This window comes from Microbacterium sp. C23T, assembly GCF_053345975.1.
The window spans coordinates 56383-111141 of record NZ_JBKFBD010000012.1; the positions used below are offsets into that span (position 1 = coordinate 56383).

Genomic DNA, 54759 nt, shown 5'->3' on the forward strand with positions numbered 1-54759 from the left:
CGGTCACCTCGAGCACGGCGGCGCCGTCCGCCGCGACCTCGACGCGCACCGTCACCTCCGCCGCGGCCGCGTGCTTGGTCACGTTCGACAGCGCCTCCTGCAGGCAGCGCAACAGCACCACCTGGGCCTCGCGGTCGAGCTCGCCCTCCACGCCGGCGGTGTCGAGGGCGATGCGCGCCGTCCCGTGCTCCCGGAACCGCTCGATGAGGCGCTCGACCGCGGCACCGAAGGCCGCCTCACGGGGAACGGCCGCCGTGCGGGCGACGAGCGCACGGGACTCGGCGAGGGCGTCGCGCGCGACCTGCTCGACCGTCGCGATCGTCGTGGCCGCAGCATCCGTCTGCCCTTCCCGAGACTGACGACCCGCGCGCTCGGCGAAGATCACCAGCCCTGCGAGGGTCTGCGCCAGGGTGTCGTGGATGTCTCGTGCCAGGCGCTCGCGCTCGGCGGAGGCACCGCGCTCGCGGCTGAGCGCCTCGACCTCGGTCTGCGCCGCCGTCAGCTCGGCGAGCAGGCGCTCGCGCTCCTCGCCGTACTCGGCGATGCGGGCGATCCAGAGGCCGATGGCGATCGCGAAGGAGAGCGAGAAGACCGCGGTGGTCCCGCCGGCGAGCAGGGAATCGAGGTTCGCGCCGTAGCCGAAGCTCGCGCCGATGAAGACGCTGCCGGCGATGACCGCCGAGCCGCCGATTCCGCGCCTGCGGGAATCGCCGATGACCCACACCAGCGGGTAGGCCAGGGTCTGGAGCATCGCCATGAACGGGGCCGCGCCGGCACCGATGCCGGCGGCGACGGCCGCCACCGACAAGAAGGCCGGGTACCGCCACGCCGCGCGCGGCGGCTCGATCGCGTCGCGGCCGATCAGGGCGTAGCCCAGAGCGAAAAGGCCGATCGCGGCGAGCGCGATCACGGTGCGGGCCGGGGTGGCCGGTGGGAAGAGGAAGACGAGCGCGATCGCGATGACGGCCGACACGATCGACACGATCGCGTCCCACCCGCGCTTCGTCAGCATCGTCCCTCTTCCCCTCGGCCCACCCGCAGGCTACGCGTCGCGCCGGATCCAGCGGAAGGTGATCCGCGAGAGCACCAGACCCACGATCAGCCAGATGCCGAGGGCGATCGCGACGCCGGCGAGGTTCCACTCGCCGTTCTGCTCGAGCGTCGCGTAGTCCTCGGGCAGGAACACCGCGCGCATGCCCTGCGCCATCCACTTGAGTGGGAAGAGGCCCGCGACGTTCTGCAGCCACTCCGGCAGCTGCGAGAACGTGAGGTACACGCCGGAGATGAACTGCAGCGCGAGGGCGATGGGCACGACCACCGCGGTCGCGCTCTTCGCGGTGCGCGGCACGGACGACAGCGCGACGCCGAGCAGAGCCGACGTCGCGATGCCGAGCACGAACACCCACGCGAACGTCGCCCAGCGCGCGGGCTCCGTGGGCAGCTCGACCCCGAGCACGGTGGACGCGAACACCAGCAGCAGGGCGGACTGGAGCACGCCGGTGACCAGCACCTGACCGATCTTGCCGATGAAGTAGCTCACCGGCGACAGCGGCGTGCCCCCCAGACGCTTGAGCATGCCGTCGGACCGCTCGATCGCGATGTCCATCGCCAGATTCTGGAACCCCGACAGCAGCAGGCCTGCGGCGATCATGCCGGGCAGGTACAGCTCGGCCATCGAGATCGGCGGCACGCCGGGGGCGATCTGCACGTCGCCGTCCGAGCCGAACGCGACGCTGAACAGCCCCAGCATGAAGACCGGGAAGAGGAACGTGAAGAACAGCGTGTCGCCCGAGCGGAAGTACTGCATCAGCTCGAACCGTGTGCGCCAGACGCCCACGCTCAGGACGTTGCGGCGTGCGCGCCGCGGACGGACGCCCGCGGCGCGGGTCTTCTCGACGGTGGCGCTCATCGCACCGCTCCCTTCTTCTCGACGGCCGCACCCGCGGCAGCATCCGCGGTGGTGTCACCGACCATCTCGAGGTAGACGTCCTCGAGGCTCGGCCGCACGATCTCGAGCTCGGCGGGCGCCTCGCCCAGCCGCGCCGCCAGGGCGGTCGCGAACGCGAAGGGGTCGTCGGAGCGCTCGTGTCGCAGCATCCCGTCCTCCACCCATCGCACGATCGGAACGCGCGCGGCCGCGCCGCCGAACCCCGCGACGGGTCCGATCGCGCGCAGCCGCCCGTCCGCGATCACCGCGACCCGATCGGCGAGCTGTGCCGCCTCGTCGAGGTAGTGCGTGGTCAGCACGATGGTCGTGCCTTCGGCCTGGAGGCGCCGGATGAGCTCCCAGAACTCGCGACGCGCGTGCGGATCGAAGCCCGTCGTGGGCTCGTCGAGGAAGAGCAGTTCCGGGCGACCGATGATGCCGAGGGCCACATCGACGCGGCGCTGCTGCCCGCCCGAGAGCTTCGAGATGCGCGTCTTCGCCTGCGCCTCGAGGCCGACGGCCGCGATCACCTCCTCGACGTCGCGCGGGTCCGGATAGAAGCCCGCGAACTGCCGCAGCTGCTCGCGGACGGTGACGAGGCCGGACTGGCCGGTCGACTGGAGCACGATGCCGAGCCGGGCTTTGAGGTCGAGCCCACCCGTGGCCGGGTCGACGCCGAGCACCTCGACGTCGCCGCCCGTGCGGCGCCGGTACCCCTCGAGGATCTCGACGGTCGTCGACTTGCCGGCGCCGTTCGGCCCGAGGAGGGCGAAGGTCTCGCCGCGCTCGATCTCGAACGACACCCCGTCGACGACGGTGCGGTCACCGTACGTCTTGCGCAGGTTCCGCACCCGCACCGCTTGTGTCTGCATGCTTCCAGCGTCACGGATGACGGATGCTGCGCCCAGCGGTCATCCGCAGGAGACGGCATCCCCCATTCGGTGGATGCCACCGTCCACCTGGCTGCCGCGCGGCGGCGTAAAGCGGATCAGTGGCGCGAGGCGACCATCACCGGGACCGGCACCGCGCGGGCCTCGGCATCCGCTCGCTGTTCGGCACGGAGCATGCGCTGACCGCGGATGCCTCCCGCCAGGGCCCACGCGAGCAGCCACACCCCCGAGCCGACCGTGACGATGAACGCGACGCGCAGACCGACGTCGGGGTCGAGCAGCAGCACGAGGCTGATCAGGGCGACGAGGCCACCGAGGATGGCGCCCGTGGCGCCGATGATGGTCAGCACGCACCCGCGCGCGAGCCACCAGGCGATCCCACCGGCGATGACGAGCACGATGGCGAGCACGACGGCTCCCCAGATCCAGGCGTCCACGACGCACAGGGTACCGCGTCGCCGGGCCGATCCGGAAGAGCGCTTACCCATCGGACGATCCGTCGCGTCGCACGTGCATCCCGCACACGAGCAGGCCACACGTCCGCAATCGGCGCTGAAGCCTCCCGTCACGCGGACTACGCTCGAACCGTGACAGAACGCGCACCGCTCTCCCGCAAGCTCTCCGCCATCGCCGAGTCCGCGACCCTGAAGGTCGATGCCAAGGCGAAGGCTCTGCAGGCCGCCGGCCGGCCCGTCATCTCTTATGCGGCGGGCGAGCCCGATTTCGCGACGCCGCAGTTCATCGTCGACGCGGCCGCGGAGGCCCTCCACAACCCCGCGAACTTCCGCTACACGCCCGCCGCCGGTCTTCCCGTGCTGCGCGAGGCGATCGCCGCGAAGACGCTCCGCGACTCGGGTCTCGAGGTCGATCCGTCGCAGGTCATCGTCACCAACGGCGGCAAGCAGGCCGTCTACCAGGCCTTCCAGACCGTCGTGAACCCCGGCGACGAGGTGCTGCTGCCGGCCCCGTACTGGACGACGTATCCCGAGGCGATAGCGCTGGCCGACGGCATCCCCGTCGAGGTCTTCGCCGGTGCCGACCAGGACTACAAGGTCACCGTCGAGCAGCTCGAGGCCGCCCGCACCGACAAGACCACGGCGCTCGTGTTCGTGTCGCCGTCGAACCCGACCGGGTCGGTGTACACGCTGGAGGAGACCGAGGCGATCGGCCGCTGGGCCGTCGAGCACGGCATCTGGATCATCTCGGACGAGATCTACCAGAACCTCGTCTACGAAGGCACGCGCGCCGTGTCGATCGTGGAGGCGGTTCCGGAGGCCGCGGGCCAGACGATCCTCGTCAACGGCGTCGCGAAGACCTACGCGATGACCGGCTGGCGCCTGGGCTGGATGGTCGGCCCGAAGGACGCCATCAAGATCGCCGGCAACCTGCAGTCGCACCTGTGCTCGAACGTCAACAACATCGCGCAGCGCGCGGCGCTGGCCGCCCTCTCCGGACCCCAGGACGAGGTCGAGCAGATGCGACAGGCCTTCGACCGCCGCCGCAAGCTGATCGTCGCCGAGCTGTCGAAGATCGACGGCGTCGAGGTGCCGACGCCGCTCGGCGCCTTCTACGCCTACCCCGACGTGCGCGGACTCCTCGGCCGCGAGTGGGCGGGTGTCACGCCGACGACCTCCCTCGAGCTGGCCGACCTCATCCTCGAGAAGGCCGAGGTCGCCGTTGTCCCCGGCGAGGCCTTCGGCCCCTCCGGCTACCTGCGCCTCTCGTACGCCCTCGGCGACGACGCCCTCCTCGAGGGCGTGCAGCGCATGCAGCGCCTCTTCGCCTCGTAAACCCTTTCGGAACGCGGATGCCTCGGGCTCGAGGCATCCGCGTTTCCTATCTGTCCGCGCGCCGCGCCCGTTTCCCGCCCCTCCCACGGGCGTTGGGCCCCAGGTTTTGGCGAGTCGCCACGAACCGCTCCTGCGACCGTTGCATTTTGGCGATTCGCCAATACAAGCGGAGCATCCACCCCTCGCGGAATTTGGCGAGTCGCCAGCTTCCGCTGCCTGATCACCCTGCTTCTGGCGAGTCGACTGAATTCCTCGCCGACGTTGACGCCCGTTCCTCCCCAGCGCCGGCTGCGGCGCAAGATTCCCGGAAATCTCGGGTTCGTTGCGGGCACCGCGTCCCGTGCGATGACGATCGACAGATGCGCGACTGGCACCTCCCGTCTCACCTCCTTCCAGGCTTCACGGTGCGCGAGGCACGTGAAGCAGGGGTCGCTCCCTCGCAACTCTCGGCGAGGTCGCTGCTGCATCCGTTCCATGGCGCTCGAACAACGAGGGAACTGAGCCCGATGGCGCGCCTCGAGCTCCTGATGCGTGCCCTGCCCTCACATGCGTTCGTCTGCGGTCCGACCGCGGGTGTGGTGCTCGGGGTACCCCTCCCCGTCGCGCTGCAGGACGACGCGTTCCGACGACCGACGATCGGGGTGCCGTATCCGAGCAACAGAATTCGAGGACGGCGGGTCCGCGGACGATCTCTGCAGATCGCGGACGAGGAGCTGCTGATGAGGCGGCGCGTTCGCATGACCCGTCCATCGCGCACGTGGCGCGACCTCTCCGCCGAGCTGGAGCTTCCTGCTTTCGTCGCCGTGACGGATTACCTCATCGCGCGCAATCGACGCCGTTGCACGATGGACCAACTGACGGCAGAACACGCCCGAGCACCGCGTTCACCTGGGGCGGGGAACCGGCGCCGCGCCCTCCAGCTCTGTTCGGAGCGTTCGGAGTCACCCCGTGAGTCGGAGCTCCGTTGCATTCTCGAACTGGCCGGCCTCCCGAGGCCTGAGTGCAACGTCGAGATCTATGACGGCACCCGATTGGTGGGCCGCGTCGATATGTTCTACCGCGAGCAGAAACTGATCATCGAGTACTACGGCGATTACCATCGCGATCCGGATCAGTGGAGCCGTGATGAGATGCGTCGCGCCGAACTGGAATCACTCGGCTATCGATTCACGGTCGTCACCAGGCGTGACTTCGACGACCTGCCCACCCTCGCGGCGCGCATCCGCCGACTGCTCGCCGCATCGACCGCGAGCTGATCTGCAGCAACGCACCCCGCGCGTGAACCGCCGCGACGTCCGTCGGCCGTCGGCCGCCTGTATCGTGGACGCTTTTGGCGACTCGCCAAGAGCTCGGGCGAACGGGCGTGTTCTGGCGACTCGCCAAAAGCCACAGCGAACGCCGCCTGTTCTGGCGACTCGCCAAAAGCTAGGGCGACGCCCTCAGTCAGCGATTCGCCAAGAATCCCCGCGAATTGCGTGGACTCTGGCGACTCGCCAAAAGCGATAGCGAATGCCGCCGGTTCTGGCGACTCGCCAAAAGCCACAGCGAACGCCGCGTGTTCTGGCGACTCGCCAAACGCCACAGCGAACGCCGCGTGTTCTGGCGACTCGCCAAAAGCTAGGGCGACGCCCTCAGTCAGCGATTCGCCAAGAATCCCCGCGAATCGCGTGGACTCTGGCGACTCGCCAAAATGCAGAGTCCTCGAGCCAAGGAGGGGGCGGGCGGATGCCTCGGCCCGGGGCTAGAGCTCGACGTTCAGCAGGACGGGCTCGGGCTGGAGGATCAGGCCGAACTCGGACTGCACGCGACCCTGGATGAAGCGGGCCAGCTCGGCGAGTTCGGCGGCGGTCGCATGACCCCTGTTCGTGAGCGCCAGGGCGTGCTTCGTCGACAGGCCGGCGCGCGAGCGCGGCAGCTTGAAGCCCTTGCGCACGCCGGCGTGCTCGATGAGCCAGCCGGCGCTCACCTTGACGTCGGACTCGACCGTCGTGGGCGCGGGAACGTAGCCGTCGAAGTTCGCGAGCGGGATGACGAGCACCGGGTCGAGATCGGGATGCACCGGCCAGCGCGGGCACGCCTCGGGGAGCGTGCGGGCGAAGGATGCCGAGACCACCGCGTTCTGGAAGAACGACCCGGCGCTGTACGTGTCGGGGTCGTCGGCGTCGAGCACCATGCCCTTGGTGCGCCGGGTCTCGAGGATGCGCTCGCGCACCCAGGCGAGGGTCGTCTCGTCGTCGGGACCGAGGCGCAGCGCCGTACGGAGCTGATCGCCGGCGATGCGACGGGCGCCCTGGCCGATGTCGGGGAGGTCGAGCGTCACCGAGAGGATCACCGCGCGCCGCGCGGGCACCGAGCCGTAATGGTGTTTGAGGACGGAGGTCCGGAACCCCAGCCCCAGCTCGGCGGCGGGAACGGTCGACACTTCGCCGGTCGACTCGTCGAGCAGCTCGACCTCACTGAGGGTCTGCACGATCTCCTGGCCGTACGCACCGATGTTCTGCACCGGGGCAGCGCCGACGGTTCCGGGGATCCCCGACATCGCCTCGATGCCGCCGAGCCCTTCGGCGACCGCGAAGCCGACGAGGTCGTCCCAGTCGTGGCCCGCCTGCACCCTCAGCCGCACGCGTCCGGGCAAGGGCGACGGCATCCGTTCGATGCCCTTCGTGAGCACGCGCACGACGGTGCCGTCGAAGGGCTCGTCGCCGACGAAGAGGTTCGACCCGCCGCCGAGCACGAGCCACTCGTCGCCGGAGGCCCAGACGTCGCGCAGGGCGGCGACGAGCTCATCGGTGGTGTGGGCGTCGATCATGCGCTCCGGCGTGCCGCCGGTGCGCAGCGTCGTGAGCCGCGCGAGCGGGATGGGGGTGACGTCGGGCATGCGTCAGATGGTCCGGACGCGCACCTGCGCCTTGACGAGCACAGTGGCACCCTCGAACGACACGGTCAGGTCGATGCGGGCGGACTCCTCGTCGACCGCGCCGACCTTCGCGACGACGGTCACGTCGGCTCCGGTCTCGGGGTCGACGACGACGGGCTTGGTGAAGCGCACGCCGTACTCGAGGATGCGGCCGGTGTCGCCGACCCACGACTCGATCGTGCCGACGGCGAGCCCCATCGTGAGCATGCCGTGGGCGAGCACGCCCGGCAGGCCCACCGCAGACGCCACGTCATCGCGGTAGTGGATCGGGTTGAAGTCCCCGGAGGCCCCGGCGTAGCGCACGAGCGACTCGCGCGTGAGGTGCACGGTCCGCTCGGCGACGACGTCGCCGACGGTCAGGTTCTCGAGCGCGCTCATGCCTCGCCCTCCCCCACGAGCAGGACGGACGTCGTCGTGACGACGTGGTCGCCCGCGGCATCCGTGATCTCGGATTCGCTCGTCACCATTGCGGCCGCGCCCATGGCACGGATGCCGGTGACTGACAGCTTCGCGGTGAGCTCGTCGCCCGCCACGATCGGCCGCGAGTAGCGGAACTTCTGCTCGGCGTGCAGCACGTTCTTGAGGACGATGCCCGAGTCGGGCTCGCCCAGCAGCTGCTGGAGCGTCGCGTCGGTCACGACGATCGCGAAGGTCGGCGGCGCGACGACGTCGGCGTAGCCGAGCGCCTGCGCGGCAGTGAGGTCGGTGTGCTGCGGGTCATCGGCGAAGACGGCGCGCGCGAACTCGCGCACCTTCTCGCGACCCACGAGGTAGGGGGTCGTCGGCGGGAAGTCGCGGCCGACGAGCTCGGGGTTCACTGGCACCAGGCCATCCTACCGAGCGGCATCCCCCGACCCGGCCGGGCCGGCCTCCGGGCGAGGGCGCCCGCGCCAGGCCCGCAGGCCCATCTGCACCGCGATGATCACGAGGTACGCGGCGAAGAGCATGTTGCCGACGAAGGGATCGATGAGCGTCGCCGCCCACGCGCCGAGCGCCGTCGTGGTGCACGCCGCCACCCCGACGACCGCCGCCGCGACGAGGTCGACGTTGCGTCGCCGGATGTTGCCGACCGTGCCCGAGAGGGCCGTCGGGATCATCATGAGCAGCGACGTGCCCTTGGCCACGAGGTCGCTGGTGCCGAACAGCACCATGAGCGCCGGAACCACGATGATCCCGCCGCCGACGCCGATCAGCCCCGACAGGATGCCGGTGACCACACCCAGCACGACGAGCAGGACTCCGCTCAGCCAGGTGAGGGAGAACTCGGCATCGCGGGACGGGATCACGATGAAGAGGCTGACGATCACCGCGGCGAGGAAGCCGACGAACGCCCACCGCAGCACCGTCAGCGAGAGCCGCGGGAGCAGCCAGGTGCCGATCTGGGCGCCGAACACCGCACCCGCCGCCAGCAGCAGGGCGGGGATCCAGGCGACCGAGCCGTGCACGGCGTACGAGACGACGCCCACCGTCGCGGTGGGCACGATCGCGGCGAGCGATGTGCCTGCGGCAAGTCGCTGGTCGAAGCGGAGGAACAGCACCAGGAACGGCACGATGACCGTGCCGCCGCCCACGCCGAACAGGCCAGACAGCAGCCCTGCGAGCAGGCCGATGCCGATGCAGGTGAGGTAGAACCGAGCGTCGTGGAGAGGGCGCGCCGTCTCGGGCGGGGTCATTCGTACGACAAGTCGTCGATGACCCACTCGCCGTCGGCCTGCACGAGCGTGTAGTGGTACACCGTGGCGCCGGGCGCGGGGTCGGTCGGCTGGCCGTCCTCGTCGATGAGCGCGGTGTACGTCTCGTTCGTCGTCACCGCGACCTGGTCGCCGATGGTCTCCACGTCGGTGACCTTGATCTCGTAGTCGTCGAAGTTCTCGTCGAAGGCGGTCGCCTGGGACTCGAAGGTGGCGCAGTCGAGCAGCCCGACGGTGTCGCGGAAGTCCTCGGACGTGGCGGCGGTGAACGAGTCGCAGTCGCCCTCCTGCCACGCGTCGTCGTACAGGCCCACGGTCGCGACCGCGGCGCGCTCGTCATCGGACTGACCGGAGCTGTTCGCGGTCGACGCCGAGAGCAGCAGCAGCGGGATCACGACGGCTGCGGCGATCACGATGCCGAGCAGCACCACGCCGAGCACCACCCACACGATCCAGAGCTTCGAAGTGCGTCGCGGCTCGGTCGCCGCGGCGAAGCCGCCGCCGGCGGGAGCGATGCCTGCGGGCGTTCCGGGATACACGCCCTGCGGATACCCCTCGACCGACGCGTACCCCTCCTGCACCGGGTACGGCGGCGCCGCCGGGGAGGCGGGCTCCGTCGCAAACAGTTCCGGCGCGCCCGGCTCAACGGCCTCGGCCCCGGCGACGATCTCGGCCTCGGTCGGGGCCGGCGACGCCTCCGGGTCGGGCTGAGCGACGTGCTCCGTCCACTGCGTGCCGTCCCACCAGCGCATCGCGCCGTGACCGTCGTCGTACCAGCCGGGAGGAGTCGTCGTCATCCTCAAACCCTATCCCCGCGACCTCTCGGGAGACGGGCGACGGTCCCCACGCCCCTCCACACATCGCTGGCGCGCTGCGCGGAGCCTCCGGCGCGTGTGCCCAGCTGCGCCCCGGCGCCGGGGCGCAGCATCCGGTTCCCGGAATCAGCGGTCGAGGACGGCGCGGGCGCTCCGTTCGGGGCTGAGGTCGAGACGGCGCAGCAGCTGCGCGTTGAGCGCCACGACGACCGTCGACAGCGACATCAGGATCGCGCCCACCGACATCGGCAGGACGAAGCCCATCGGGGCGAGGACGCCGGCCGCGAGCGGGACCGAGATGAGGTTGTAGCCCGCGGCCCACCAGAGGTTCTGCGTCATCTTGCGGTAGCTCGCACGCGACAGCTCGATCACCGACAGCACCGAGCGCGGATCGCTCGACGCCAGGATGACCCCCGCCGACCCGATCGCGACGTCGGTTCCGGCGCCGATCGCGATGCCGACGTCGGCCCGCGCGAGCGCGGGGGCGTCGTTGACGCCGTCGCCCACCATCGCGACCTTGAGGCCCTCGCTCTGCAGTTCCGCGACCTTCCGTTCCTTGTCCTCCGGGCGCACGCCGGCGAAGACGCGACGGATGCCGAGCGCCTCGGCGACGGACCGCGCGACGGGCTCGGCATCGCCCGTGATCATGACGACCTCGACGCCCAGCCGGTGCAGCGCGTCGACGGCCTCGCGCGACTCGGGGCGGATCTCGTCGGCGAGCGCGAGGCCACCGACGACGGAGCCGTCGCGCACGACGTGCAGCACGATCGAGCCCTGGTCTCGCCACGCGCCCGCAGCGGCAATGTCGGCAGCCTCGATCTCGGCGAGAAGGCGCGGGCCGCCCACCCGCACGACGTGCCCGTCGACGGTCGCGGTCACACCGACCGCCGGCGACGACTGGAACCCGGACGCGGAGGCGACCGCGAGGCCGCGCTCCTGGGCGGCGCGCACGATCGCCTTCGCGAGCGGGTGCTCGCTTTCGGCCTCGGCCGCCGCGGCGAGCGCGAGCACGCCGTCCGCGTCGATGCCGGCGATCGCGGCGACGTGGACCACTGTGGGCTCGCCCTTCGTGAGGGTGCCCGTCTTGTCGAACAGCACCGCGCCGATCGTGCGCATGCTCTCGAGCGCCAGGCGGTCCTTGATCAGCACGCCGCCGCGCGCGGCACGTTCCGTGGCGATCGACACCACGAGCGGGATCGCCAGGCCCAGTGCGTGGGGGCAGGCGATGACGAGCACGGTGATGGTGCGCACGACCGCCTCGTCGGGAAGACCGAACGCGGTCCACACGATCGCGGTCAGCGCCGCGGCGCCGAGGGCGAACCAGAACAGCCAGCCGGCGGCACGGTCGGCCAGGCGCTGTGCGCGCGACGTCGAGCTCTGCGCTTCGGCGACGAGCCGCTGGATGCCGGCGAGCGTGGTGTCGTCGCCGGTCGCGGTCACCTCGACCCGCAGTCCCGAGTCCGTGGCGACTGTGCCGGCGGTCACGTGGTCGCCGACGCCGCGGGCGACGGGCCGGGACTCGCCCGTGACCATCGACTCGTCCATGTCGGCGCCGCCGTCGACGATGCGGCCGTCAGCGGGAACGCTGCCGCCGGGTCGCACCACGACGACGTCGCCGAGCCGCAGCCCGGACGGTGCCACGGTGACGATGCTGTCGCCCTCCACGCGCTCGGCCTCGTCGGGGAGGAGCGCTGCGAGGGAGTCCAGCGCCGACGTCGTCTGGGCGAGGGAGCGCATCTCGATCCAGTGGCCGAGCAGCATGATCACGATGAGGAGGGCCAGCTCCCACCAGAACTCGAGCTCATGGTGCAGCAGCCCGAGGCTCGCACCCCACGACGCGAAGAACGCGACAGTGATCGCGAGGCCGATGAGGAGCATCATGCCGGGCTTGCGGGAGCGCAGCTCCGACACGGCGCCCGACAGGAAGGGCCAGCCGCCCCAGAAGTACATGACGGTGCCCAGCAGAGGCGAGATCCAGCGGACCCACGGGGCGTCGGGCAGCGTGTAGCCGAGCACCATCGCAAACATGCCCGAGAACGCGACAACGGGCACCGCGAGGGCGAGATTGATCCAGAACAGCCGGCGGAAGCGGGCGACGTGGTCCGCGCCGTGGGCGGCATGGCCTCCGTGACCCATGTGACCGGCGTGGCCGGCGTGGCCGGCGTGATCGGCGTGATCAGCGTGGCCGGCGTGCGCCGCGTGGGCGGGCTCCGTCGTGGCGGTCGCGCTCATGGCCTGATGAGCAGCGTGATCGTGGTCGGTGTGGTCATGGTCGCGATGCGGATCGGTCACGGTGTTCTCCTCGTCGAAGTACGTCTCTGTTATACCCCCTAGGGGTATCAACCTCAATCGATCCCGCGATGCTGGTATTCCCCTTCGCGCCGAATCGTGGCGGATGTCGGCGGAGCGCGCGACACTGACATCACCCTGGAGTCGCGAGGAGCACGAATGGACATCATCCTGGTCGCCGGCCTGTGGATGGGCGGGTGGGCGTGGTACGAGGTGGCACCGTCCCTCGAGCGTGAAGGGCATCGGCCCGTGCCGCTGACCCTCCCCGGCATGGGATCGGTCGACGCCGACCGCTCGGCGATCACCCTCGCCGACCACGTCGCGGCGGTCGTGGCCGCCATCGACGAGGCGCCCGGCGAGCGGGTCGTCCTCGTCGGCCACTCCGCGGGCGCGGGCATCGTGTACGCCGCGGCCGACGCACGCCCCGACCGTGTGGCGCGGCTCATCCTCATCGGAGGCTTCCCGACGGCCGACGGCGATCCGCTGCTCGACGGGTTCGCGACGGAGGGCGGCGAGCTCCCGCTGCCGCCGTGGAGCGAGTTCGACGACGCCGATCTGCGCGACCTCGGCGACGGCGGCATGACGGCGTTCCGCACGTACGCGATCCCCTCGCCCGCCGGCGTCGTCACCGGCATCCAGCGCCTCGGCGACGACCGCCGCCTCGACATCCCCGTCACGGCCGTCGCGACCGAGTACACGGTCGCCGACCTCCAGAGATGGATCGACGCGGGCGCACCGCCGGTGCAGGAGTTCGCCCGCCTGCGCGACGTGACCTACGTCGACCTGCCGACCGGGCACTGGCCGCAGCTGACGCGTCCGCGCCAGCTGGCGCGCATCATCCTCGCGCAGCCGCCGCTCGGCGACGGCACCATCGCCCCGGAGGTCGAGACGATCAGCCCGGTCGCCTTTCACGCGTCCGAGGGGGTGGCGGACTGGCGTGTCCTGTACTGGGGCGCTCATGCCTTCTTCCGCGCCGAATCGCTCTCCCACGGCGCGCGCCTCGTCACCGAGGTCGCCGCCATCGCTGAGGGCCTCGACCACTATCCCGACATCGATCTCCGCCCCGAGGGCGTCTTCGTCAAGACCTTCAGCCGCCGCGATGGGGCGCTGAGCCGGACGGATGCCGACCTCGCGGCATCCGTGTCACGCGCCGCCCGCGAGCTGGGCCTGGAAGCCGATCCGTCGGTGCTCACGGTCGTCGGCATCGCCGTGGCCCAGGGGCCCGATACCCACGTCCGGCCGTTCTGGAGCGCCGCACTCGGCTATGACCCCCTCGGGGGCGAAGACGCGATCGACCCGCTGCGCCGCAACCCGCACGTGTGGTTCCATCCCCTGGAACCGCCCAAGCCTGGCCGCGGGCGCACGCACATCGACATCTCCGTGCCGCGCGATCAGGTCGAGGCGCGCGTCGCGGCGGCGCTGGCGGCCGGCGGGCGGATGGCCGACGACTCCCACGCTCCGGAGTGGTGGACCCTCACGTCGCCCGACAACCACGGCGTCGACATCGCCGCCTGGACCGACGACTCGGACTTCTCGGGCTGAGGTCGCGCGCCCGCAGGTCACCTCAGCATGCGCACGTCGATGATCGACGGCACCATCGGGTCGGTCTGCTCGGCGCCGTCGAAGTCGAAGCCGTTGCGCCGGTAGAAGGCGATGGCGCGGGGGTTCTCCTTCGCCACCCACAGGACTGCAGGACCCTCGTCGAGCACCGCGTCGAGCAGAGCCTGCCCTGCTCCTCCGCCGTGATCGGCGGCCGCGACGTAGAGCATGTACAGCTGGCGCTCGCAGGGCGGCGGCGTCCCGTCGAACTCCAGGCCCGGTCCCGAGGTCGCGAAGCCGATGATGCGACCCTCGCTCTCGGCGACCCAGACGCGCCACTCGTCGCGGGGGTTGTCGAGGATGCGCGTCCACATGCTCTGCCGCCCGTGCACGAACTCGTCGTCGAAGAAGCCGTCGGGCAGGAGGTGGGTGTACGTCTCTCGCCACGTCGCCACGTGGAGCGCGGCGATCTCGGCCGCGTCGCGCGGCTCGGGCACGCGCAGGGTGAACGTCATGCCGTCATCCTGCCAGCGGGCGGGGCACGCGGACAGGGGGCGTCATCCGGCAGAGCCGTACGCCGTGAAGAAGCGGTCGCGGAAGGCGTCCATCCGCCACACCGGCGACGCGTCCGACGGGCGCAGCCCCGCGGTCCAGTTCCAGTCGACGATCGCGTCGAAGACTGCCGGGTCCTTCGCGATGATGCTGATCGGCACGTCGCGACTGGCGCCCTCGCCGCTCACGATCGTGGCCGGCTGGTGGTCGCCGAGCATGACCACGACCAGGTTCGGATCGTCGACGTTCTCGAGGAAGGAGAGCATCGACCCGAGCGTGTACTCGACGGACTGCCCGTAGTAGCGCTTGACCGTCTTGGGGTCCTTCCAGACCTCGCTCGCCTGCTGACTCCGCGCGGGCTGGTCGTCGTAGATCGATCCGTCTCCCACCTCACCCCACGGCACGAGCTCGGGAAGCGGCGCCCACGGCGTGTGGGACGACACCAGGTCGAGCTCCGCCATGACGGGCAGGCCCGACGGCGCGAGCACCTGGTCGGCGAAATGCTTGAGCGTGTACTGGTCGGGGATGCGCGCGTAGCCGAACGAAGGGCCGCGGTAGCCGACGTTCGTCGCGTCGAGCAGCGTGTCGTAGTGGTAGAACGACGTGCCGACGTCCCACGGATGCCGGTTCGACGGGACGTCGCTCACGGTGTGCCAGCCCGCGCGGCCGAACGCCGCGCTCAGCGTGAGCCGATCGGTCCGCACCACCAGGTCGTACACCGCCTGGGAGTCGACCCACACCCCCGTCTGCAGCGTCGAGTGCGCCAGCCAGCTCACTCCGCCGTACGTGGGCGACGTCAGCCAGGCGCTCCGCGTCGCATACCCGTCGGATCGGAGCGTCTCGTCGCCATGGCGCAGGACGTCGTTCACCCCGTCCGAGATGCTGTCGCCTTCGAGCGCGACGCGCCCGTAACTCTCGACGAACACGAACAGCACGTCCTTGCCCTGCAGCGCGGTCAGCAGCTCCGGCGCCGGAACCGCGGCGAACGGATCGTCGGCGACCTCGCGGGCGACCCGGGCCCTGGTCTCGAGCGCCGACACGGTGCGCGACACCGCTGAGCCGACGGATGTGGCGGATGCTGCAGCCGCGACCGGATCCTGGATCCGCAGGGGCGGCGCCACCGCTGCCATCACGATCCAGGCCGCGGTGACGGCGGCGAGCGCGGTGCGCCCACGATCGCCTCGACGTCGCAGTGCGGCGTCGACGCGAAGCGCAGCCCAGCCCGCGGCGAACCCCACGGCGACGATCAGGGCGACGGCCGCGGTGAACACGGCACTGGCCGGCGCCGGCCCGATCGCCGAGGCGACGACGCCGTATGCGTCGCCCAGCTGCAGCCAGTCGAGCGGAACGAAATGGATGCCGAGCGCCGCCTCGTAGCCGCGATCGATGCTCGCGAGGAGGACGGCGACGGCCACGAACACCCCGAACGCCGCCGCGACGGCGCGACGCAGCATCCGGCGCGGAATCAGCGCCAGCACGAGCAGCACCACGATCGATTCGACCGGGATGCGGACGAGGTCGACGACCGACCCGGTCGCGAGGGCACCCGGGATGAGGGGAAGCACGACCAGGGCGGCGATCGCGCCGCCGAGCGCGAGCCGTCTGCGCCACAGCGGGGCGACCTGCGGGCCGGACATCGTGCTCACGGGCGTTCGACGGCGACGCGTCCGGCTCCCGTCGGCGCTGGATCTGGATCCGGGTCGAGCATGCCGAAGCGGTCGGACAGCGCGTAGCGCAACAGGACGACGTCGCCGATCTGACGCGTGTCGGCCAGGTGCGCGCGACGTGAGGCCGTCCAGGGATAGGCGGCGGGTCCGACCACCCGCGGAGCTCCGGTCTCGCCGACGAAGAACGGTGCGACCACGAGGTGCAGCTCATCGACGAGGTCGGCACCGAGGAACTGGGTCAGCACCGTGCCGCCGCCCTCGACCATGAGGCTGCGCACCCCGTGATGCGCGCCGAGGTCGTCGAGCAGAGCGTCCATCGTGACGCACTCGTCGCCGATCCCCACCACGACCGCACGATGGCCGAGCCGAGCGGAGAGCTCCGCCGCGCGCTCGCGCGGGCAGTAGACGATGCGGGGCCCCTCGCCCGTCGTGAAGAACGCGGCGTCGGCCGACAGGTCCCCGCTCGCGGTGACCGTCACCTTCGCCGGGGACTCCTGACGCCCCGCAGCCCGCCGCCGCGCGCGGCGCGCGGCATCCCGCACCAGCAGGCGGGGGTTGTCACGTCGCACGGTCGATGCGCCGACCATGATCGCGTCGTGAAGAGCGCGCACGTCGTCGACGCGGTCGAGATCGGCGGCGTTCGACATCGCGAGCCGGTGCGGCTCGGCACTGTCGAGGTATCCGTCGATCGACATCGCGCAGCTGAGGGTGACGTACGGGCGCTCGCTCATGCGGATCTCCTCTTCCCGATGATGCTCCTCGCTGGCACCGATCGGAAGCGGTCGGCGACCAGCGCGAGCGCGCCGGGCAGGACGGCGACCACGGTGAGCACGCCGAACGCGGTCGACACGGCGACGCCGGCACCCGCGCCGAGTCCCGCGAGCGCGAACGCCGAGGCGGCGACCGCCTCGCGCGGCCCCCAGCCGCCGACGTTGACCGGGATCGCGGCCGCGCCGAGCACGATCAGGGCCACGACGGCGAGCTCGTCCGCGCCGGCGTGCGCCCCCGCCGCGATCCCCGCGACGACGAAGGTGGTGGCGTGCGCGGCGACCACGACGATCGATGCGGCCGCGATCGCGCACAGCGCGGCCGGACGTGTCAGCACGGGGCGCAGCATCCGGTACTCCCGCGACAGTGCGGCGCGACCGCGCCGGGTCGCGGCGACCACTCCGACGAAGGCGATCGCGACCACGACGATCGCACCGCTGATCCACGCGAGCGGTGCCAGCGGCGACGCCAGCCCCAGCGGCAGCAGGATCGCGAGCGTGAGCACGACCTGGACGACCTGCCCGGCCACGCGTTCCGCCGCGACGGCACGGGCGGCGAGGTCGACGCGCTCGTGGTGCTGTCCGTGGACGTAGGCCCGGTGGACGTCACCCACGACTCCCCCGGGCAGGACGGTGTTCAGGAACTGGGACCGGTAATACGAGGTGAAGGCCTCACTCCACGGGAGCGGCAGCCCGAAGCCCGCCGAGACGATGCGCCAGCGCCACGCGGCGGCCGCCGTGGCGACGGCGGCGAGCGCCACCGCAACGAGGATCGTGGCCGGCGAGATCGACGCCAGCCCGTGCACGAACGGTCCTACGCCGACGACGGCGATCGTGCCGGCGACGACCGCCAGCGCCGCCGCGATCCGGAGCCACGACCGCACACGCGGGGGGATCCTGCTCAGCCCGGCCATGCCAGCAGATCCTGGTGGGAGACGGTCACCCGCAGCTGCCCGACCGCGGCCTGTGCCAGCCGACGCTCGCGATACGCGCCGGCGTCGGACGCGAGTTCGGGACGCTGCTCGACCGCGGCGCCGATCCAGCCGTCCAGCCATTCGCCGATGAGCGCCGTGTCGCGATGGGCGAGGCGCCAGGGAGTCACCGCTGTGCGGACGTTCCAGCCGGCGTCGGCGAAGCGACCCGCGACCACGGCCACCGCGTCGGGTCCCAGCATCCGTCGCCCCGACGCGTCCCGACGCTGGTGGTCGTTGAAGGCGGACTCGATGGCGCGCTCGACCTCGTCCGGCCGCTCGGCGGGACGGAGCCGCGCGGAGCCGCTCACGGAGAGGCTGAACAGCGCCGGAGCACGCGCGGCGACGCAGGCGGAGACGACATGGGCGGCCTCGGCCTCGGTGAGCACATCGAGGAGAGCGGATGCCGTCACCGCCGCCGCACCGTGGAAGGCGTCGACCGGCAGCGAGGCCAGATGCTCGACGACCACGTCCGCGGCGATGGGGCGGCCCACCTCGTCGACGACGGTGCGCAGGTCAAGATGCTCCACGATGTCGGCGTCGCCGTCGCGGAGCACCCACCGCTGAGGCCCCGGCAGTCGCGGAGCGAGCCACCGCGTCATCGAACCGGTGCCTGCGCCCAGGTCGTGCAGCACGACCGGCGCCGGCTCCGGGCCGGGCACGATCAGCCGCGCCAGATCGTGGGCGAGGTCGGCCGAGCGCGCATCGTCGTCGGCGGGCGCCCGCAGTGCGAGCCACCCGGCCGTCGCCGTCGAGATCGTGGTCATGCCGCCTCCAGTGCCTGGGCCACGCGGCTCACGGTGTCGCGCCAGGTCGGCAGGGTCGCCCGCGCAGCGAGCGACTCGCGGCGCAGGCGTGCCCGCAGGGACGGGTCCGAGAGCCACGCGTCCAGCGCCTCGGCGAGGGCGGCCGGGTCGCCGGCACGGACGAGCAGTCCTCCCCCGCCGGCGAGCGCATCGGGGATGCCGCCGGTGTCGGCGGCGAGCACGGGGATCCCCCGTGCTCGCGCATCGGCGATCGCCATGCCGGAGCTTTCGACGCGGGACGGGGCGATCAGCAGTGCGCAGCGCCGGTACTCGTCGGCGAGGGCGGGCCCGTCGAGCAGGCCGGCGAGCCGAACTCTGCCACTGAGAGCGGCCGCCTGTCGCGCGATCCTCGCCGCGAACTCAGGGAAGACCTCTGTCGAGCCGACGATCGTGCAGTTCCAGTCGTCGGCGGCCACTCGGGCGAGCGCGGCGAGCAAGATGTCCTGCCCCTTGTGCGGGGCGAGCACGCCGATGCACAGCAGCCCACCGTCGGCGGCCGACGTCGAGGGCTCTGCCGGGCGGGCTCCCGGAACGGCGACCACCGTGCGATCCGGGTTCGCCAGCCCACGTCGCGCGAGTTCGTCCGCCGTCCAGTCACTCGTGACGATCACGTCGTGCGCAGACGCGAAGGCCCGCCGTTCGGCGTCGATCGCGGCATCCGTGGCGTCCGCGAAGGCCGCCGTCACCATGTGGGCGAGCACCGTCAGTCGCAGCCGCCCCGCCGCCTCCTCCACGGCGGCCGGCGCCCATCCCGCCACGAGTCCGTCGACCAGCACCCGCGATCCGTCGGGCGCGTCACGGAGGACGGATGCTGCGCCCCCGGCGTCCGCCGCCTCGCGCACGTCGACGTCCCAGCCGCGGTGGCGGAGACCGTCTCGGATGTGCCGGTCGTAGACGTTGCCGCCGCTCACGCGCTGGGGGTCGTCGACCCCGGCGGGGACGACGAAACGGAGGGACGGGGCATCTGTCACAGTGAAACCTGGTAGGAGGCCCACGCGACATGCGATTCGTGCAGCGTCACGACGATGCCGCTCAGGTTGGCCTCGCCGACGCCACCGTCCTTCACTCGCGCGGCCAGGCGATCGCCGATGATCTGGCACAGCCGCTCGGTCGTGGTGTTCATCCCCTGCAGGTCGGGGTCGTCGTCGAGGTTGCGGTAGGTCAGCGCGCCGACGATGTCGCGGAGCACCTCGCTCGCGCGGCCGATGTCCACGACGACGCCGTGCGCGTCGAGCTCGTCGGCGCGGAACGTCGCGTCGACGAGGAAGGTTGCGCCGTGCAGCTGCTGCGCGGGGCCGAAGACGTCGCCGCGCAGGCTGTGCGCGATCATGATGTGGTCGCGGACGGTGACGCTGAAGCTCATTCGGCAGTCCAATCGATCGTGTGGCACAGTTCGCCGGCGGTGCCGTCGGCGAGCGCGGCAGTGACCTCGGGCAGCTGCCGCCACGTCGAGGCGCCCGCCAGAAGCTCGTCGAACACAGGATCCTCCAGAAGTCGCAGCGCCAGCGCAAGGCGGTTGCGCGTCGTGCGGGAACCTCTCCGGCGTGCGGCGACCTCACCGACCTGACTCGGCCGGAGGGCGATGCGGCGGGAGTGGAAGTCGGCGCCGAGCTCCAGCGAGACCGGGCGGCTGCCGTACCAGCTGGCGACGATCACCTCGCCGTCGGTGGGCGCGAGGCCGAGCGCCAGCTGCAGTCCGGCGCCGGCGCCGCTCGCCTCGATCACCACGTCGGCGGGTGCGATCTCCTCCGTCGCGAGCGCGAAGCCGACGCCCAGCGCCGCGGCAGTCGCCGCGCGCGCCGGGTCGACGTCGACGAGGGTGACCTCCGAACCCGGGATGCTGCCCGCCACGCGCGCGATCGCGCACCCGATCATGCCCGCGCCGACGACGACCACCCGGTCACCGACGAGGGGGGCGGCATCCCACAGCACGTTGACCGCGGTCTCCACCGCGCCCGCGAGCACCGCCCTGCGCGGCGGGACGGCGTCCGGGACCGGATGGAGCGCCTCCACGGGGACCACGAAGTGCGACTGGTGCGGGAACAGCGAGAACACGGTGCGGCCTCGAAGTGAGGCGGGCCCGTGTTCGACGGTTCCGACGTTGAGGTACCCGTACTTCACCGGAAAGGGGAAGTCCCCCGCCTGGAAGGGGGCGCGCATGCGCTCGTACTCCGACGCGGGCACCTCGCCCCGGGCGACGAGGGCCTCCGTGCCGCGGCTGACGCCGGTGAAGAGGGTGCGCACCGACGCCTCGCCGTCGACCACGCCGGGCAGCGGCTCGCGTCGGAACTCCCCCCGCCCGGCGCCGACCGTCCACCAGGCGGTCGCGGCATCCGGAAACTCGCGGTGAACCTCAGCAGGTCCCTGTGTCGTGTTCCCCGTGACCGCCATGAGGAGTACACGGAGCGCACATGGGAAAAGTTCAGTGGGTGCCCTGGTGGTGGGTCGCGGCCGGAATCGCCGGCTTGGCGGCGATCGGGACGACGACACGGATGCCGGCGGCGGCGTGGGCCTCGGGCGTCGGCTACCTCATCGTGTCGACGGCGCTCCTGACGAGGGGGATCCGTCGGGGCGGGGTCGAGCGCTTCGGCCCGGCGAACGCGGTCACCGCGACGCGGTCGATGCTCGTGGGACTCGTGACCGCGCTGGTGGTGGCCTCGTTCGCGGGCGCGGTGCCCACGGCTCTGCTCGTCGCGCTCGTCGCCGTGGCGCTGGCCCTCGACGGCGTCGACGGCTACGTGGCGCGCCGCACCCGCAGCGAGAGCGAACTGGGTGCGCGCTTCGACATGGAGGTCGACGCGTTCCTGCTGCTGGTGCTGTGCGTGTACGACGTGCGATATGTGGGCTGGTGGGTGCTCACGATCGGCCTCCTCAGGTACGCGTTCGTGGTCGCGGGGTTCGTGCTGCCGTGGATGAACCACACGCTCCCGCCGCGGTACTGGCGCAAGGTCGTCACGGCCGCCTGCGGAGTCGCGCTCACCCTCGTCGCGTCGCAGCTGCTGCCCGCCGCGCTGAATGTCCTCGTCGCGGTCGCGGCACTGCTGCTGATCCTCGAGTCCTTCGGACGCGATGTGCTCTGGCTCGTGCGTGTGAACCTCGCCGGCGCCCCGCTCGTTTCCCTCGAGAAGGCATCGACCTCATCTCCGGAAGAGAGCAGGTAGGACCATGACCGAATCCAGCGGGCGGATGCTCTGGACCATGCGCATCCTCAGCGCGATCGCCCTCCTCGCCACCGGCGGCATCCATCTTTATCTCGCCCTGAACGGCGTCGGCGGCCTGCTGGGGGTGATGTTCATCCTCAACGCCGTGGCCGGGCTCGTCCTGGCAGCAGGGATGCTGCTCCTGCGCGGTCGGCTCCTGCAGCTCGTCACCGTGCTGAGCCTGCTGTTCCTCATCGCCACGCTCGGAGCGCTCTTCCTCGCTCTCACCGTGGGGTTGTTCGGCATCCACGAGACCTGGGACTTCACCCTCGTGCCCCAGACCGTGATCGTCGAGTCGATCGGCATCGTGCTCCTCGGGATCACGACCGCGATGGTGCTGCGCCCGCAGACCATGCCCGGCATGCGCCGCAGCCCCCAGGGCGCGTAGCGACGCACGACCCGCCGCCCTGCCGGCGGGAACGGCGGACCGCCCCGCCACAGCGTGGCGAGGCGGTCCGGATGGGCTTCACGCGCCGACAGACTCCTTCTCGGCGGCGAGCTTCTCCTCGTCGAGACGGTCGAGCTCGTGCAGCGACGTCCCCTTCGTCTCGCGCATCGAGATGACCGCGATGAGCGTGATCGCGGCGGCGATCGCGAGATAGACGGCGACCGGGATGTACGAGCCGGTGCTGGCCAGGAGCGCGGTCGCGATGATCGGCGCCAGCGAGCCGGCGACGATCGACGTCACCTGGTAACCCAGTGAGACGCCGGAGTACCGCATGCGCGTCGGGAACATCTCCGACATGATCGCGGGCTGCGGCGCGTACATGAAGGCGTGGATGAACAGGCCGAGGCAGATCGCGGCGACGATGATCACCGGGTTGCGTGTGTCGAACATCGGGAAGGCCACGAAACCCCACGCCGCCGCGCCGAGCGTGCCGATGAGGTACACGGGCTTGCGGCCGATCCTGTCGGTCAGCCCGCCGATGAGCGGGATGACGATCATGTGCACGATGTGCGCGATGACCAGGAGACCGAGGATCTCGGCCGTGTCGACCTCGAGCGCCACCGCCAGGTACGTGATCGAGAAGGTCACGACGAGGTAGTACATGATGTTCTCCGCGAAGCGGAGGCCCATCGCCGTGAGCACGCCCCGCGGGTAGCGCTTGATCACCTCGAGCACACCGAAGCGCAGCGCCTTGGACTGCTCGACCTCCTTCTGGACCTCGAGGAAGATCGGGGCGTCGGTCACCCGCGTGCGGACGTAGTAGCCGATCGCGACGATCACGACCGACAGCCAGAAGCCGATGCGCCAGCCCCACGCGAGGAACTGCTCCTCGGTCAGCGTGCGGCTGAGCACGAGCAGGACGACGGTCGCGACCAGGTTTCCGATCGGCACGGCGGCCTGCGGCCACGATGCCCAGAAACCGCGGGTCTTGTTCGGCGAGTGCTCCGCGACGAGCAGCACGGCCCCGCCCCACTCGCCGCCGACGGCGAAGCCCTGCGCGAAGCGCAGTGCCACCAGGAGCGCGGGCGCCCAGTAGCCGATCATGTCGAACGTGGGGAGGCATCCCATCAGGAAGGTCGCCACGCCGACGAGGATGATGGCGAACTGCAGCAGCTTCTTGCGCCCGTACTTGTCGCCGAAGTGCCCGAACACGATGCCGCCGAGCGGGCGGGCGATGAAGCCGACCGCGTAGGTGACGAACGCCGCGATGATGGGGGCGTACGGGTCGTCTGACGGCGGGAACATGATCTTGTTGAAGACGAGCGTCGCGGCCGTGGCGTAGAGGAAGAACTCGTACCACTCGACGACGGTGCCCGCCATCGAAGCCGTGACGACCCGCCGCAGACTCGACTGCTTCATCGAGGCCGGGGGTGTCTGGGGTGATGCCATGCGCTGGTACCTCCTTGTAGAGCGCGAAAGCGGCTCGTGGGGAACCGCCCTGCGGGACGTTACCTGACGCACGATTCAGGTTTCAAGGGGGTTGACTCAGGCCGAGCAGTGAAGTTCGCCGGATCTTCTCGCTTTCGGCAGACTGACGCGTTGCGGGGTGCCTGTGCTCACTCCCACGCGGCGACGAGCATCCAGTGGCCGTCGACCTCTTCGACGTCCATCACGCGCGTGCGGTGGTCGACGTCGCTGCGCGCCGTGAACCTCCAGCTCTGGAAGAGCCGGCCGCCGTCGCTGCGGGTCGGAGTGTCGATGATGCGCCACCGCTCATGGTCGACGACGAGTCGCACCGGCCGCCCATGCTCGCACCACACCTGAACATCCTCACGTGCCACCATCCGCATGATGCCCCTCCTTCGTCGAATCTATGTTCGATTCTAGGACGCGAGAAGCACCGGCGCAACAGTGGATGCGTTCGGGCTACGCGCTGCGGCTGTCGGCCTCAGCCGCAGCCTCCACCGCGGCGAGATGGATCGCGGCGACGCCGTCGCGCAGCGCCCCGACGGGCACCTCCACGGTCTCGTACTGGGACGTGAACCCGTTCTCGTCGACCACCGACACGGTCACCAGAACGTGGCCCCGGCGCGGCAGACGCGATGCGGTGCGGGCGAGTCTCTTCGTCTTCATGTCCCCTCCGCCCACCACCGTAACGACGACCTCCGACACCCGCGCGCCGCACGCGCGGACTCACTTCAGGTAGGCATCGACGAAGAGCGCACCGCGGATGCCGCGCAGCGCATCGAGGAGGACCGGCCCGCTTCGCGTGGTCCACGCCGACATCACGATGTCGTGCGGACCGAGCGGCTCGAGCTTGCCGGTGCGCACACGGACCATCTCCCACCCCGCAGCGCGCACAGCGCGGTCCTTGCGCCGGTCGGCCTCCTCGCGCTTGCCGACGTGCTCCAGCCCGTGCTTGCCGACGGTGTCGTACTCGAGCGCGATCCGGAGCTCCGGCAAGAGGATGTCGGGCCACACCTCGAGGTGATCGAAGAACGGCCGCGGCGTCCGGATCGCGGTGAAGCCGGGCGTGACGGCCAGCGTCGCGAAGACATCCGCACGCATCCGCGCTTCGACCGCCGACGCCGGCTTCGGCGCGCACACGCTCATGAACGGCTCCCCCACGGGAAGATCCGGCGTCTTGGCGCACAGCGTGCGCGGAGGCTTGCGGCGTGGTGCGCGTTCCGCTCCGGCGGCCCGGGCGACGATGCGAGGCGGGCTGGCCAGCGCGGAGCAGTCCGGACACCAGGCCGACCGGCGCCGCTCGCGGCCGGGCCGGTCGCGCTGCTCCGACGGAGTCGCGGCGAACGTGTGCCCCGCCTCGCACTGCCACAGCAGCAGCACATCGGCGGCGGGCGGCACTTGAGTGAGGGTGATGCCCGCGTTCAGATCGGGATGGTACTGCCGGATGAGCGCCGGATACGCCGCCCACTGCGTCCGGTAGGTGCCCACCGGGTACGGCACGTCGACGCCTTTCGAGAACTGGCGTCTCGCCCACCACAGTTCCACCCGCTCCGGCATGGGCGCACTCTAAGCGGCACCCCCGACATGCCCGTTGGCCGCGGCGACGCGGCGGCACGCGCGCCCGCTCAGAGGCGCAGCATCCGTCTACGATCCGTCGCGGAGATCCGAGACGAGGGTCGCGCGCAGATCGATCTGGTCGAACACCGCGGTGCAGGCGTCGGCGAGCGGTGCCTGCGCCATGAAGCCGACCCGAACGGGCGCGGCGCCGCCGGCGAGCGAGAACAGCCGGACGAAGTCCCACCGGACGCCGTCCTGAGAGGCGTGGAACGCCCAGGCATCCCCACCCAGCGAGGCGATCCGCAGCCACACCGCCCGGTCCGCGACGACCGCGGAGTTCACGTCGTCCGACAGGCCACGCGTGACCACACTGACGACCATCGCCTCACCCTGCGGCGAGAACTCGAAGCAGAGCTTCGCCCAGTGGTCGCTGTCGCGCCAGATCGTCAGCGCGCCGGCGTCGAATGTCGTGCGTTCACCGACCACCTCGACGCGCGCCTGCAGCGTGAACGGCGACGCCGGGGCGACGAATGAGAGACTGGATGCCTCGTGCTGCGGCGGTGCGCCGGTCGCGTCGTTCGTCCAATCGACGCCGGCGGCGCAGGTCAGCTCGAGGGCACGGGTCTTTTGGTCGTACCGCGCCTCGGATGGGCGGTGCGTCCATTCCAGCTCGGGCAGTCCTCCCACGGGCGGCGTGGACGTCATCGTTCTCCCTCAGGTCTCCGGCCGGGCAGGTGCTCAGCAGCCGACTACGACCGTATCGGTCTCCGTCACGCGGCCGGCGGGCACACGCCCGGCCGCGTGACCGGCGTCCTCCGAATCGGATGATGCGGGCGCGCGTAGACGTGACGGGGCGGGTTTGTGGTCGGCGGAAACCGCCCAATAGGATGCGGACCGTGCCGGACACGCTCCGTGATTCGCTCCTGGGGGGACGCGATCTGCAGGCGGTGCTGCTCGAGAGCAAGACCCAGGTTCCACCCTGGCGGACAAATGCTGTCAGCAGACTTCGTCAGATCGAGCGCGCCCGGGCGAGCGACGCCGGCGTCGTCTCGATCGCCGCCCCTGCCGGATACGGCAAGTCCACGATGCTCGCCGAGTGGGCGGCCGCGGAATCCCGCGCGGTGGCGTGGGTGTCGCTGGAACGGACCGACGACGATCCCGCCGCGCTGCTGCCCGTCCTCGCGTCCGCGTGCGCGAGCTTCTCCCCCGTGGCCGGGGCGGTCGTCGATGAGATGCGGGGCGTGGGTGCGGGAGCGCTCGGACGATCGGCGCCCCTCCTCGCCGCCGTTCTCGCGACCGCGCCCAGGGACTTCGTCCTCTTCATCGACGATCTGCACCTGGTGGGATCACCGGCCTGCCAGGACGCGCTGGAGGTCCTGCTCGCGCGGGTGCCGTCCGGATCGCAGGTCGTCCTCACGGGCCGCCAGGAGCCGCCCGTCCTTGCTCGGCTCCGCGCGCAGGGCGTCGTCTGGGAGATGTCCTCCGACGACCTCAGCCTGGACGCCGCCGACGCCCGGACGGTGTTCGACGAGGCCGGGGCCCCTCACGTCACCGAGACGGACCTCGCCGGCATCGTCGCGAAGTGCGAAGGATGGCCGACGGGACTGTATCTCTGCGCGTTGGTCGCACGAGCGGGCGGTGACGCCACGACCGTCACCGGCGACGAGCGATACGTCGCCGACTACCTCTACCGGGAGTGCATCGAGCGCCTGCCCGAGGCGACCCAGATCTTCCTCCGCCGCAGCGCCGTCCTCGACCAGATGTCCCCGGAGGCGTGCAACGCGGTGCTGCAGATCGGGGACGCGCGACGCCGACTCGGTGACATCGAGGCGGCGAACCTGTTCCTCGTCCCGATGGACCGGACCCGGAGCTGGTTCCGCTTCCACGCGCTGTTCCGCGAGTACCTCTTGGTGGAGCTCGAGCGGTCCGAAGGCTCCGAAGCGGCAGCAGCATTGCACCTGCGCGCAGCCCAGTGGCACGAGGAGCACGGCGCCCACGCGACGGCCGTCGAGCATCTGCTCACGGCTGACGAGTCGGCGCGCGCGGCCACGCTCGTCGCGGAGATCGCGCTCGAGATGTACGAGCAGGGCCAGATCACCACGGTGCGGCGCTGGTTCCAGGAGCTCGGCCCGACCGTGCTCCTCAAGCATCCCACGCTCATCGTGCTCAGGACCTGGGCGGCTGCTCTCCTCGGCGAGGTGGCAGAGGGCGAGAAGTGGTCCGCGCTGCTCGACGAGATCGATGCGAGCGGGTTCCCCGATGCCGACCGCGTGCAGTTCGAGTCCGCGCGGTCCATGGTGCGCGCGGCGATGTGCCGGCATGGGCATGAGCAGGTCGCCGTCGACGCCGCGTACGCGGTCGCGCACGAGCCGCTGACCAGCCCTTGGCGGGCCCAGGCACTGCATCTCTGGGGATCGGCGGCGACCCTCCGCGGGGACACCGACACCGCAGGCGGAGCATTCGCCGAGGCGGTCGAGGTGGGGATCGTCTCGAACGCGCCGGACACCGTCATCCTGAGCGAGCCCGAGCTGGCACTGATCGCGATCGACCGCGGCCGCTGGGCGGCGGCTGCTGCGCACGCGCAGCGCGGTGTCGATGCGATCGACACGAACCACCTCGAGGGATACCCCACCACGGCCCTCGCGTTGGCCGTCGCCGCTCGGGTCGCCGTGCACCTGGGTGAGCGAGAGCGTGGCGAGCGGCTCCTCGCTCGTGGAATGCGGGCCAGAGTAGGGTGCACCCATCTGCTTCCCTGGCTTTCGCTGCGCGTGCGACTGCAGCTCGCGAAGGCTCATGTCGCCCTCGGCGACCGTTCCGCAGCGTTCCACCTCCTGGCAGAGTGCGACCACCTCTTGCGGAAGACCCCTGACGTCGGCGTCATCGCGGCGCAGATCGAGGAGTTCCGGGCAGGGTTGTCGGCCGAACCCCACACCGAGGGAACGGTCCCGCTGACACCGGCCGAACTCCGCCTCCTGCCGTACCTGCAGACGCACCTCACGATCGCCGAGATCGGGCAGCGACTGTACGTCTCGCGCAACACCGTCAGCTCCCAGCTCAGCTCGGTCTACCGCAAGCTCGCCGTGACGACCCGCGGCGCCGCGGTCGAACGCGCGGTGGCGATCGGCCTGCTCGGCGGGTAGGCGACCGGCCGCCTCACCCCTCGTCGCCGAGGAAGTCGTCGCTGTATCCCAAGGCGAAGGCGATGCGCGGAGCCGCGGCAACCGCGCGCGGCAGTCCGACGATGCTGACCAGGCCGTCCATCACGGCGATGATCTCGTCGTCGGCGACGCCCGCGGAAAGGGCATCGTCGATCGCCGTCTGCAGCGACACGTGGGGGGCCGACATCGCGATCAGCGCACCGATCCTGATGAGCTCTCGCGTGCGGTCGTCCACGCATCTCGCCCAGAGCTCGCCGGAATCGTCCGCGAGCGCGCGATCGCCGATGCAGAACCGCCGGAGAAGCTCAGGTCCATCCAACGCCGGTCTCCCACCTTCGCGAACGAGCTGCAGAATGTTCCCCCAAGTCCACACTGCCGCGGTCGTCGACGCACCACATAGATAGCGTGATCCGGCACGACCTCAGGGCCGCGCTGTCGCCTCTTCCGCAGCATCCGCTTCACCGGAATCAGATGGCGAGACGACGTCCGAGGAGGGCGCCCGGGCGGGTTTGAGCTCGCTCACCACCATCCCGATCACGATGAGGGCGGCGCCCACCAGCGCGATCGGGGCCATGCGCTCGCCGGCCAGCCTGCCCACGACGCCCGCCCACACCGGCTCCCCCGCGTAGATGATCGTGGCGCGCGTGGGCGACACCGACTTCTGCGCCCAGTTCATCGTCAGCTGGATCACACAGCTCGCGACACCGAGACCGACCGCGGGGATCAGCCATCCCCACGAGAACGCCGGCACGGCCTCTCCCACGACCGGCATCGTCAGCAGGGCGAGCAGCCCCGCGACCGCCAGCTGCACGATCGTGACCCGACCGAGGTCGACCCGTCGTGCGAAGAGGCTGATCAGCACGACCTCGCCCGCGATCGCCAGCGTGCTGATGATCGTGAGGAGCTCGCCCGCGCCGAGACCGGTCCCGTGTGCGCCCGGCCCGGCCACCAGGAGGAGTCCGATGAAAGCCAGTCCGACCCCGATCAGGGTCATCTTCCCCGGGGCCTTGCGCCACACCAGCCACTGAAGAAGGGGAACCAGCGGCACGTAGAAAGCCGTGATGACGGCGGACGTGCTGCTGTTGATCGTCTGCAGGCCGGCCGACTGAAGCCCGTACCCGAGAGAGATCGTCGTGCCGATCGCGACGCCCGCCCAGACCTCGATCGCCCGGATCCCGCGCAGCGCGGACCGGAAGACGACCGCCGCGGCGACGGCCGCGACGAGGAAGCGGAGCCCCACGAAGAACCAGGGACCGCTGTGCTGCATGGCGATGTGGACGATGAGGAAGGTGGACCCCCACAGCGCCGTGATGCCGACGAGTGCCCACTCCTGTCTGCTGAGCGAGACCGACCACCGCCTGTGCAACATTCTGCACATGTTAGTGTGCAGAATTGTGCACACGCAAATCGAGCGAGAGTCGGCCGTCCTCCGCCACGTGGGTGAGAACGTCCGCGCCGCCCGCACCCGGGTGGCGATGAGCCAGGCGGCCCTCGCCGAAGCCTCGGGGCTCAGCCGACGCACTGTCATCAACCTGGAGGCAGGCGAAGCCAACGTCAGTCTGTCGGCCGTCGATCGCCTCGCAGAAGCTCTCGGCACCACCTTCAGCCGACTGGTGGCCGAACCCTCCTCACCATCCACCCGCATCGACGAGGTCATGTGGCGCGGAGCCGGCCCCGGCAGCATCGCGGTCCTGTGCGGTGCGGCGCCGGCGACCATGGAGGCGCAGCTGTGGACCTGGGCACTGGAACCCGGGGATCGGTACGACGCGGAGCCCGACCCCGCCGGCTGGCACGAGATGGTGCTGGTCACCGGCGGCCGTCTTATCATCCAGCGCGCCGATGGTGACATCGCCCTGGATGCGGGCGGCCACGCCACCTACCCGACGGATGCCTCGTACAGCTACGTCAACGACGGGGACGGGGTCGCGGAGTTCGTGAGACTCGTCATCTCCTGACTCTGTTCCCGCGGCCGGAGGCCCGCCGTCCCGCGCCCACGAAAAAATCCCCGGCTGAGCCGAGGATTTGATCTGTAGCAGGAGCGGGGCTTGAACCCGCGACCTCACGATTATGAGTCGTGCGCTCTCACCAACTGAGCTACCCTGCCATACGCATCCAACGGTCACGAAATGGATGCCGCGAGCCCCGAGTCAGGATTGAACTGACGACCCCTTCCTTACCATGGAAGTGCTCTGCCACTGAGCTATCGGGGCGTGCTGCCTGCAAGCAGGCAACTAGAAGAGGATACCAGAGGCGCGGCATCCTTCCGAACCACGTCAACCCACCGTGTGGGTCCCGTCGGTGTGCTCCTGGAGCCACGGCCACGGGTCGATGGCGGTGGTGCCGTTCTGGAGGATCTCGAAGTGCGTGTGGGCGCCGTAGGAGCGTCCGGTGTTCCCGGTGTGGCCGATGACCGTGCCGACGGTGACACGCTGGCCGGCGGTGACCTGCAGCGAGCCGTACTGCATGTGCGCGTAGTGGCTCGAGACCAGCTGGCCGTCGACGATGTGGTCGATGATGACGTGCACGCCGTAGGCGCCGCCCGCCTCCGAGGCGACGCGGACGGTGCCGTCGGCGATCGCCTGCACCGGTGCACCGTTGCCGGGAGTGAAGTCGATGCCCTCATGCATGCGGCCGGAGCGCATGCCGAACCCGTACGACATCGTCACACCGACCGCGAAGGGCCACTGGATGTTCGAGTTCGGGTTGTTGTGGAAGAGGTTCGAGAAGTTCTTGATCCCCGCTTCCGAGGCGAGCTGCGCCGTGGTGGTCGTCGCGTAGTTCTCGGTGCGCTGGAGCGTGTCGCTCTGCGCGTCGCCAGGAGCGACGTAGGCCTGGATCTGGGCCTCATCCATGAGCGGCGCGGACTCGTCGCCGGCGGCGAGCACCGAGAGGGAGGTCTCCGTGCCGTTGACCGCGGCGACCGCTTCGGCCGGGGTCGTCATGCCGACGGCCATCAGCCCGACGATGCCGAAGACGCCGACCGAGAACGACGCGGTGGCGACCCGCTTGAAGGCCGAGCCACGACGGCTCTGCGCGCGGCGGGGCGCCGCGTGCGGCGTCGCCTCTGCCTCAGCCTCTGCCTCGGGCGCGGCCTGCTGCACGGGCGTCTCGCCGGTGAAGGCGAACAGACGGGATGCGGCTTCGAACTCGTCGACTCCGGGAGCTGCGGGCGCGGGGATCGGGCCGGTCAGCGGCTCGATGCGCTCGGTGCGGGGGCGCTCACTGCGTCCGCGCGGCGCCTGCGGCTCGGTGGACCGCGAGGCACCTGAAGAGGCGACGGGCTCCGGCTGGGCCGTGGTCGTCGTCTGCGTCGGCGCGGCGGACCGGGGCGCGGCCGTCGTCCAGGGCTCGGCCTGCTTCGGGGCGGGTGCCGGCGACTCGGCGGGCGCTGCGGGCGGCTGCGGTGCGGCCGCCTGGACCTCGGGCGCCGTCGTGGCCACCGTCTCAGCGGCTTCGGCGGCGAGGAGCCTCGCGAAGGAGTCGGCCATCCACGTGGACGCCCCCTCGGTCGGCGTCGCACTCTGGGCCGGCGCAGGAACAGCGGTGGAGGAGGCCGGCGACTCGGCGATCGCGACGGGCTCGAGAAGCTCAAACGGCTCGGCGGGAGCGAGAACGGTGTCGAGCAGCGGTGCCGGCTCTTCGCGGGTCGGCAGTCCGGCGTCGAACGCCGCGGCCGGACGCTCGGGCTCGGCGGGAGCGACAGGGGCGATCGGCGGCACGACGGTCGCGGGCTGCTGGGCGGTCTGAGAGCGACGCGAGCGTCGGCTCACCTGCTCGGCGACGGGCGCGGCGGCAGCAGCGACCGATGAACGGGCACGGGCGCGCGGCGCGACGGGCTCGATGACGGGGCCGGACGCCGCCGGAAGCTCGACCGACGACGGCGCCGGAGCCACCGGCTCGACCGGCGTCGCCACCGGAGCTGGAGCCACCGGGGCGGAGGCGACCGGCGTCGCCGGAGCCGCGACCTCAGGGGTCGACGCGACGTAGGACGTCTCCTCGGGCTTCACCGCGGGGGTGGCGGCAGCATCCGTCCGCTTCGACTCGACCGGACGACCCCACACGACCGCGGGACGCTCGGGAGCGGTGCTCGCCGCCTGCCGCCGTACGATCGCACGGCCTGCCCCTGCTGCCTCCGGCGTCGCCTGAGCAGGCGCTGCGGAGGGTCGGCTGGAACGGCGCGTGGGCGCAGATCCGGCCTGGGGGGCGTCGAAAGGCAAAGCGGAAGTAGGCTCTCGGGTCGTGCCGCGAGGGGGGTGTTCGCGACAAGGCGGTCTTCGGGCAAAAGGACCCCTCCGCCGTTCGGGTGGCGAAGGTAACGATCGGGTAAACCCTACCCCGGGCGTCCTGGGAATGCCATGTGCGGCTCGGATTTCATGACGCGCGTTTGGTGAGGATTCGATGAGAACCGCGTCTTCACGCGAGTCCCGCGGCCTCCGCCAGACGGTCGAAGATCGCCGGTGTCGCGGCGACGATGAGGGGGGCGCGCGGACCGCCGTCGGGCTCCGCCCGGCCGAATCGGCCACCCGCCTCCGTGACGAGCAACGATCCCGCCGCAAGGTCCCACGGGGCGAGCCCCCGCTCGAAGTAGCCGTCCAGGCGCCCGGCGGCCACGAAGGCCAGATCGCTCGCGGCCGACCCTCCGCGACGCAGGTCGCGCGCGGGCACGGCAGGCATGACGCGGCTGATGAGCTCGATGTCTCCGGGCCGGGTCGCGGGGTCGTAGCCGAACCCGGTCGCGAGGAGCGCGCCCGCTCCCCCGACCTCCGGGTTGACGGCCAGCCGGTTCACACCCAGCCACGCTCCCTCGCCGCGGGAGGCGTGGAACATCTCGCCGAGCACCGGGGTGTACACGACGCCGGCCAGCGCCTCCCACTCGCCGGGCGTGGGCTCGCCCTGGACGGCGGCGATGCTCACGGCGTACGACGGGATGCCGTAGGCGTAGTTCACGGTGCCGTCGATCGGGTCGACGACCCACGTCACGCCGCTCGCGCCGCGGTCACCGCCGGTCTCCTCCCCGAGGAAGCCGTCGTCGGGGCGCGCAGCCGACAGCCGGGCGCGGATCAGCGCCTCCACTTCGCGGTCGGCCTCCGTCACGATGTCGGCGAGGGCCGTCTTGGTCGCCGCGATCGCGACGCCCGCCTCGCGGCGGGTCCGCGCGAGGTCCCCGGCTTCGCGGGCGATGTCGATGGCAAGGGATTCGAGGTCGTGCTCGAGGCTCATGCCTCCACGGTAACGAAGCGGCGCGCTGCCCGAGCACCCGCGTGGGTAGCGTGGAGCCCATGGTCGCTGCCGCCCGTTCCTCCCGCTACGACGTCGCCATCGTCGGCGGCGGTCACAACGCCCTCGTCGCCGCCGCCTATCTGGCCCGGGCCGAACGCTCGGTCGTCGTCCTCGAGCGGCTCGACCACGTCGGCGGGGCCGCGGTGTCGGAACGGCCGTGGGCGGGCGTCGACGCACGGCTCTCGCGCTACTCCTATCTCGTCAGCCTGCTGCCGCAGGGCATCATCGACGACCTGGGCCTCGACATCCGCCTGCTGCGCCGCCGCTACTCCTCGTACACGCCGGATCCGGCGGCTCCGTCGCGGGGCATCCTGATCGACACCGCGGATGCCGCAGCCACCGCCGACTCGTTCGCGCGGGTCACCGGGAGCACCGGCGAAGCGACCCGGTTCGGCGACTTCTCCGACCGGATCGAGCCCGTCGCTCGGCTCCTCTTCCCCTCGATGGCGCAGCCGCTCCGTCGCGGAGGAGAGGTGCGGGCGGAGCTCCGGGACGACCGGCTCTGGTCCGACCTCTTCGAGCGCCCCCTGGGCGACGTGATCCGGTCGTCGTTCGACACCGACATCGCCCGCGGCATCGCACTCACCGACGGTCTCATCGGCACGTTCGCCTCCGCCGATGACGAGAGCCTGCGCCAGAACCGCTGCTTCCTGTACCACGTGATCGGCGGCGGCACCGGGCACTGGGACGTCCCCGTCGGCGGCATGGGCCGTGTGACGGCCGAATTGGCGCGCGCGGCGACCGAGGCCGGGGCCGAGCTGCGTACCGAGACCGAGGTGACCGCCGTGACACCGGACGGCGAGATCACGCTCGCGGGCGGTGGCGTCGTGCACGCGCAGCTGGTGCTGAGCGGCGTCGGACCGGCGGTGCTCTCGCGACTGCTCGCGGCCGGCGGCGCGGACGCGCCTCTCGCCGGTGCGCCCGCGCCCGAGGGCGCGCAGCTGAAGGTCAACATGCTGCTGAAGCGGCTCCCCCGTCTCCGCGACGACAGCGTCGCTCCCGAGGCGGCGTTCGCCGGCACCTTCCACGTCAACGAGACCATGACCCAGCTCGACGACGCGTACCGGGCGGCGGTGGGCGGCAGCATCCCTGATCCCCTGCCGGCCGAGATCTACTGCCACTCCCTCACCGACCCGACCATCCTCGGTCCCGAGCTGCGCGCGTCGGGCGCACACACCCTGACGCTCTTCGGCCTCCAGGTGCCGCACCGCCTCGTGGACGGACGGGACACGGATGCTGCGCGCGCAGCGCTCCTCGACGCAGCCCAGCGCTCGCTCGACACGGTGCTGGCGGAGCCGATCGCCGACTGCCTCTACGAGGCTCCCGACGGCACGCTGTGCGTCGAGGCGCGGACCACCGCCGACCTGGAGCACTCGCTCGGCATGGTGGGCGGCGACATCTTCCACGGGCCGCTCTCGTGGCCGTGGGCCGGAGACGACGAGCCGCTCGACACGCCTGCCGCGCGCTGGGGCGTGGCGACGCAGCATCCGACCGTGCTGATGTGCGGCTCAGGGGCGCGCCGTGGCGGCGCCGTCAGCGGCCTCGGCGGCCACAACGCCGCCATGGCCGCGCTGGAGCTCCTCCTGCGCTGATCCTGCGATGCCGGGGTCGAGTTCAGCCCGTCGCACCTGGCTTCGACAGGTCAACCGCGGCTCCACAGGACGAAATCGGCGCGAAACCTCCGGCAGAACCCCGGTTGACCTGTGGAGCGTGAAGGAGGCGGATGCTGTGACCCGCAGCGGGTCCGTCGCTCAGGGGCGCGGCGGCAGCGGCGGGGGCGGCGGGTAGCCCTCGTACCCCGGCGCCGTCGCGGGCGGCTGCGGCGCGGCGGGCTCGGCGGCTGCGGGAGCCTGCGGGGCGGGCAGCTGTGCGGAGGGAGCCGGCTCGATCCGCGTGAAGACGTGCGCGCCCGGCGACGGGTAGCCCGTGTAGTACGCGTTCCAGTCCGGCGAGCCGTCAGGCAGCATCGGCAAGGGCGTGGCGCCGTCGACGTACGTCGGCCACGGGAGGAGCTCGTGCGAAGCCGGGGCGCCGACGGGCGCGGCGATGGCGGCGGGGCCGGCCGGGGCCGCGAGGACCGGGTACGCGACGTGGGCGCGGGGCTTCTTCGGAGCGAGCAGCACGTTCACGAGCGGCAGGAGCGCCGTGCCGACCGCCGCCAGGATCGCCACGGCGACCACGATCCGCCAGTAGAGATCCGCGAGGATGAGCCACTCGCCGAACGCCAGCGGAATGATCAGCAGGGCCGCGAGGCCGACCACGAGCGCGATCGTGATGATCGCGACGGTGCGGGTGAACGCGGTGTCGTGACGCTGGAGCGCCTTCATGTAGAGGCGCACGTGCAGCAGGACGAGCTGCAGGATCAGCACGATCAGCAGGAACTGGACGAACTTCGAGAACCCGATCCAGAAGTAGCGCTCCGGCATCCAGATCATGATGGCGCCGAGCAGGAGCGCGATGATCCACGAGGCCATGCTCGCGAGTGCGAACCAGGCCGGACGCCGCGGTGCGAGGTGGGCGTCGAGGATGGCCACCCCGGCGAACGCGACGAGCAGCAGGATCGTCAGGAACGCGCGTCCGATGAGGCCGTTCTGCCCTCCGATGAGCACCCAGACGACGCAGACCAGCGCCGCGGCGATGAGGGCGCCGATCGCGACCCAGATCGCGATCCGCAGCAGCGGCGAGGGCGAGGCATCCGTCCGCCCGTCCTGCGCTCTCGGAGCGGGCGTCGCATACGGGTCGGGCGCGGTCATGGCGATCCTCTCGTGACGCGGGCGGAGTGCCTGCACCGCCCATCCTGACATGCCGCCCGGCGGCGCGTGCGGGCGATCGCGGGCGGGGTCGCGAACCCGGATCCGAACGGATGCCTCAGCCCACGGCGCGTCCGAGATCCTCGACGAGCTCGGCGCCCGGGAGCGCGAGCAGTGCGCTGCCGGGAAGGAACAGCTTGCTGCCGCGCACGCCCCCGCCGATCACGACCTCCGGCGCCGCGGCCACGGCGGCGTCGACGAGGATCGGCCAGTCGCCGGGGAGGCCGATCGGGGTGATGCCGCCGTACTCCATGCCGGTGAGCGCGACGGCTTCGTCCATCGGTGCGAATGAGGCGCTGCGCACGTCGAGGCGCCGGCGCACCACGCCGTTGACGTCGGCGCGCGTCGTCGCGAGCACCATGCACGCGGCGAACCGCACGTCGCCGCCGCGCTTGCCCTTCACGACGACGCAGTTGGCCGACGCGTCCGGCGCGACGCCGTACCGCTCGCAGAACGCGGCCGTGTCGGCGAGCGCGGCGTCGATCTCGGCGACACCCACCGTCGCCGCGACGGCGGGATCGAGCTGCGCGAGGCCGCTCGCGACGGCAGGGCTGACGAGCTCGGGATGCCGCGTGGCGGCCTCCGCGGTGAGGGTGCCGGTGGCGGTCCAGATCATCGCCTCAGGCTAGCCGCCCGGAACGACGAAGCGCCCCGCGGTGCGGGGCGCTTCGTGTGGTGGTGGCGAGTGAGGGATTCGAACCCCCGAAGTCGATGACAGCTGAGTTACAATCAGATCCCTTTGGCCGCTTGGGTAACTCGCCAGGTGCGCACCCGTCCGACTTTTCCAGACGACCGGAGGCGCGATCCACCATATTACGCGTAGATGCCCGAGGTCTGAAATCGGCCCGGTCTAGGTGCCGATGTGGTCGAGGTCGAGGCTCTCGAGCGCGCTGGGCGTGCGCAGCAGCGCCCCCTCGAAACGGCATGTCGCGGCCGCCGCGTCCATCGCCGAGACCAGCACCGTGTCCCAGTCGTCGGCACTCTCCGGCGTCCCCGTGACGAGTGCGGCGACGGTCGCGGCGAAGGCGGCGTCGCCGGCGCCCATCGTGTCGACGATGCGGCCGGGCAGGTTCGAGATCGGCCGCGTCACCACGACGTCGCCGGCCTCGATCGTGGCGCCGGCTGCGCCTTCGGTGGCCAGCACCGCGCGGGCACCGAGGTCGATCAGGCGGGCGCGCAGGGCGTCGAGCCGCTCGTCGTACAGCAGCGCGGCGTCGTCCTCGCCGACCTTCACCAGGGCGGCCCCGGCCGCGAGGGACTCGAAGCTGCGCACGAACTCGTCCTTATCGTGCATCATGCCGGTGCGGGGGTTGGGATCGACCGCGACGGATGCCTCGGCCCCGGCGATCGCGTCGGCCAGCTCCTCGGCCTGCTCGGCGTCGTCGAGGGCGAAGCAACTCACGACGACGAGGTCGGCGTCCGCGAAGGCCTGGCGCTCGGCGTCACCGAAGCGGATCCGCCGTCGCTGCGACGCCTCATTGAACTCGTACACGGGCTCGCCTGCGCCGGAGCGCGTGCTCACCGCGCGTGCGGTGCCCAGGAGCGACGGCGTCGCGACGAGCTCGACGCCGAAGTCCGCCAGGTAACGCCTGACACGCGAGGCCGGCTCGTCGTCGCCCAGCATCGCGACGAGGGTCGCCGGAACGCCGAGCCGCGCGAGGCCGACCGCGACGTTCAGCGCGGCTCCCCCGACGAACTCCCGCACGCCGTGGTCGTCTCGCAGCTCGTCGATGAGCGCGTCGCCCACCACCACGACCGTCATCGCCGCGCTCCTGCCGTCTCGAGCACCCGGCCGACGAACGCCTCGGTGCGCCGGCGCGTGCCGTCGATCTTCAGGTCGACGCTCGCCCGCACCTCGTTGGGCGCGAGCGGCGGCGCGAGGCGCACGTTCTCGTGGCACGACAGGTCCGCGCAGATGTACGTGCCCACGCTGTCGCCGTGCACACCGGCCTCGCCGGCTTTACGCGCCGTGTACATGGTGACCTGGTCGGCGGGCTGCATCGTGTGGCACAGGTTGCACAGCGCCGCGCGCGCGTGGGAGGACCCCTCGGCGCCACGCAGCACGATGGCGGCGGGTTCGCCGTCGATCTCGGCGACCAGGTAGCCCCGACCGCGGGTGCGCGGGTCGCGCCACGCCAGGAAGTCGAGGTGATCCCAGTCGGTGAGCACGAAGTCGTGAGGCAGGGTGACGAGACGCAGCTCGTCGGCGGAGGCGTTCACGAACGCGGAACGCAGCTCATCTTCGGTCAGTGGGCGCATGGCACCTCCTCGCCCGCCCAGTCTACGAAGGACGACGGATGCCGCCACCCCGCGTGTTCGCGCACGCGGAGGCGGCAGCATCCGCCTTCCCTGTCGTCAGGCCGTCGCAGCCGGGGTCGCGGCGTCGTCGACCGCGTCGGGCGTGGGCTGCTCGGCGGCGCCCGATCGGTCGCGGATCAGGAAGCCGAACCCGAAGGCGATGAAGAACATCAGCACGCCGTACACGGCTGCCGGCAGCGACAGCTCGACCGAGCCGAGCACGGTCTGCGCGATGACGATCGCGAGCGTGGCGTTGTGGATGCCGATCTCGAACGACGACGCGATCGACTGGCGCTTGCCGACCTTCACCAGGCGCGGCGCGAAGTAGCCGATCGTGAGGCTGATGAGGCAGAACACGATCGTGATGAGCGAGAGGCGGCCGAAGTTCTCGAGCAGCAGCGCCCAGTTCTGCGCGACGGCGCCGGCGATCACGACGACGAGGATGATGACCGATGCGATGCGCACCGGCTTGTCCATCGCCTTCGCGAAGCGCGGCCAGAAGCGGCGCACGATCATGCCGAGCGCCACCGGCAGCAGCACGATCGCGAAGACCTCGATCGTCTTCGCCCACTGCAGTCCCAGCTGGTCGTCGAACGGGTTGAAGTAGAGGATCGCGAGGTTGGTGATGAGCGGGAGCGTGAACACGGCGATCACGGAGTTCACCGCCGTGAGCGAGATGTTCAGGGCCACGTCGCCCCGGAACAGGTGGCTGTAGAGATTGGCGGTCGTGCCGCCCGGCGACGCCGCGAGCATCATCATGCCGACCGCGAGGATCGGCGGCAGCTGGAACGCGAGCACCAGCCCGAAGCAGATCAGGGGCAGCAGCGCGAGCTGGCACACGAGGGCGACGATCACCGCCTTCGGCTGCTTGAGGACGCGGGCGAAGTCGCCGAGGGTGAGGCTCAGGCCGAGCCCGAACATGATGATTCCGAGGGCCACGGGCAGGCCGATGGTGGTCAACGCTGACATGGGACTCAGTGTGTCAAACGATGCGACTGCGTGTCACGGTTGTCCACAGCCCGCGCCGGTGTCGTCAGGCGGACTCGACCTGCTCCGCGGGAGTGGCCTCGTCGGCCGAGGCCACGCCGCGCGACACCTCGTCCGCCGTCGCCGCGTCAGGCTCGGGTGCGGGCACCCGGACGCCCGCGAGCCGCCACACCGCGAACGCGGGCCCGTCGGCGGACAGCAGCGCCGCCCCGTCGCCGGCCACCGCGAGGGTCGCGTCGCCGACGAGCGGCTCGGCCGCAGCGGCGCCCGGGAGGGCGCCTGCCGGGATCTCGGCATCCGCGTCGCCCTTCGCCGCCGCGACGAGCAGCGTCTCGTCGGCGGCCTCCCGCACGAACACGACGGACTCGTCGTCGACGTGCACCCAGCGCAGGCCGCCGGTCGACAGGACAGGGTGCGCGTGCCGCAGCGCGACGAGCTCGCGGTAGAGCGCGAGCCGTTCGGCCACCTCGGGCTCGCCTTCCGTGCCCCACGGGATCGGCGTGCGGCTCGCCTCGCCGTCGACCCCGACGAGGCCGAACTCGTCGCCCGCGAAGATCACGGGCAGACCCGGGAGCGTCATCATGAGGCCTGCCGCGACCGGCACCGCCCCGGGCGCCGCGTTGGTGGCGAAGCGCCCGGTGTCGTGCGTGTCGAGCGGCTGCATGTTGCCGAGCCGCACACGCCACGGGATGCCGGCGGTGAAGCGCACCACCGCGTCGACGAACTGCCGTGCGGTGTACCGCGGGATGCCGCCGATCGGCTGCGTGAAGAACCACGGCTCGGTCGCCTCGCTGCCGTCGTACGTGAGGTACGGCGCGTGGGTCGGCTCGGAGAGCCATCCCCACACCGGCCGCGTGAACGACGGATACGTCATGGCGCCGTGCCAGCCATCGCCCTGCAAGTCGCTCGCGGCGTCGTTGGTCGACTCCCCCAGCAGGATCGTGTCGGGGTTGATCTCGATCATCGTGCGCCGCAGCAGCTGCCGCACCTCGGCGTTGAGGTCGACGGAGCCGAGGCGCCCGGTCATGTTGGCGACGTCGATGCGCCAGCCGTCGGCCGAGTACGGCGGCTTCAACCACTTCGCGACGACGGAGTCGGGGCCCTCGATGAACCGGTCGCGGAGCTCCTGCGACGCCCAGTTGAACTTGGGCAGCGTCGGCACGCCGAGCCATGACGCGTACTCGGTGTTCGCGGCATCTGTGAAGTAGTAGAACTCCTCCTCGGGTGCGCCGGGGTGGCCGAGCGCGGCCTGGAACCACTCGTGCCGATCACCCGAGTGGTTGCTCGTGAGATCGCCGATGACACGGATGCCGCGGGCATGCGCCGCCTCGATCAGCCGGACGTACGCCTCGTCACCGCCGAGTAGCGGGTCGACGCGGTCGAAGCTCGACGCGTCGTAGCGGTGATTGGACGCCGCCGGGAAGATCGGCGTGAGGTAGAGCAGGTTGACGCCCAGGGACACCAGGTGGTCGAGCTTCTCGATGACGCCCTCGAGGTCGCCGCCGTAGAACTGCTGCGAGCGCGCCGGCACGACAGGGTCGACGGGGTCGTCCCAGGTCGCCGGGATCGCCCAGTCCGGGGTCGGATGCGTGTCGGCCTGCGCCGACCGTGCGAAGCGGTCGGGGAACACCTGGTACATCACGGAGTCGGTGAGCCACGCGGGCGGCGCCGGGTACGCGACGAGCGCGAAGTCCTCGGCGTCGAGCGTCTCGATGGCATGCAGCCCGGTCTGGTTCAGCCACTCGACGCGCCCGTCCTCGTGCACGAGTACCCAGCGGTACCCGTGACGCGGGTTGCGCACGGTGACCGGGGCCTCCCACCACTCCCAGCCGTCGGCGGAGCCGAGGGGCGCAGCATCCGTCCATTCCGGCTCGTGATCGGGGTTCGAGCGCGTGCGCACCGCCGCGAGGGGGCCGTAGCCCGCCGGCACGCGCAGCCGCACGGTGACCACGTCGCCGAGCTGCGGCGCGAGGTCGGACACGTACAGGGGCGAGCCGTCGTGGTGAGGGAGGAGGGTCGTCATGGCTCGGCCTTTCGTCAGGCGGGCGGTGGCGGTGCTCGCCTCGATCATCGCAGAGCGGATGCTGCGACAGCACGCAGCCGGCGCAGCATCCGCTCTCGGATCAGCTGTGCGCGATCAGCCCTTCGTGGCGCCGGCGGTGAGGCCGCCGACGATGTACTTCTGCAGCAGCAGGAAGACGATGACGACGGGGATCGCGGCCATCACGGCACCGGCAGCGAACGCCGACCAGTCCGCGTAGCGCGGGTTGGAGACGAGCTTCGTCAGTCCCACGATGAGCGTCTGCTTGTCGGGATCGATGAGCAGCACGCTCGCGATCATGTACTCGTTGATGAGGCCGATGAACGACAGCAGGCCGACGACGGCGAGGATCGGCGCGACCAGGCGCAGGATGATCGTGAAGAAGATGCGCGCGTGGCCCGCACCGTCGATCTTCGCCGCCTCGTCGAGTTCCCGCGGGATCGTGTTGAAGAACCCGTACATGAGATACGTGTTCACGCCCAGCGCCCCGCCGAGATAGATGAGGATCAGACCGCTCAGAGTGTTGAGACCGATCGCGGGGAACCAGTCGCTGATCGCGCTGAACATGAGGAAGATCGCGACCACGGCGAGCATCTGCGGGAACATCTGCACCACGACGATCGTGATGAGCCCGACGCGGCGCCCGCTGAAGCGCATGCGCGAGAACGCGTAGGCGGCGAGCGCGCCGATGAACACCATCGAGAATCCGGTGACGAGCGCCACGATCATCGTGTTCACGAACCACTGGCCGTACGGCACCTGCGGGTTCGTGAGGATGCGCACGTAGGCGTCGAGGCTGATCGACGAGAACAGTTGGTTGCTTCCCGTCAGCGTTCCGTTGCCGTTCAGCGACGACGACAGCACGTACACGAGCGGGAAGATCGCGAAGATCGAGCCGATGATCGCGACGACGTGGCGCCAGCCGGTGTCGCGGAACCACTTGCCGAAGGGGCGACGGCGAGCGGGCTTCACGGCCTTCGGCGACGGCGCCATGCCGCCGACAGAGGTCTCGAACTGCTCGGCGGTGCCGCCGGCGAAGACGGCGAGGGTCGCGTTCTGGGCGACGGTCTTGTCGGGGTGAGCGAGACGGTCCTGGGACTCAGACATGTCAGTTCAGCTCCTCGAGGGCCTTGGTCTTGCGGAAACTGATGATCGCGATGACGGCCACGACGATGAAGATGAGGATCGTGAACGCCGAGGCGAGCCCGTAGTCGCGGTTCTGCCCGGTGAAGGCGACCTTGTAGACCATCGAGATCAGCAGGTCGGTATGGCCCACGGGTATCGTCGCGTCCTCGAATCTCGGCCCGCCGCCGGTGAGCATGTAGATGAGGTTGAAGTTGTTGAAGTTGAACGCGAACGACGCGATGAGGATCGGCGCGACCGTCACCAGCAGCAGCGGGAGCTTGATGCGGCGGAAGATCTGCCAGGGGCTGGCACCGTCCATGACCCCCGCCTCGTTGACCTCTTCGGGGATGCCCTGGAGCGCCCCCATGCACACCAGGAACATGTACGGGAAGCCCAGCCAGAGGTTGACCAGGAGCACCGAGACCTTCGCCATCACCGGATCGGTGAGCCACGGGATCTCGGCGCCGCCCAGCAGCACCTGGTTGATGAAGCCGAAGCTCTTGTTCATCATGCCCGCCCACACCAGCGCACCGAGGAACGCCGGGAACGCGTACGGCAGGATCAGCATGATCCGGTACCCGTTCTTGAAGCGCATGCGCTTGTTCTGGAACAGCATGGCCAGCAGCAGCCCGAGGAAGAACGTCGAGGCGACCGAGACGATGGCGAACACGAACGTCCACAGGGTGACCGAGATGAGCGGCCCGCGGATGGACGCGTCGGTGATCGCCCGCACGAAGTTGTCGAAGCCGACGAACACCTGCCAGCCGGGCATCAGCTGTTCGCCCGACTCGGAGGTGAACGCGCCCTCCCCCGTGTCGGAGTACACCGTGCCGGTGGCGGTGTCGGTCATCGTGTCGGCATCCGCGTCGTAGACGAGCGTCGACGTGTAGAGGTACCCCTTCTGGCCGTCCTGCGTACGGATCGCGCCGTCGTTGGGATCGGTGCTGAAGGGAACGGCGAGCTGCTCGACGTCGTTGCTGCGCGCAAGCACATCGGCGAAGGTGAGGGTCGTCCAGCCGTCCACGGCGACGGCCTTGCCGCCCTCCATCGTGGCGTCGACCGGCTCGAGGGGCTTCTGGTTGGTGCCGAGGGATGCCTCGCCGTCGGTCGGATCGGTGACCAGCAGGCCGAGCTCGCCGACGCGTTCGACGACGGTGACGTCGTAGGTCGGCGAATCCTCGACGCGGACCAGCGAGGACCGCATGAGCGAGGCGACCGCCTGGTCCTTCGAGCCGTTGTGACCGGTGCCGTAGTTCGTGAAGCCGATGTAGCCGGTGTAGACCAGCGTGAAGATCTGGAAGACGACGAGCAGGATGATGCCCGGCGTCAGGTATTTCGCGGGAATTGTGCGGCGCGAGAAGTAGATCCAGTTGACGAGGATCGTGACGGCCGTGACGAGGGTCAGCACCAGCCACTCGTTGTGGAGGAACAGCACGAAGACGGCGTAGAGCGCGAGGGCGTCGACGATGGCGAGCAGCGCGATCTTCAGCGCCACCCAGCGGAGCTTGCCGCCTGCGGCATCGGCGATCCGCGCGGCGCTGCGCTGACGCGGCGTCGGCGTCGGCGTCTTCTCGGCCGTGTCGGCCTGAACAGTGTCGGTCATCGATCGTCCTCAAGATCGGGACCGGGACGGATGCCGCGGCATCCGTCCCGGTCGCCTGTCGCGGTCTTTCGACCGCAGGGTGTTACTTGATGGCGGCGCTCACGTCGTCGACGAGCTTCTGCCACGTCGTCGTCGGGTCGGCACCGTTGATGATGGCGGCCTCGGCGATGCCCCAGTACTGCCAGACCGAACCCATGGCCGGGATCGCGGGCATCGGCACCGCGTCGGCGCCGACGGCCTGGAAGCCGGCGATGATCGGGTCGGACGCAGCCGTGTCGGCAGCGGCGGTGAGGGCGGGCAGGATGTTGCCGGCCTTGAACAGCTCGAGCTGGACGTCCTCCGTGCCGATGTAGTTGACGAGGAAGTCGTTCGCGGCGACCTTGTTGTCGGACTCCGAGCTGACGAAGAAGCCCTTCACACCGGCGAACGGCTGGGCCGGGGCGCCGGTCGGGCTCGGGATCGGGTCGATTGCGACGTTGATGCCTGCGTCGGTGGCCGTGCCGACGTTCCACGGGCCGGTGAGCCAGAAGGCCGACTCGCCCTCGAGGAACTTGGTCTTGGCGATGTCACCGTCGATGTCGGTGTTGAAGTTGCCCGCGGCACCCTGGGCGCCGAGCCAGCTGGCGAACTGGAAGCCGCCCTCGCTGCCCATCTGCAGGTCGGTCGGGTCGTAGTTGCCCTCGGCGTCGGTGCCGAACACCGGAGCGCCGAACGCCGTCTGGAACGGGTACAGGTGGTACGGGTTGCCCTCGACGCCCTGCTCGACCACGAAGGGCGTGGTGAGGCCGGCGGCCTGGCCCTTGGCGATCATGTCGTCGAAGCTCGTGGCCGGCTCGGGGATGATGTCGGCGTTGCGGAGGATCGCGATGTTCTCGACCGCGTACGGGAGCATGTAGGTGGTGCCGTCGTAGTTCGAGGCCTGGAGCGCGACCGGGAGGTAGTCGCCGGCGGTGTCGCCGAGCTCGATCGGCGCCACGACGCCGTTGGTCGAGAGCTCGCCCAGCCAGTCGTGCGCGCCCATGACCACGTCGGGGCCCTTGCCCGTCGGTGCCTGCTGGATGAAGTCGTCCTTGATCTTGCCGACGTCCTTGCCGACGAGGTCGACCTTGACACCGGTCTTCTCGCTGTACGCGTCGGCGGCGCCCTTCAGCGCGTCGACGCGCTCGGAGTCGACCCAGACGGTCAGCGTCGACGTGGCGTCGCCCTCATCGGTCGAACCGGTGTCGTCACCGCTGCCCGCGCATCCCGCGAGGATGATCGACGCGACGGCGAGACCGCCGAGCGCGAGCCAGCTCTTCTTGTTCACCTTCATCGGTGCAGTGCCTCTCTGGAGTGCTGAGTGAGTCCGGCCGCACTGTCGGTCGCGACGGTGCGGGTTCGACTCTCGCCTGCGGAAATGCAAGCGCTTACATTTGTAACTCAGCAGACGCCATATGGCAACATCGGGGTCGGATCGATATCTCGCCGTGACTTTCAGCGCCTGCATGGAATCGCTTGCACATGTGGGGACGTCTGGAACCGCTTGCAGCAGCATCTGTTCTCCCCGCGCCGCACGGCGGCCGCCGATAGACTGCCCGCCATGGCAGATTCTTCGTTCGACATCGTCAGCAAGGTCGACCACCAGGAGGCGGAGAACGCCCTCAACCAGGCCCGCAAAGAGATCGAGCAGCGCTACGACTTCAAGGGCACCGGGGCCTCCGTCGAGTGGAGCGGCGAGTCCGTGCTCATCAAGGCCAGCACCGAGGATCGCGCGAAGGCCGTCCTCGACGTCTTCCAGTCGAAGCTCATCAAGCGCGGCATCTCGCTGAAGAGCCTCGAGTCGGGCGAGCCCTTCGCCAGCGGCAAGGAGTACCGGATCGTCTCGACGATCAAGGACGGCATCTCGTCCGAGAACGCGAAGAAGATCTCGAAGATCATCCGCGACGAGGGCCCGAAGGGCGTCAAGGCGCAGATCCAGGGCGACGAGCTGCGCGTGCAGTCGAAGTCGCGCGACGACCTGCAGGAGGTCCAGCGCCTGCTCAAGGCCGCCGACCTCGACGTCGACCTCCAGTTCGTCAACTACCGCTGACACGAGCCCCTGACCTGGGGGTTTCTTGAGCGCGGCGCCCGCAGACCCTCCGCTTACGGGCACCACCGCGGTGCGGTTCGCACGACAGCGCCCACCGAGCCTGCGACCACCTCAGAGGTGACACCTGGTGCGCGACGGTCGTCCCTGAGCGCGCCGGCGCCGCGTGGGGAATGCCTAGCACCCCGGTGCGCCGTGTCATCGACGATGTGCTTGCCGGTGTCCCGGGGTTCTGAAGAGCAGGGTGCCTAGGCCGACCCCGGCCGCCGCGCCCACGAGTTGGGCGGCGATGAATGGCATGGCGGAGGGCGGGGCGATTCCCGCAAAGGTGTCGGTGAACATGCGGCCGACCGTGACGGCGGGATTGGCGAAGGACGTGGAGCTGGTGAACCAGTACGCGGCGCCGATGTACGCGCCCACCGCCGTCGCGATCACGGGGATGCTCCGGCCGGTTCGGGAGAGCCCGATGATGAGCAGCACGAGCCCGGCAGTGGCGACGGTCTCGGCAAGGAACGTCGCGGGGGTGGCGCGGTCGGTGGCGGAGATGCTGGTGGGGGTGGCGAACATGGCATTCGCGAGGAACGCTCCGCAGATCGCGCCGGCGAGCTGTGCGCCGAGGTAGACGCCGAGGGCGGGTGCGGTGAGGCCGGTGCGGTCGCGCCTGCCGAGCGCGTAGTCGGCGAGCGAGACGACGGGGTTGAAGTGGGCTTCGGAGACGGGTGCGAACAGCAGGATGAGGACGCCGAGGCCGAGGGCGGTGGCGATGGAGTTCTCGAGCAACTGCAGCCCGGCATCTGTCGAGAACCGTTGCGCGGCGATGCCGGAGCCGACGACCACGGTGACGAGGAGTGCGGCGCCGAGGAACTCGGCGAGGGCGCGCCGCCAGAGCGGCTGCCGCGAGAGCGCTGGGGTGTCGACGGTCACACGGTGGGGGTGAGCTCGTCGATGAGGGTCTCCACGCGGCTGCGGATCTCGTCGCGGATGCGGCGGACGGTGTCGGCGTCCTGGCCGGCGGGGTCGTCGAGTTCCCAGTCCTCGTAGCGTTTGCCGGGGAAGATGGGGCAGGCGTCGCCGCAGCCCATCGTGATCACGACGTCGGATTCCTTGACGGCGTCGACGGTGAGCAGCTTCGGGGTGTTCCCGGCGATGTCGATGCCCTCTTCCGCCATCGCCTGGACCGCGACCGGGTTGATCTGATCCTTGGGCTCGGAACCCGCGGAGAGCACCTCGATCCGGTCGCCGGCGAGGGCCTGCAGGTAGCCGGCGGCCATCTGCGAGCGACCGGCGTTGTGAACGCAGACGAACAGGACGGCGGGCTTGGCGCTCATGCGGGGTCTCGCTTCCTTCTCAACCAAAAGCATAGACGAGCATCGATGAATTGCTGGGTCGTTCGGGTGACCGGTCGTTTCGATCTCAATGCCCGTTGATCGCGCTGCGTCGTTCGACGACCACGGTGTCCCGCCAATGCCCGGCGTGTGGGCCGAGCTGGGAGCGGGCGATGTGTTCGCGTCGGCCCACGATCCGGAATCCGGCGCGCTCGTGCAGCCGGAGGCTGGCGGTGTTCTCGGGGAAGATGCTCGACTGGATGGTCCAATACCCGGACTGCTCGGCGACGGCGATGAACGCCTCGAGCAGGAGGCGGCCGAGGCCTTTCCCGTGGTGGGCGGGGTCGATGTAGACGGAGTGCTCGATCACACCCCGGTAGACGGCCCGAGCTGAGACCGGGGAGGCGGCCGCCCAGCCGATGACGGTGTCGGTGTCGTCGACGGCGACCAGTCGGGCGTCGGGAATCCTGCCGGCGTCGAACTGCTCCCAGCTCGGGGTGGTGGTCTCGAAGGTGGCCTCGCCGCCGGCGATCCCGGCGGCGAAGATCGCCTCGACCCGGGGCCAGTCCGCTGCGGTCATCCCCCGAACCGGGGTCACGAGCAGCACGAGCTTCCACCGCCGAGGTCCGTCGAGCAGACGCCGGTCGCGGGTAGGGTGAGCTGCACTTCGGTGGCTGCGCGCATGTCGCCGTCGAGCCAGGCGACCACGGAGCGGACCTGCTCGTAGCCGGTGGCGAGCAGGAACGTCGGCGCACGGCCGTAGGACTTCATGCCAACCAGGAAGAACCCGGCCTCCGGATGCCGGAGCTCGTCGAACCCGTGCGGGGCAACCGTGCCACAGGAGTGCACGTTCGGGTCGATCAGCGGCGCCAACCGGATCGGCGCCTCGACGATGTCGTCCAGCTGCAGCCGGATCTCGCGGAGCATGCCCAGGTCCGGCCGGAACCCCGTCGCGCCCACCACCAGGTCGGTGTCGTGGGCAGCCGGTACGCCGCGGCGGGTGCCGGTGAGCTGGACGCCGTCGCCGTGGGATTCGGCGGTGGAGATCTCGAACGAGTCGATCTTCTCGATGATCCCGGCGGCCACGAGCTGGTCGACCCGGGAGCCGAGCTGGGCGCGGTCGGCGAGTTCGTCGTCCGCGGACGAGGAGACGCGGACGGCGGAGGCGTTGCGGATCAGCCAGGTCACCCGGGTGCCCGGCTCGGTCTGCGCCAGCTCGGCTAGGCCGATGAGGGTGTTGGCGGCGGAGTGCCCGGCGCCGACCACGGTGGTGTGTCGGCCCGCGAACCGCGCCCGGTCCCCGTCCAGCACGTCGGGCAGTGCGTGCAGCACGCGACCGTTCACGGCGCCGGCGCCGAGCGGGTCCAGCCCGGACGAGCTCAGCGGGTTCGGCGAGGTGTAGGTGCCCGACGCGTCGATCACCGCCCGACCTGTCAGTTCCTCGAGCCGCCGGTCGGTCTGGACGCGGATCAGGAACGGGGTGGTGTCGCGGCCGGCGGTGCGGGTGCGGTCCATGCCTTCCCGGGATACCGCGACCACTCGGGTGCCGAACTGGATCCGGGAGCGGATCGCCTCGAGGTCGGCCAGCGGGGCGAGATAGTCGTCGACGAACTCCTGCCCGCGGGGAGCACGGCCCTCATCGGCTGGCGCCATCCACCCGGCCGCATCGAGCAGGCGACGTGATGCCGGGTCGATGAGGTGGCGCCACGGCGAGAACAGGCGGGTGTGCCCCCACAGCCGGATCGACGCGGCGGCCCGCTCGCCGGCCTCGAGGATCGTGAAGTCGATCCCCCGTTCCAGCAGGTTCGCGCCGGCCGCCAGTCCGATCGGGCCGGCGCCGATGATGACGACCGGCAGCGTCGCCAACCTGTCGGTCACTATCGTGCGGGGTGTGAGATCGAGCAGCGTCACGATGAGCCTCCAACGCAGGATATTGATGAACGTCGATGCTCAGTATGAACAGGGATATCGATGACTGTCAATATCGACTAGTGTCGATGTATGGTCACGATGATCGAGGTCGCCGACATCACCGGTCCCGCCGGCGAGCTGCGCTGCGCGCCGCTGGTGAAGGAGCCCATCGGGCAGCACGAGGCCGAGCAACTTGCGATCACGCTGAAGGCTCTCGCCGACCCCGCGCGGCTGCGACTGCTGTCGATCGTCGCGTCATCCGAAGGCCAGGAGGCCTGCGTGTGCGACCTCATCGAACCCGTAGGGCTGTCACAGCCCACCGTGTCGCATCACTTGAAGATCCTGGCCGAGGCCGGGTTCCTGTCACGTTCGAAGCGTGGCACATGGGCCTACTACCGACTCCAGCCCGAGACACTGATCGGGGTGGCTGACTTCCTCACCATCTGACGAAGCGAACCGGTCGTCAGCCGTACCGCGATTTGCTCTGTCCCGGCTGCCTGCCGCTCAGTCGTGGTCGTGGTCGTGGTCGTGGACGTCGTCTTCGAGAATCATGCCGACGGAGGTGGCACACGCGTCGCCGCGCCAGGCCTCGATGCCCTCTCGAACGGCGAACCCCGCGATGACCAGTCCGGCGATCGCGTCGGCCCACCACCAGCCGAACAGGCTGTTCAGCAGGAGACCGATCAGTACCGCGGCGGACAGATAGGTGCAGATCAGGGTCTGCTTGGAATCGGCGACCGCTGTGGCGGAGCCGAGTTCGCGGCCGGCGCGACGCTCGGCGAGCGACAGGAACGGCATGATGATCACGCTGAGCGCGGTGATCAAGATGCCGAGCGTGCTGTGCTCCGCTTCGACCCGGCTCAGCAATGTCATGAGGGACATGGAGACGACGTAGACGGCGAGGGCGAAGAACGCGACGGCGATGACGCGAAGGGTCGGTTTCTCCCAGCGCTCCGGATCCCGTCGGGTGAACTGCCAGGCGACGGCCGCGGCGGACAGCACTTCGATGGTGGAGTCCAGCCCAAAGGCGATCAGGGCTCCGGAGGAAGCGATGCTGCCTGCGGTGATCGCGACGATCGCTTCCATCACGTTGTAAGCGATGGTCGCAGACACGATCCACCGGATCCGTCGTTGCAGGAGGTGTCGGCGATCGCCGGTGATTGCCGTGGTGCTCATGCGCACGTGCAGCCTTCACCGTCGCAGCAATCGGGTTCGACGACCAGCACCACCTGCAGCAACTCGCTCAGCGCGGGCGCAAGGTGCGGGTCGGACAGCCGGTACTCGCTGCGCCGACCATCCGGGGAGACCTCAACGAGACCGCAACCACGGAGACAGGCAAGCTGGTTGGACATCACCTGCCGTGATACCCCCAGCGCATCGGCGAGATCCGACGGGTACGCGGGGGCCTCGCGCAATGCCAGCAGGATGCCCACACGAGTCGTATCGGAGAGCGCGTGCCCCAGCCGGGCGAGTGCTGCGGTGTGAGCGACCGTGGCGGTAGGAGCGAGCATGATCTCAATAGTACAGATCATCGTGAATTAAGCACGACGTGAATTGAAGTCGATCAATCCACCCGATGCCGTTCGTCGACTACCACTGACTCGAGCCCCTGACCAGGCGAGGTGCTGCCTCAGACGGTCACGCTCGCGAGGCGCCGCACCGCCTCGATGATCGTGTCGGGCGAGCAGGCGAGGTTCATCCGCGCATATCCCGTGCCCTGCCGGCCGAACCTCGGCCCGCTGGACAGCGCCACCCGGGCGTGCTGCTCGGCGATGACGGCGGGGTCGTCTCCCCAGCCGAGGGCCGACATGTCCAGCCACGCCAGGTAGCTCGCCGAGGGACGACGAAGTCGCACCGCGGGCAGATGCGCGTCGAGTTCGGCCTGGAGGAGATCGGCGTTGCCCTGCACCGCGGCGATCGTGCCGTCGAGCCACTCGCGGCTGTGGGCGAACCCTTCCCGCGTCGCGATCAGCCCGAACTGCCCCGCTCGGAAGGTGACCTCCTCCGGCAGCGACCGGATGAGGTCGGTCATACGGTCCGACGCGGACACGAACAGCGCGGTCTTGAGCCCGGCGAGGTTGAAGGCCTTGCTTCCCGACTCTGCGGCGATCCCGTGGGCCTGCGCCTCCTCCGAGACGGTGAGGTACGGCGTGAACTCCACCCCGTGGTGGGTGAGCGGTGCGTGGATCTCGTCCGAGACGACGAATCCGTCGTGGCGGGCGACGATCCGGGAGAGCTCTTCGAGGGTCGCCCGCTCGTGGACCAGTCCGACGGGGTTGTGCGGGCTGCACAGCAGCACGCCCTTCGCGCCCGCAGTCAGCGCACGATCGATCCCCTCGATGTCGAGCGCGTACGAGGATCCGTCGTCGCTCAGCGGTACCTCGACGACGGCTCCGCCGGCCTCGGGGATGAGGTCGTAGAACGGCGGGTAGATCGGGGGCGTGATCACGACGCCGTCGCCTGGTTCGATCAGCCGGCGCAGCGACTCCACGATCACGACGCTCACGTCGGTGGTGATGCCCATCCGCTCGATGTCCGGCTTCCATCCCCACGCGGCCGCGGCGTAGTCGCGGAACGCCTCTCGGGCGCCGGGATCCAGAGGATTGACGTAGCCGGTGTCGCCCAGGTCGATCGCCTCGTGCAGCGCCTTCCTGATCGCCGGCGCCAGCGGGAAGTCCATCTCGGCGACGAACATCGGCAGCACGTCGTCGGAGTAGACGCCCCACTTCTCGCTCGTGCGTCGACGGAGAGTCGTCATGGCGTCGGCCGACGTGGGGGTGACGGGCATGGTCGTTGCTCCTCAATCGCGATGGAAACTGACCCTACACTCGGGCCATGCGCTTCCTCCGGGCCGTGTTGTCGGCCGTCGTCGCGACGCTGCCGGTGCTGGTCGTCCTCCTCATCCCCTCTCTCGTCCGCAGCGACATCGACGGGGGCTCAGCCGCCGGTGTCGGCACCGCGGTCCTCAACGCCGCGTTCATCGCCGCGGTCATCCTGATCCCGCGGGTGAACGGGTGGCTGGACCCCGAGGTGCCGGACTGGACGTCGTCGACAGCGATGGCCGCGGCCGGCCGGGTGTGGCGCAGCCGCATCTGGCTCGCGCTCCTCGCCGTGCTGGCACTGCTGGCCATCCTCGCCGCGGGCCAGACGGCTGCGTACCTGATGAGCCAGAACTCGCCGGCCGTCACCGACGGAACGCTCGACTACAGCCGCTTCCTCGCGCAGGAGCTCGTCGTGTACCTGCTCGGCTACGTGCTCTCGCTTACGACCTACGTGCTGCTCGTGCGCGTGCTCGCCCGCCACGCGGAGTGACCGACCGGCCTCGGGAACGATAAAGGCCCCGGGTGCTGGGGACACCCGGGGCCTGTCGTCGTCTGCTCTCGCACAACCAACCCCCCGGTTAGCGGCGCGTGACGACGGATGGGAAGGATTCTTGGGGAGGGCCTTCCCTGAGATGCTGGGGACATCTCCCCTACAGCTTAACCCGACTGTCTACAAGAGCGCTGTCCCCTCTTCGGGGGACATTTTCGTCCGGTACGACGTACGCGCGAGCCCAGCGGTCGAGAGCATCGTACGCGATCGCGCGAGGCGCGGGACGCGAGAGGAAGACGTCGTGGATCGCACCCTCGACGCGGGCGATCGTGACGAGCCCGCCGATGCGGGTGGCGGCGCGGGCGATGTCGTCGACCACGAGCACGGAGTCCGTCGACGTCATCGACTCCTTCCACGACAGCGGCGTCGTCGAGCCGACCGACAGCAGCACCATCGCCGGGCAGGCGACGTCGACGCCGGCCGCGATGCGGCGATGCCCCTCCATCACCGCCGACAGCCACCCCGGCGCCGTCGGGAATCCCCGGTCGGGCCGCCAGACGGCGCGGTGCTCGTCGTGCGGCAGCGTGCCGATCTCGTCCTGCGCGCGCGTGTAGAACCCGAAGTCGACCGCGGGCTGCGTGCCGCGCGGGTCGAGCCTCGCCCGCATGTCCACCAGCGGTGCCAGTGCCTGACGACCCAGGGTGCCCAACTGGAGCTCGAGCCACGGGCTGTTGAGCACGACCGCGTGCGCACGGCGGGGATGCCGAGCAGCCCACAGCGTGAGCGTGAGGCCGCCTGTCGAGTGCCCCATGAGGACGAGCTTGCGGCCGCCGTCGCGCGTGTCCGGTTCCGTCGGCGGCACTTGTCCGGCTGCGTCCGCGGCGTGTCCCATCGCGTGCAGCGCGGCCGCGATGTCGACGTCGTAGTCCTCGAGCGAATCGACGTACCCGGGCGTCTGCCCGTCCCGGAGGCTCCGCCCGTAGCGGCGCAGGTCGAGCGCGTAGAAGCGCGCACCGCGTGCCGTCCAGAAACGGGCGAGGTCGCGCTGGAAGAAGTAGTCCGACCAGCCGTGGACATAGAGCACGTCGACATCGCGCAGCGGGGCGAACAGCGTCAGAAACGGATTCGGGATGCTGCGCACCAGCGTCGCGACCAGCGGCCCGTGCGCGCCGTCCACGCCGAGCGGCAGCGTCAGCTGCTCGAACGGCTTCCCGAGGATGTCGGGAACCCACGTGAGGGATGGCCCGGCCATGCCCCTCAGCCTAGAGGCGAGGGGTTACTCGGCCCGGGAGATCGCCACCATCTCGTCGCGGGGCACGACCTTGATGCGCGCCCGCTCGTGGGGTGCGCCGAGCGCCATCTCGTGCTCGTCGAGGCGGTGCCAGCCGTCGAGGTCGGTCCAGGCCACGCCGCGCTCGGCGAGGAGCGCCGGGATGGCTGCCTCCGACGGGTCGGCGGGCTGCCACCATGTGCCCTGGTCGTTGATGAGGTGACGGACCGTCTCCATCGCGTCGGACTTGGTGTGCCCGATGAGGCCCACGGGGCCGCGCTTGATCCAGCCGGTGGCGTAGACGCCGTTGACGCGCTGGTTCGAGTCCTTGCTCAGCACCT

Annotated in this window: 56 protein-coding genes and 3 tRNA genes (2 of these 59 cut by a window edge); 11 read left to right on the forward strand and 48 right to left on the reverse strand. The window is 70.5% G+C overall.

All coding sequences use genetic code 11. The annotated features are described in order from the left end of the window. From ACLBXX_RS08535 to ACLBXX_RS08550, 4 genes are all read right to left on the reverse strand, one after another. Positions 1 to 1012, reverse strand: partial view of a sensor histidine kinase gene (locus ACLBXX_RS08535; RefSeq protein WP_447657669.1) — the 5' portion only. The gene continues 251 nt to the left of window position 1, outside the view; the window shows 1012 of its 1263 coding nt (coding positions 1-1012); it begins with the start codon at positions 1010 to 1012; the stop codon falls past the left edge of the window. A 30-nt stretch (positions 1013 to 1042) separates the two neighbouring features. Further along, positions 1043 to 1909, reverse strand: coding sequence for an ABC transporter permease (locus ACLBXX_RS08540; RefSeq protein WP_447657670.1), 867 nt, complete (start codon positions 1907 to 1909; stop codon positions 1043 to 1045). Next, positions 1906 to 2799 (reverse strand): ABC transporter ATP-binding protein, encoded by an 894-nt coding sequence (locus ACLBXX_RS08545; protein WP_447657671.1) that lies wholly within the window; start codon positions 2797 to 2799, stop codon positions 1906 to 1908. Before ACLBXX_RS08545 ends, ACLBXX_RS08540 begins: the two co-directional genes overlap by 4 nt. Positions 2800 to 2915: 116 nt before the next feature. After that, positions 2916 to 3254 carry a hypothetical protein gene (locus ACLBXX_RS08550; protein ID WP_310285167.1) on the reverse strand — a complete coding sequence of 113 codons (339 nt, stop codon included), beginning with the start codon at positions 3252 to 3254 and terminating at the stop codon, positions 2916 to 2918. 150 nt (positions 3255 to 3404) lie between these two features. Between ACLBXX_RS08550 and ACLBXX_RS08555 the strand changes: the two genes are divergently transcribed. After that, positions 3405 to 4607: a pyridoxal phosphate-dependent aminotransferase gene (locus ACLBXX_RS08555; protein ID WP_447657672.1), complete on the forward strand. Its 1203-nt coding sequence runs from the start codon at positions 3405 to 3407 to the stop codon at positions 4605 to 4607. A 359-nt stretch (positions 4608 to 4966) separates the two neighbouring features. Further along, positions 4967 to 5863, forward strand: coding sequence for an endonuclease domain-containing protein (locus ACLBXX_RS08560; protein ID WP_447657673.1), 897 nt, complete (start codon positions 4967 to 4969; stop codon positions 5861 to 5863). 485 nt (positions 5864 to 6348) lie between these two features. On the opposite strand, the gene ACLBXX_RS08565 is transcribed toward ACLBXX_RS08560, so the two are convergent. The 6 genes from ACLBXX_RS08565 to ACLBXX_RS08590 form a co-directional block, all read right to left on the reverse strand. Beyond that, positions 6349 to 7485 carry a UDP-N-acetylmuramate dehydrogenase gene (locus ACLBXX_RS08565; RefSeq protein ID WP_447657674.1) on the reverse strand — a complete coding sequence of 379 codons (1137 nt, stop codon included), beginning with the start codon at positions 7483 to 7485 and terminating at the stop codon, positions 6349 to 6351. Between the two features lie 3 nt (positions 7486 to 7488). Beyond that, positions 7489 to 7902, reverse strand: a complete 414-nt coding sequence (locus ACLBXX_RS08570; RefSeq protein WP_387139221.1) for a MaoC/PaaZ C-terminal domain-containing protein — start codon at positions 7900 to 7902, stop codon at positions 7489 to 7491. Then, positions 7899 to 8348 carry an FAS1-like dehydratase domain-containing protein gene (locus tag ACLBXX_RS08575; protein WP_387139224.1) on the reverse strand — a complete coding sequence of 150 codons (450 nt, stop codon included), beginning with the start codon at positions 8346 to 8348 and terminating at the stop codon, positions 7899 to 7901. The genes ACLBXX_RS08570 and ACLBXX_RS08575 overlap by 4 nt, the downstream gene beginning before the upstream one ends. Before the next feature lie 9 nt (positions 8349 to 8357). Continuing rightward, complete coding sequence (locus ACLBXX_RS08580) at positions 8358 to 9197, reverse strand: sulfite exporter TauE/SafE family protein (protein ID WP_447657675.1); 840 nt, start codon at positions 9195 to 9197, stop codon at positions 8358 to 8360. Next, on the reverse strand, positions 9194 to 10012 hold the full coding sequence (locus tag ACLBXX_RS08585; protein ID WP_447657676.1) for a DUF2510 domain-containing protein: 819 nt from the start codon (positions 10010 to 10012) through the stop codon (positions 9194 to 9196). The genes ACLBXX_RS08580 and ACLBXX_RS08585 overlap by 4 nt, the downstream gene beginning before the upstream one ends. A gap of 144 nt (positions 10013 to 10156) precedes the next feature. Continuing rightward, a complete protein-coding gene (locus ACLBXX_RS08590) occupies positions 10157 to 12262 on the reverse strand; it encodes a heavy metal translocating P-type ATPase (protein WP_447657728.1) in 2106 nt (701 codons plus the stop codon). Positions 12263 to 12478: 216 nt separating this feature from the next. Between ACLBXX_RS08590 and ACLBXX_RS08595 the strand changes: the two genes are divergently transcribed. Then, positions 12479 to 13861, forward strand: a complete 1383-nt coding sequence (locus ACLBXX_RS08595) for an alpha/beta fold hydrolase (protein ID WP_447657677.1) — start codon at positions 12479 to 12481, stop codon at positions 13859 to 13861. Between the two features lie 17 nt (positions 13862 to 13878). Here the strand turns inward: ACLBXX_RS08595 and ACLBXX_RS08600 are convergent, their stop codons facing one another. Genes ACLBXX_RS08600 through ACLBXX_RS08635 form a run of 8 tightly spaced genes read right to left on the reverse strand, consistent with a single transcriptional unit; the run spans position 13879 to position 21012 of the window. Next, the gene (locus ACLBXX_RS08600) at positions 13879 to 14373 is read right to left on the reverse strand and encodes an N-acetyltransferase family protein (RefSeq protein ID WP_447657678.1); all 495 of its coding nucleotides are present in this window, start codon (positions 14371 to 14373) and stop codon (positions 13879 to 13881) included. Positions 14374 to 14415: 42 nt separating this feature from the next. Next, positions 14416 to 16056, reverse strand: coding sequence for a CDP-alcohol phosphatidyltransferase (locus ACLBXX_RS08605; protein WP_447657679.1), 1641 nt, complete (start codon positions 16054 to 16056; stop codon positions 14416 to 14418). Beyond that, positions 16053 to 16808 (reverse strand): RibD family protein, encoded by a 756-nt coding sequence (locus tag ACLBXX_RS08610; RefSeq protein ID WP_447657680.1) that lies wholly within the window; start codon positions 16806 to 16808, stop codon positions 16053 to 16055. The genes ACLBXX_RS08605 and ACLBXX_RS08610 overlap by 4 nt, the downstream gene beginning before the upstream one ends. Further along, positions 16805 to 17758, reverse strand: coding sequence for a lysylphosphatidylglycerol synthase domain-containing protein (locus ACLBXX_RS08615; RefSeq protein WP_447657681.1), 954 nt, complete (start codon positions 17756 to 17758; stop codon positions 16805 to 16807). The genes ACLBXX_RS08610 and ACLBXX_RS08615 overlap by 4 nt, the downstream gene beginning before the upstream one ends. Next, complete coding sequence (locus tag ACLBXX_RS08620) at positions 17746 to 18582, reverse strand: SAM-dependent methyltransferase (RefSeq protein ID WP_447657682.1); 837 nt, start codon at positions 18580 to 18582, stop codon at positions 17746 to 17748. The genes ACLBXX_RS08615 and ACLBXX_RS08620 overlap by 13 nt, the downstream gene beginning before the upstream one ends. Beyond that, positions 18579 to 19592, reverse strand: coding sequence for a glycosyltransferase family 4 protein (locus ACLBXX_RS08625; RefSeq protein ID WP_447657683.1), 1014 nt, complete (start codon positions 19590 to 19592; stop codon positions 18579 to 18581). The genes ACLBXX_RS08620 and ACLBXX_RS08625 overlap by 4 nt, the downstream gene beginning before the upstream one ends. Further along, positions 19589 to 19984, reverse strand: coding sequence for a 6-pyruvoyl trahydropterin synthase family protein (locus ACLBXX_RS08630; protein ID WP_447657684.1), 396 nt, complete (start codon positions 19982 to 19984; stop codon positions 19589 to 19591). The genes ACLBXX_RS08625 and ACLBXX_RS08630 overlap by 4 nt, the downstream gene beginning before the upstream one ends. Then, positions 19981 to 21012, reverse strand: a complete 1032-nt coding sequence (locus ACLBXX_RS08635) for a zinc-dependent alcohol dehydrogenase (protein WP_447657685.1) — start codon at positions 21010 to 21012, stop codon at positions 19981 to 19983. Before ACLBXX_RS08635 ends, ACLBXX_RS08630 begins: the two co-directional genes overlap by 4 nt. Positions 21013 to 21032: 20 nt before the next feature. Between ACLBXX_RS08635 and ACLBXX_RS08640 the strand changes: the two genes are divergently transcribed. Both ACLBXX_RS08640 and ACLBXX_RS08645 read left to right on the forward strand, forming a co-directional pair. Continuing rightward, on the forward strand, positions 21033 to 21782 hold the full coding sequence (locus tag ACLBXX_RS08640) for a CDP-alcohol phosphatidyltransferase family protein (RefSeq protein ID WP_447657686.1): 750 nt from the start codon (positions 21033 to 21035) through the stop codon (positions 21780 to 21782). Between the two features lie 4 nt (positions 21783 to 21786). Beyond that, positions 21787 to 22209: a hypothetical protein gene (locus ACLBXX_RS08645; protein WP_447657687.1), complete on the forward strand. Its 423-nt coding sequence runs from the start codon at positions 21787 to 21789 to the stop codon at positions 22207 to 22209. A 78-nt stretch (positions 22210 to 22287) separates the two neighbouring features. Here the strand turns inward: ACLBXX_RS08645 and ACLBXX_RS08650 are convergent, their stop codons facing one another. The 5 genes from ACLBXX_RS08650 to ACLBXX_RS08670 all read right to left on the reverse strand — a co-directional run bounded on the left by ACLBXX_RS08650 (position 22288) and on the right by ACLBXX_RS08670 (position 25938). After that, positions 22288 to 23658, reverse strand: a complete 1371-nt coding sequence (locus ACLBXX_RS08650) for an MFS transporter (protein WP_447657688.1) — start codon at positions 23656 to 23658, stop codon at positions 22288 to 22290. A 167-nt stretch (positions 23659 to 23825) separates the two neighbouring features. Then, the gene (locus tag ACLBXX_RS08655; protein ID WP_045300447.1) at positions 23826 to 24059 is read right to left on the reverse strand and encodes a hypothetical protein; all 234 of its coding nucleotides are present in this window, start codon (positions 24057 to 24059) and stop codon (positions 23826 to 23828) included. A gap of 76 nt (positions 24060 to 24135) precedes the next feature. Then, complete coding sequence (locus ACLBXX_RS08660; protein WP_447657689.1) at positions 24136 to 24342, reverse strand: hypothetical protein; 207 nt, start codon at positions 24340 to 24342, stop codon at positions 24136 to 24138. A gap of 60 nt (positions 24343 to 24402) precedes the next feature. Beyond that, a complete protein-coding gene (locus ACLBXX_RS08665; protein ID WP_447657690.1) occupies positions 24403 to 25233 on the reverse strand; it encodes a zinc-ribbon domain-containing protein in 831 nt (276 codons plus the stop codon). Positions 25234 to 25320: 87 nt separating this feature from the next. Further along, positions 25321 to 25938, reverse strand: a complete 618-nt coding sequence (locus ACLBXX_RS08670; RefSeq protein WP_447657691.1) for a DUF1349 domain-containing protein — start codon at positions 25936 to 25938, stop codon at positions 25321 to 25323. Between the two features lie 191 nt (positions 25939 to 26129). On the opposite strand from ACLBXX_RS08670, the gene ACLBXX_RS08675 reads away from it, so the two are divergent. After that, positions 26130 to 28373, forward strand: coding sequence for a LuxR C-terminal-related transcriptional regulator (locus ACLBXX_RS08675; RefSeq protein WP_447657692.1), 2244 nt, complete (start codon positions 26130 to 26132; stop codon positions 28371 to 28373). 13 nt (positions 28374 to 28386) lie between these two features. Here ACLBXX_RS08675 and ACLBXX_RS08680 read toward each other — a convergent pair whose 3' ends face one another. Both ACLBXX_RS08680 and ACLBXX_RS08685 read right to left on the reverse strand, forming a co-directional pair. Beyond that, positions 28387 to 28764, reverse strand: a complete 378-nt coding sequence (locus ACLBXX_RS08680; RefSeq protein ID WP_447657693.1) for a carboxymuconolactone decarboxylase family protein — start codon at positions 28762 to 28764, stop codon at positions 28387 to 28389. Between the two features lie 48 nt (positions 28765 to 28812). Continuing rightward, positions 28813 to 29760, reverse strand: coding sequence for a DMT family transporter (locus ACLBXX_RS08685; RefSeq protein WP_447657694.1), 948 nt, complete (start codon positions 29758 to 29760; stop codon positions 28813 to 28815). Between the two features lie 25 nt (positions 29761 to 29785). Between ACLBXX_RS08685 and ACLBXX_RS08690 the strand changes: the two genes are divergently transcribed. Beyond that, on the forward strand, positions 29786 to 30346 hold the full coding sequence (locus ACLBXX_RS08690) for a helix-turn-helix domain-containing protein (RefSeq protein WP_447657695.1): 561 nt from the start codon (positions 29786 to 29788) through the stop codon (positions 30344 to 30346). A 75-nt stretch (positions 30347 to 30421) separates the two neighbouring features. On the opposite strand, the gene ACLBXX_RS08695 is transcribed toward ACLBXX_RS08690, so the two are convergent. The 4 genes from ACLBXX_RS08695 to ACLBXX_RS08710 form a co-directional block, all read right to left on the reverse strand. Next, positions 30422 to 30495, reverse strand: a tRNA-Met gene (locus ACLBXX_RS08695). A gap of 34 nt (positions 30496 to 30529) precedes the next feature. Beyond that, positions 30530 to 30601, reverse strand: a tRNA-Thr gene (locus tag ACLBXX_RS08700). Between the two features lie 63 nt (positions 30602 to 30664). Next, positions 30665 to 32452 carry a peptidoglycan DD-metalloendopeptidase family protein gene (locus ACLBXX_RS08705; RefSeq protein WP_447657696.1) on the reverse strand — a complete coding sequence of 596 codons (1788 nt, stop codon included), beginning with the start codon at positions 32450 to 32452 and terminating at the stop codon, positions 30665 to 30667. Between the two features lie 352 nt (positions 32453 to 32804). After that, the gene (locus ACLBXX_RS08710) at positions 32805 to 33611 is read right to left on the reverse strand and encodes an inositol monophosphatase family protein (protein ID WP_447657697.1); all 807 of its coding nucleotides are present in this window, start codon (positions 33609 to 33611) and stop codon (positions 32805 to 32807) included. 59 nt (positions 33612 to 33670) lie between these two features. On the opposite strand from ACLBXX_RS08710, the gene ACLBXX_RS08715 reads away from it, so the two are divergent. After that, positions 33671 to 35263 (forward strand): phytoene desaturase family protein, encoded by a 1593-nt coding sequence (locus ACLBXX_RS08715; RefSeq protein WP_447657698.1) that lies wholly within the window; start codon positions 33671 to 33673, stop codon positions 35261 to 35263. Positions 35264 to 35422: 159 nt separating this feature from the next. Here ACLBXX_RS08715 and ACLBXX_RS08720 read toward each other — a convergent pair whose 3' ends face one another. From ACLBXX_RS08720 to ACLBXX_RS08765, 10 genes are all read right to left on the reverse strand, one after another. After that, entirely contained in the window at positions 35423 to 36424 is a 1002-nt protein-coding gene (locus tag ACLBXX_RS08720; RefSeq protein ID WP_447657699.1) for a hypothetical protein, read from the reverse strand. Between the two features lie 115 nt (positions 36425 to 36539). Continuing rightward, positions 36540 to 37097, reverse strand: a complete 558-nt coding sequence (locus ACLBXX_RS08725) for a YbaK/EbsC family protein (RefSeq protein WP_447657700.1) — start codon at positions 37095 to 37097, stop codon at positions 36540 to 36542. A gap of 60 nt (positions 37098 to 37157) precedes the next feature. After that, positions 37158 to 37242: transfer RNA gene (locus ACLBXX_RS08730), tRNA-Tyr, on the reverse strand. An 89-nt stretch (positions 37243 to 37331) separates the two neighbouring features. Beyond that, positions 37332 to 38243 (reverse strand): PfkB family carbohydrate kinase, encoded by a 912-nt coding sequence (locus ACLBXX_RS08735; protein WP_447657701.1) that lies wholly within the window; start codon positions 38241 to 38243, stop codon positions 37332 to 37334. Continuing rightward, positions 38240 to 38740: an FBP domain-containing protein gene (locus tag ACLBXX_RS08740; protein ID WP_387139314.1), complete on the reverse strand. Its 501-nt coding sequence runs from the start codon at positions 38738 to 38740 to the stop codon at positions 38240 to 38242. Before ACLBXX_RS08740 ends, ACLBXX_RS08735 begins: the two co-directional genes overlap by 4 nt. 96 nt (positions 38741 to 38836) lie before the next feature. Beyond that, positions 38837 to 39748 (reverse strand): bile acid:sodium symporter family protein, encoded by a 912-nt coding sequence (locus tag ACLBXX_RS08745; protein ID WP_447657702.1) that lies wholly within the window; start codon positions 39746 to 39748, stop codon positions 38837 to 38839. A 64-nt stretch (positions 39749 to 39812) separates the two neighbouring features. Then, positions 39813 to 41789, reverse strand: a complete 1977-nt coding sequence (locus ACLBXX_RS08750; protein ID WP_447657703.1) for a glycoside hydrolase family 13 protein — start codon at positions 41787 to 41789, stop codon at positions 39813 to 39815. Positions 41790 to 41903: 114 nt separating this feature from the next. Further along, a complete protein-coding gene (locus ACLBXX_RS08755) occupies positions 41904 to 42800 on the reverse strand; it encodes a sugar ABC transporter permease (protein WP_387141255.1) in 897 nt (298 codons plus the stop codon). A 115-nt stretch (positions 42801 to 42915) separates the two neighbouring features. Further along, complete coding sequence (locus tag ACLBXX_RS08760) at positions 42916 to 44535, reverse strand: ABC transporter permease subunit (protein ID WP_387139322.1); 1620 nt, start codon at positions 44533 to 44535, stop codon at positions 42916 to 42918. 82 nt (positions 44536 to 44617) lie between these two features. Continuing rightward, positions 44618 to 45847, reverse strand: a complete 1230-nt coding sequence (locus tag ACLBXX_RS08765; protein WP_447657704.1) for a sugar ABC transporter substrate-binding protein — start codon at positions 45845 to 45847, stop codon at positions 44618 to 44620. Between the two features lie 267 nt (positions 45848 to 46114). Between ACLBXX_RS08765 and ACLBXX_RS08770 the strand changes: the two genes are divergently transcribed. Next, the gene (locus ACLBXX_RS08770) at positions 46115 to 46603 is read left to right on the forward strand and encodes a YajQ family cyclic di-GMP-binding protein (protein ID WP_447657705.1); all 489 of its coding nucleotides are present in this window, start codon (positions 46115 to 46117) and stop codon (positions 46601 to 46603) included. Between the two features lie 195 nt (positions 46604 to 46798). On the opposite strand, the gene ACLBXX_RS08775 is transcribed toward ACLBXX_RS08770, so the two are convergent. The 4 genes from ACLBXX_RS08775 to ACLBXX_RS08790 form a co-directional block, all read right to left on the reverse strand. Next, positions 46799 to 47524, reverse strand: coding sequence for an aquaporin (locus tag ACLBXX_RS08775; protein WP_447657706.1), 726 nt, complete (start codon positions 47522 to 47524; stop codon positions 46799 to 46801). Further along, a complete protein-coding gene (locus ACLBXX_RS08780) occupies positions 47521 to 47928 on the reverse strand; it encodes an arsenate reductase ArsC (RefSeq protein WP_447657707.1) in 408 nt (135 codons plus the stop codon). Before ACLBXX_RS08780 ends, ACLBXX_RS08775 begins: the two co-directional genes overlap by 4 nt. Positions 47929 to 48013: 85 nt before the next feature. Next, a complete protein-coding gene (locus ACLBXX_RS08785; protein ID WP_447657708.1) occupies positions 48014 to 48505 on the reverse strand; it encodes an N-acetyltransferase family protein in 492 nt (163 codons plus the stop codon). Between the two features lie 14 nt (positions 48506 to 48519). Next, on the reverse strand, positions 48520 to 49836 hold the full coding sequence (locus ACLBXX_RS08790; protein WP_447657709.1) for an NAD(P)-binding domain-containing protein: 1317 nt from the start codon (positions 49834 to 49836) through the stop codon (positions 48520 to 48522). A 90-nt stretch (positions 49837 to 49926) separates the two neighbouring features. Between ACLBXX_RS08790 and ACLBXX_RS08795 the strand changes: the two genes are divergently transcribed. Beyond that, on the forward strand, positions 49927 to 50283 hold the full coding sequence (locus tag ACLBXX_RS08795) for an ArsR/SmtB family transcription factor (protein ID WP_447657710.1): 357 nt from the start codon (positions 49927 to 49929) through the stop codon (positions 50281 to 50283). A gap of 57 nt (positions 50284 to 50340) precedes the next feature. On the opposite strand, the gene ACLBXX_RS08800 is transcribed toward ACLBXX_RS08795, so the two are convergent. From ACLBXX_RS08800 to ACLBXX_RS08810, 3 genes are all read right to left on the reverse strand, one after another. After that, positions 50341 to 51012, reverse strand: coding sequence for a cation diffusion facilitator family transporter (locus ACLBXX_RS08800; protein WP_447657729.1), 672 nt, complete (start codon positions 51010 to 51012; stop codon positions 50341 to 50343). Further along, on the reverse strand, positions 51009 to 51347 hold the full coding sequence (locus ACLBXX_RS08805; RefSeq protein WP_447657711.1) for an ArsR/SmtB family transcription factor: 339 nt from the start codon (positions 51345 to 51347) through the stop codon (positions 51009 to 51011). Before ACLBXX_RS08805 ends, ACLBXX_RS08800 begins: the two co-directional genes overlap by 4 nt. A 119-nt stretch (positions 51348 to 51466) precedes the next feature. Continuing rightward, complete coding sequence (locus ACLBXX_RS08810; protein ID WP_447657712.1) at positions 51467 to 52624, reverse strand: MalY/PatB family protein; 1158 nt, start codon at positions 52622 to 52624, stop codon at positions 51467 to 51469. A 47-nt stretch (positions 52625 to 52671) separates the two neighbouring features. Between ACLBXX_RS08810 and ACLBXX_RS08815 the strand changes: the two genes are divergently transcribed. Beyond that, the gene (locus ACLBXX_RS08815; protein ID WP_447657713.1) at positions 52672 to 53148 is read left to right on the forward strand and encodes a hypothetical protein; all 477 of its coding nucleotides are present in this window, start codon (positions 52672 to 52674) and stop codon (positions 53146 to 53148) included. A 160-nt stretch (positions 53149 to 53308) separates the two neighbouring features. Here the strand turns inward: ACLBXX_RS08815 and ACLBXX_RS08820 are convergent, their stop codons facing one another. After that, positions 53309 to 54400 carry an alpha/beta hydrolase gene (locus ACLBXX_RS08820; RefSeq protein WP_447657714.1) on the reverse strand — a complete coding sequence of 364 codons (1092 nt, stop codon included), beginning with the start codon at positions 54398 to 54400 and terminating at the stop codon, positions 53309 to 53311. 24 nt (positions 54401 to 54424) lie between these two features. Next, positions 54425 to 54759, reverse strand: the final stretch of a protein-coding gene (locus ACLBXX_RS08825) for an FAD-dependent oxidoreductase (protein WP_447657715.1). It continues 1039 nt past the right edge of the window; 335 of the gene's 1374 nt are visible here — the last part of the coding sequence; the start codon falls outside the window, past its right edge — the gene reads right to left on this strand; it ends in the stop codon at positions 54425 to 54427.

Excerpts from the sequence above, each read along its gene's own strand:
- ACLBXX_RS08540 (WP_447657670.1), bottom strand. The coding sequence starts at position 1,909 with ATGAGCGCCACCGTCGAGAAGACCCGCGCCGCGGGCGTCCGTCCGCGG.
- ACLBXX_RS08545 (WP_447657671.1), bottom strand. The coding sequence starts at position 2,799 with ATGCAGACACAAGCGGTGCGGGTGCGGAACCTGCGCAAGACGTACGGT.
- ACLBXX_RS08560 (WP_447657673.1), top strand. The coding sequence starts at position 4,967 with ATGCGCGACTGGCACCTCCCGTCTCACCTCCTTCCAGGCTTCACGGTG.
- ACLBXX_RS08565 (WP_447657674.1), bottom strand. The coding sequence starts at position 7,485 with ATGCCCGACGTCACCCCCATCCCGCTCGCGCGGCTCACGACGCTGCGC.
- ACLBXX_RS08570 (WP_387139221.1), bottom strand. The coding sequence starts at position 7,902 with ATGAGCGCGCTCGAGAACCTGACCGTCGGCGACGTCGTCGCCGAGCGG.
- ACLBXX_RS08580 (WP_447657675.1), bottom strand. The coding sequence starts at position 9,197 with ATGACCCCGCCCGAGACGGCGCGCCCTCTCCACGACGCTCGGTTCTAC.
- ACLBXX_RS08585 (WP_447657676.1), bottom strand. The coding sequence starts at position 10,012 with ATGACGACGACTCCTCCCGGCTGGTACGACGACGGTCACGGCGCGATG.
- ACLBXX_RS08590 (WP_447657728.1), bottom strand. The coding sequence starts at position 12,262 with ATGAGCGCGACCGCCACGACGGAGCCCGCCCACGCGGCGCACGCCGGC.
- ACLBXX_RS08595 (WP_447657677.1), top strand. The coding sequence starts at position 12,479 with ATGGACATCATCCTGGTCGCCGGCCTGTGGATGGGCGGGTGGGCGTGG.
- ACLBXX_RS08600 (WP_447657678.1), bottom strand. The coding sequence starts at position 14,373 with ATGACGTTCACCCTGCGCGTGCCCGAGCCGCGCGACGCGGCCGAGATC.
- ACLBXX_RS08610 (WP_447657680.1), bottom strand. The coding sequence starts at position 16,808 with ATGAGCGAGCGCCCGTACGTCACCCTCAGCTGCGCGATGTCGATCGAC.
- ACLBXX_RS08615 (WP_447657681.1), bottom strand. The coding sequence starts at position 17,758 with ATGGCCGGGCTGAGCAGGATCCCCCCGCGTGTGCGGTCGTGGCTCCGG.
- ACLBXX_RS08620 (WP_447657682.1), bottom strand. The coding sequence starts at position 18,582 with ATGACCACGATCTCGACGGCGACGGCCGGGTGGCTCGCACTGCGGGCG.
- ACLBXX_RS08630 (WP_447657684.1), bottom strand. The coding sequence starts at position 19,984 with ATGAGCTTCAGCGTCACCGTCCGCGACCACATCATGATCGCGCACAGC.
- ACLBXX_RS08635 (WP_447657685.1), bottom strand. The coding sequence starts at position 21,012 with ATGGCGGTCACGGGGAACACGACACAGGGACCTGCTGAGGTTCACCGC.
- ACLBXX_RS08640 (WP_447657686.1), top strand. The coding sequence starts at position 21,033 with ATGGGAAAAGTTCAGTGGGTGCCCTGGTGGTGGGTCGCGGCCGGAATC.
- ACLBXX_RS08645 (WP_447657687.1), top strand. The coding sequence starts at position 21,787 with ATGACCGAATCCAGCGGGCGGATGCTCTGGACCATGCGCATCCTCAGC.
- ACLBXX_RS08650 (WP_447657688.1), bottom strand. The coding sequence starts at position 23,658 with ATGGCATCACCCCAGACACCCCCGGCCTCGATGAAGCAGTCGAGTCTG.
- ACLBXX_RS08655 (WP_045300447.1), bottom strand. The coding sequence starts at position 24,059 with ATGCGGATGGTGGCACGTGAGGATGTTCAGGTGTGGTGCGAGCATGGG.
- ACLBXX_RS08660 (WP_447657689.1), bottom strand. The coding sequence starts at position 24,342 with ATGAAGACGAAGAGACTCGCCCGCACCGCATCGCGTCTGCCGCGCCGG.
- ACLBXX_RS08665 (WP_447657690.1), bottom strand. The coding sequence starts at position 25,233 with ATGCCGGAGCGGGTGGAACTGTGGTGGGCGAGACGCCAGTTCTCGAAA.
- ACLBXX_RS08670 (WP_447657691.1), bottom strand. The coding sequence starts at position 25,938 with ATGACGTCCACGCCGCCCGTGGGAGGACTGCCCGAGCTGGAATGGACG.
- ACLBXX_RS08685 (WP_447657694.1), bottom strand. The coding sequence starts at position 29,760 with ATGTTGCACAGGCGGTGGTCGGTCTCGCTCAGCAGACAGGAGTGGGCA.
- ACLBXX_RS08710 (WP_447657697.1), bottom strand. The coding sequence starts at position 33,611 with ATGAGCCTCGAGCACGACCTCGAATCCCTTGCCATCGACATCGCCCGC.
- ACLBXX_RS08715 (WP_447657698.1), top strand. The coding sequence starts at position 33,671 with ATGGTCGCTGCCGCCCGTTCCTCCCGCTACGACGTCGCCATCGTCGGC.
- ACLBXX_RS08720 (WP_447657699.1), bottom strand. The coding sequence starts at position 36,424 with ATGACCGCGCCCGACCCGTATGCGACGCCCGCTCCGAGAGCGCAGGAC.
- ACLBXX_RS08725 (WP_447657700.1), bottom strand. The coding sequence starts at position 37,097 with ATGATCTGGACCGCCACCGGCACCCTCACCGCGGAGGCCGCCACGCGG.
- ACLBXX_RS08735 (WP_447657701.1), bottom strand. The coding sequence starts at position 38,243 with ATGACGGTCGTGGTGGTGGGCGACGCGCTCATCGACGAGCTGCGAGAC.
- ACLBXX_RS08740 (WP_387139314.1), bottom strand. The coding sequence starts at position 38,740 with ATGCGCCCACTGACCGAAGATGAGCTGCGTTCCGCGTTCGTGAACGCC.
- ACLBXX_RS08745 (WP_447657702.1), bottom strand. The coding sequence starts at position 39,748 with ATGTCAGCGTTGACCACCATCGGCCTGCCCGTGGCCCTCGGAATCATC.
- ACLBXX_RS08750 (WP_447657703.1), bottom strand. The coding sequence starts at position 41,789 with ATGACGACCCTCCTCCCTCACCACGACGGCTCGCCCCTGTACGTGTCC.
- ACLBXX_RS08755 (WP_387141255.1), bottom strand. The coding sequence starts at position 42,800 with ATGGCGCCGTCGCCGAAGGCCGTGAAGCCCGCTCGCCGTCGCCCCTTC.
- ACLBXX_RS08760 (WP_387139322.1), bottom strand. The coding sequence starts at position 44,535 with ATGACCGACACTGTTCAGGCCGACACGGCCGAGAAGACGCCGACGCCG.
- ACLBXX_RS08765 (WP_447657704.1), bottom strand. The coding sequence starts at position 45,847 with ATGAAGGTGAACAAGAAGAGCTGGCTCGCGCTCGGCGGTCTCGCCGTC.
- ACLBXX_RS08770 (WP_447657705.1), top strand. The coding sequence starts at position 46,115 with ATGGCAGATTCTTCGTTCGACATCGTCAGCAAGGTCGACCACCAGGAG.
- ACLBXX_RS08780 (WP_447657707.1), bottom strand. The coding sequence starts at position 47,928 with ATGAGCGCCAAGCCCGCCGTCCTGTTCGTCTGCGTTCACAACGCCGGT.
- ACLBXX_RS08785 (WP_447657708.1), bottom strand. The coding sequence starts at position 48,505 with ATGACCGCAGCGGACTGGCCCCGGGTCGAGGCGATCTTCGCCGCCGGG.
- ACLBXX_RS08795 (WP_447657710.1), top strand. The coding sequence starts at position 49,927 with ATGGTCACGATGATCGAGGTCGCCGACATCACCGGTCCCGCCGGCGAG.
- ACLBXX_RS08800 (WP_447657729.1), bottom strand. The coding sequence starts at position 51,012 with ATGAGCACCACGGCAATCACCGGCGATCGCCGACACCTCCTGCAACGA.
- ACLBXX_RS08805 (WP_447657711.1), bottom strand. The coding sequence starts at position 51,347 with ATGCTCGCTCCTACCGCCACGGTCGCTCACACCGCAGCACTCGCCCGG.
- ACLBXX_RS08810 (WP_447657712.1), bottom strand. The coding sequence starts at position 52,624 with ATGCCCGTCACCCCCACGTCGGCCGACGCCATGACGACTCTCCGTCGA.
- ACLBXX_RS08815 (WP_447657713.1), top strand. The coding sequence starts at position 52,672 with ATGCGCTTCCTCCGGGCCGTGTTGTCGGCCGTCGTCGCGACGCTGCCG.
- ACLBXX_RS08820 (WP_447657714.1), bottom strand. The coding sequence starts at position 54,400 with ATGGCCGGGCCATCCCTCACGTGGGTTCCCGACATCCTCGGGAAGCCG.